At 62.4% G+C, this 56,065-nt stretch carries 55 protein-coding genes, 1 tRNA gene, 2 rRNA genes and 2 pseudogenes (2 of these 60 only partly in view); 22 read left to right on the forward strand and 38 right to left on the reverse strand.

Annotated elements, in window-relative coordinates; translation table 11 throughout:
- Window positions 1-1,827 (forward strand): 23S ribosomal RNA (locus L0U80_RS04825) (it extends 1,054 nt beyond the left edge of the window).
- Window positions 1,828-1,989: 162 nt separating this feature from the next.
- Window positions 1,990-2,103: ribosomal RNA gene (rrf, locus tag L0U80_RS04830) — 5S ribosomal RNA — on the forward strand.
- 256 nt (window positions 2,104-2,359) lie between these two features.
- On the opposite strand, the gene L0U80_RS04835 is transcribed toward rrf, so the two are convergent.
- The 4 genes and pseudogenes from L0U80_RS04835 to L0U80_RS04850 form a co-directional block, all read right to left on the reverse strand.
- Window positions 2,360-2,533, reverse strand: a complete 174-nt coding sequence (locus L0U80_RS04835; protein ID WP_233862850.1) for a hypothetical protein — start codon at window positions 2,531-2,533, stop codon at window positions 2,360-2,362.
- A gap of 323 nt (window positions 2,534-2,856) precedes the next feature.
- A pseudogene (locus tag L0U80_RS04840) lies at window positions 2,857-4,198 on the reverse strand (MATE family efflux transporter).
- Window positions 4,195-4,503, reverse strand: coding sequence for a DUF2288 domain-containing protein (locus L0U80_RS04845; protein ID WP_233862851.1), 309 nt, complete (start codon window positions 4,501-4,503; stop codon window positions 4,195-4,197). Before L0U80_RS04845 ends, L0U80_RS04840 begins: the two are co-directional and overlap by 4 nt.
- Window positions 4,504-5,111: 608 nt before the next feature.
- Complete coding sequence (locus L0U80_RS04850; protein WP_233862852.1) at window positions 5,112-5,831, reverse strand: peptidoglycan DD-metalloendopeptidase family protein; 720 nt, start codon at window positions 5,829-5,831, stop codon at window positions 5,112-5,114.
- A 754-nt stretch (window positions 5,832-6,585) separates the two neighbouring features.
- Between L0U80_RS04850 and L0U80_RS04855 the strand changes: the two genes are divergently transcribed.
- From L0U80_RS04855 to L0U80_RS04870, 4 genes are all read left to right on the forward strand, one after another.
- Window positions 6,586-7,416 carry an undecaprenyl-diphosphate phosphatase gene (locus L0U80_RS04855; RefSeq protein ID WP_233862853.1) on the forward strand — a complete coding sequence of 277 codons (831 nt, stop codon included), beginning with the start codon at window positions 6,586-6,588 and terminating at the stop codon, window positions 7,414-7,416.
- A 94-nt stretch (window positions 7,417-7,510) separates the two neighbouring features.
- Window positions 7,511-7,587, forward strand: a tRNA-Arg gene (locus L0U80_RS04860).
- A gap of 557 nt (window positions 7,588-8,144) precedes the next feature.
- Window positions 8,145-9,260: an ATP-binding protein gene (locus L0U80_RS04865; RefSeq protein ID WP_233862854.1), complete on the forward strand. Its 1,116-nt coding sequence runs from the start codon at window positions 8,145-8,147 to the stop codon at window positions 9,258-9,260.
- Between the two features lie 8 nt (window positions 9,261-9,268).
- A complete protein-coding gene (locus tag L0U80_RS04870) occupies window positions 9,269-9,838 on the forward strand; it encodes a DUF4276 family protein (protein ID WP_233862855.1) in 570 nt (189 codons plus the stop codon).
- Window positions 9,839-9,876: 38 nt separating this feature from the next.
- Here the strand turns inward: L0U80_RS04870 and L0U80_RS04875 are convergent, their stop codons facing one another.
- The 25 genes and pseudogenes from L0U80_RS04875 to L0U80_RS04995 form a co-directional block, all read right to left on the reverse strand.
- Window positions 9,877-10,134, reverse strand: coding sequence for a hypothetical protein (locus tag L0U80_RS04875; protein ID WP_233862856.1), 258 nt, complete (start codon window positions 10,132-10,134; stop codon window positions 9,877-9,879).
- Between the two features lie 362 nt (window positions 10,135-10,496).
- Window positions 10,497-10,742: a hypothetical protein gene (locus tag L0U80_RS04880; protein ID WP_233862857.1), complete on the reverse strand. Its 246-nt coding sequence runs from the start codon at window positions 10,740-10,742 to the stop codon at window positions 10,497-10,499.
- Window positions 10,743-10,843: 101 nt separating this feature from the next.
- Window positions 10,844-11,008, reverse strand: coding sequence for a hypothetical protein (locus L0U80_RS04885; protein WP_233862859.1), 165 nt, complete (start codon window positions 11,006-11,008; stop codon window positions 10,844-10,846).
- A 195-nt stretch (window positions 11,009-11,203) separates the two neighbouring features.
- On the reverse strand, window positions 11,204-11,644 hold the full coding sequence (locus L0U80_RS04890) for a YggL 50S ribosome-binding family protein (protein ID WP_233862860.1): 441 nt from the start codon (window positions 11,642-11,644) through the stop codon (window positions 11,204-11,206).
- A gap of 19 nt (window positions 11,645-11,663) precedes the next feature.
- On the reverse strand, window positions 11,664-11,921 hold the full coding sequence (locus L0U80_RS04895) for a hypothetical protein (protein WP_233862862.1): 258 nt from the start codon (window positions 11,919-11,921) through the stop codon (window positions 11,664-11,666).
- A gap of 60 nt (window positions 11,922-11,981) precedes the next feature.
- A protein-coding gene (locus L0U80_RS04900) for an IS3 family transposase (protein ID WP_233862864.1) occupies window positions 11,982-13,069 on the reverse strand; the annotation gives its coding sequence in 2 pieces (ribosomal slippage) (window positions 11,982-12,820 and window positions 12,820-13,069; 1,089 coding nt in all).
- Between the two features lie 311 nt (window positions 13,070-13,380).
- Entirely contained in the window at window positions 13,381-13,752 is a 372-nt protein-coding gene (locus L0U80_RS04905; RefSeq protein ID WP_233862865.1) for a hypothetical protein, read from the reverse strand.
- A 69-nt stretch (window positions 13,753-13,821) separates the two neighbouring features.
- A complete protein-coding gene (locus tag L0U80_RS04910) occupies window positions 13,822-14,607 on the reverse strand; it encodes a hypothetical protein (RefSeq protein ID WP_233862866.1) in 786 nt (261 codons plus the stop codon).
- Window positions 14,604-14,810: a hypothetical protein gene (locus L0U80_RS04915; protein ID WP_233862867.1), complete on the reverse strand. Its 207-nt coding sequence runs from the start codon at window positions 14,808-14,810 to the stop codon at window positions 14,604-14,606. Before L0U80_RS04915 ends, L0U80_RS04910 begins: the two co-directional genes overlap by 4 nt.
- A gap of 133 nt (window positions 14,811-14,943) precedes the next feature.
- The gene (locus tag L0U80_RS04920) at window positions 14,944-15,660 is read right to left on the reverse strand and encodes a single-stranded DNA-binding protein (protein WP_308444841.1); all 717 of its coding nucleotides are present in this window, start codon (window positions 15,658-15,660) and stop codon (window positions 14,944-14,946) included.
- A complete protein-coding gene (locus L0U80_RS04925) occupies window positions 15,657-16,253 on the reverse strand; it encodes a TubC N-terminal docking domain-related protein (RefSeq protein WP_233862868.1) in 597 nt (198 codons plus the stop codon). The genes L0U80_RS04920 and L0U80_RS04925 overlap by 4 nt, the downstream gene beginning before the upstream one ends.
- Window positions 16,254-16,284: 31 nt before the next feature.
- A protein-coding gene (locus L0U80_RS04930; protein WP_373322092.1) for an IS3 family transposase occupies window positions 16,285-17,420 on the reverse strand; the annotation gives its coding sequence in 2 pieces (ribosomal slippage) (window positions 16,285-17,165 and window positions 17,165-17,420; 1,137 coding nt in all).
- Window positions 17,421-17,509: 89 nt separating this feature from the next.
- A complete protein-coding gene (locus tag L0U80_RS04935; protein WP_233862869.1) occupies window positions 17,510-20,026 on the reverse strand; it encodes an AAA family ATPase in 2,517 nt (838 codons plus the stop codon).
- 44 nt (window positions 20,027-20,070) lie between these two features.
- Window positions 20,071-20,310 carry a hypothetical protein gene (locus tag L0U80_RS04940; protein WP_233862870.1) on the reverse strand — a complete coding sequence of 80 codons (240 nt, stop codon included), beginning with the start codon at window positions 20,308-20,310 and terminating at the stop codon, window positions 20,071-20,073.
- Window positions 20,303-20,596 carry a hypothetical protein gene (locus tag L0U80_RS04945; protein ID WP_233862871.1) on the reverse strand — a complete coding sequence of 98 codons (294 nt, stop codon included), beginning with the start codon at window positions 20,594-20,596 and terminating at the stop codon, window positions 20,303-20,305. The genes L0U80_RS04940 and L0U80_RS04945 overlap by 8 nt, the downstream gene beginning before the upstream one ends.
- Window positions 20,589-21,395, reverse strand: a complete 807-nt coding sequence (locus tag L0U80_RS04950) for a hypothetical protein (protein WP_233862872.1) — start codon at window positions 21,393-21,395, stop codon at window positions 20,589-20,591. The genes L0U80_RS04945 and L0U80_RS04950 overlap by 8 nt, the downstream gene beginning before the upstream one ends.
- Window positions 21,395-21,649 carry a transcriptional coactivator p15/PC4 family protein gene (locus tag L0U80_RS04955; RefSeq protein WP_233862873.1) on the reverse strand — a complete coding sequence of 85 codons (255 nt, stop codon included), beginning with the start codon at window positions 21,647-21,649 and terminating at the stop codon, window positions 21,395-21,397. The genes L0U80_RS04950 and L0U80_RS04955 overlap by 1 nt, the downstream gene beginning before the upstream one ends.
- Window positions 21,646-21,882 (reverse strand): hypothetical protein, encoded by a 237-nt coding sequence (locus L0U80_RS04960; protein WP_233862874.1) that lies wholly within the window; start codon window positions 21,880-21,882, stop codon window positions 21,646-21,648. The genes L0U80_RS04955 and L0U80_RS04960 overlap by 4 nt, the downstream gene beginning before the upstream one ends.
- Complete coding sequence (locus L0U80_RS04965; RefSeq protein WP_233862875.1) at window positions 21,882-22,100, reverse strand: DNA-binding protein; 219 nt, start codon at window positions 22,098-22,100, stop codon at window positions 21,882-21,884. The genes L0U80_RS04960 and L0U80_RS04965 overlap by 1 nt, the downstream gene beginning before the upstream one ends.
- 252 nt (window positions 22,101-22,352) lie before the next feature.
- The gene (locus L0U80_RS04970) at window positions 22,353-23,405 is read right to left on the reverse strand and encodes a hypothetical protein (protein ID WP_233862876.1); all 1,053 of its coding nucleotides are present in this window, start codon (window positions 23,403-23,405) and stop codon (window positions 22,353-22,355) included.
- 133 nt (window positions 23,406-23,538) lie between these two features.
- Window positions 23,539-24,906: a tyrosine-type recombinase/integrase gene (locus L0U80_RS04975; protein ID WP_233862877.1), complete on the reverse strand. Its 1,368-nt coding sequence runs from the start codon at window positions 24,904-24,906 to the stop codon at window positions 23,539-23,541.
- Window positions 24,907-25,484: 578 nt separating this feature from the next.
- Window positions 25,485-26,290, reverse strand: a pseudogene (locus tag L0U80_RS04980) (IS5 family transposase).
- Between the two features lie 42 nt (window positions 26,291-26,332).
- Window positions 26,333-27,157 (reverse strand): hypothetical protein, encoded by an 825-nt coding sequence (locus L0U80_RS04985; RefSeq protein WP_233862879.1) that lies wholly within the window; start codon window positions 27,155-27,157, stop codon window positions 26,333-26,335.
- Window positions 27,158-27,602: 445 nt separating this feature from the next.
- Window positions 27,603-28,838, reverse strand: a complete 1,236-nt coding sequence (gene chrA, locus L0U80_RS04990) for a chromate efflux transporter (RefSeq protein ID WP_233862880.1) — start codon at window positions 28,836-28,838, stop codon at window positions 27,603-27,605.
- Between the two features lie 300 nt (window positions 28,839-29,138).
- Complete coding sequence (locus L0U80_RS04995) at window positions 29,139-29,375, reverse strand: hypothetical protein (protein WP_233862881.1); 237 nt, start codon at window positions 29,373-29,375, stop codon at window positions 29,139-29,141.
- A gap of 203 nt (window positions 29,376-29,578) precedes the next feature.
- Between L0U80_RS04995 and L0U80_RS05000 the strand changes: the two genes are divergently transcribed.
- Both L0U80_RS05000 and L0U80_RS05005 read left to right on the forward strand, forming a co-directional pair.
- On the forward strand, window positions 29,579-29,968 hold the full coding sequence (locus L0U80_RS05000; protein WP_233862882.1) for a hypothetical protein: 390 nt from the start codon (window positions 29,579-29,581) through the stop codon (window positions 29,966-29,968).
- Window positions 29,944-30,423, forward strand: coding sequence for an NUDIX hydrolase (locus tag L0U80_RS05005; RefSeq protein ID WP_373322104.1), 480 nt, complete (start codon window positions 29,944-29,946; stop codon window positions 30,421-30,423). Before L0U80_RS05000 ends, L0U80_RS05005 begins: the two co-directional genes overlap by 25 nt.
- A gap of 111 nt (window positions 30,424-30,534) precedes the next feature.
- Here the strand turns inward: L0U80_RS05005 and L0U80_RS05010 are convergent, their stop codons facing one another.
- Window positions 30,535-32,253: a glutamine--tRNA ligase/YqeY domain fusion protein gene (locus tag L0U80_RS05010; RefSeq protein ID WP_233862883.1), complete on the reverse strand. Its 1,719-nt coding sequence runs from the start codon at window positions 32,251-32,253 to the stop codon at window positions 30,535-30,537.
- A gap of 179 nt (window positions 32,254-32,432) precedes the next feature.
- Between L0U80_RS05010 and L0U80_RS05015 the strand changes: the two genes are divergently transcribed.
- A complete protein-coding gene (locus tag L0U80_RS05015; RefSeq protein ID WP_233862884.1) occupies window positions 32,433-32,993 on the forward strand; it encodes an RBBP9/YdeN family alpha/beta hydrolase in 561 nt (186 codons plus the stop codon).
- 31 nt (window positions 32,994-33,024) lie between these two features.
- Here L0U80_RS05015 and L0U80_RS05020 read toward each other — a convergent pair whose 3' ends face one another.
- Window positions 33,025-34,245: a CaiB/BaiF CoA transferase family protein gene (locus L0U80_RS05020; protein ID WP_233862885.1), complete on the reverse strand. Its 1,221-nt coding sequence runs from the start codon at window positions 34,243-34,245 to the stop codon at window positions 33,025-33,027.
- A 450-nt stretch (window positions 34,246-34,695) separates the two neighbouring features.
- Here L0U80_RS05020 and alaS point away from each other — a divergent pair, with 450 nt between their 5' ends.
- The gene (gene alaS / locus L0U80_RS05025; protein ID WP_233862886.1) at window positions 34,696-37,320 is read left to right on the forward strand and encodes an alanine--tRNA ligase; all 2,625 of its coding nucleotides are present in this window, start codon (window positions 34,696-34,698) and stop codon (window positions 37,318-37,320) included.
- A 124-nt stretch (window positions 37,321-37,444) separates the two neighbouring features.
- Here the strand turns inward: alaS and ytfE are convergent, their stop codons facing one another.
- Complete coding sequence (gene ytfE, locus L0U80_RS05030) at window positions 37,445-38,110, reverse strand: iron-sulfur cluster repair protein YtfE (protein ID WP_233862887.1); 666 nt, start codon at window positions 38,108-38,110, stop codon at window positions 37,445-37,447.
- A gap of 149 nt (window positions 38,111-38,259) precedes the next feature.
- Between ytfE and norR the strand changes: the two genes are divergently transcribed.
- The 4 genes from norR (at window position 38,260) to L0U80_RS05045 (ending at window position 42,041) form a co-directional block, all read left to right on the forward strand.
- On the forward strand, window positions 38,260-39,807 hold the full coding sequence (norR, locus tag L0U80_RS05035; protein WP_233862888.1) for a nitric oxide reductase transcriptional regulator NorR: 1,548 nt from the start codon (window positions 38,260-38,262) through the stop codon (window positions 39,805-39,807).
- 273 nt (window positions 39,808-40,080) lie between these two features.
- Window positions 40,081-40,443: a hypothetical protein gene (locus tag L0U80_RS05040; RefSeq protein ID WP_233862889.1), complete on the forward strand. Its 363-nt coding sequence runs from the start codon at window positions 40,081-40,083 to the stop codon at window positions 40,441-40,443.
- 143 nt (window positions 40,444-40,586) lie between these two features.
- Window positions 40,587-41,012, forward strand: a complete 426-nt coding sequence (locus L0U80_RS31785; protein WP_373322182.1) for a transposase — start codon at window positions 40,587-40,589, stop codon at window positions 41,010-41,012.
- 165 nt (window positions 41,013-41,177) lie between these two features.
- Window positions 41,178-42,041, forward strand: a complete 864-nt coding sequence (locus L0U80_RS05045) for a cyclic nucleotide-binding domain-containing protein (protein ID WP_233862890.1) — start codon at window positions 41,178-41,180, stop codon at window positions 42,039-42,041.
- Window positions 42,042-42,081: 40 nt separating this feature from the next.
- Here the strand turns inward: L0U80_RS05045 and L0U80_RS05050 are convergent, their stop codons facing one another.
- Entirely contained in the window at window positions 42,082-43,020 is a 939-nt protein-coding gene (locus L0U80_RS05050) for a LysR family transcriptional regulator (protein ID WP_233862891.1), read from the reverse strand.
- Window positions 43,021-43,143: 123 nt separating this feature from the next.
- Here L0U80_RS05050 and L0U80_RS05055 point away from each other — a divergent pair, with 123 nt between their 5' ends.
- The 7 genes from L0U80_RS05055 (at window position 43,144) to L0U80_RS05085 (ending at window position 49,544) form a co-directional block, all read left to right on the forward strand.
- The gene (locus L0U80_RS05055) at window positions 43,144-44,427 is read left to right on the forward strand and encodes a YbfB/YjiJ family MFS transporter (RefSeq protein ID WP_233862892.1); all 1,284 of its coding nucleotides are present in this window, start codon (window positions 43,144-43,146) and stop codon (window positions 44,425-44,427) included.
- A 342-nt stretch (window positions 44,428-44,769) separates the two neighbouring features.
- On the forward strand, window positions 44,770-45,300 hold the full coding sequence (locus tag L0U80_RS05060) for an NUDIX domain-containing protein (protein WP_233862893.1): 531 nt from the start codon (window positions 44,770-44,772) through the stop codon (window positions 45,298-45,300).
- Between the two features lie 52 nt (window positions 45,301-45,352).
- Window positions 45,353-45,838 (forward strand): acyl-CoA thioesterase, encoded by a 486-nt coding sequence (locus L0U80_RS05065; protein ID WP_233862894.1) that lies wholly within the window; start codon window positions 45,353-45,355, stop codon window positions 45,836-45,838.
- Between the two features lie 47 nt (window positions 45,839-45,885).
- Window positions 45,886-46,824, forward strand: coding sequence for a branched-chain amino acid ABC transporter permease (locus L0U80_RS05070; RefSeq protein WP_233862895.1), 939 nt, complete (start codon window positions 45,886-45,888; stop codon window positions 46,822-46,824).
- Window positions 46,817-48,091, forward strand: coding sequence for a branched-chain amino acid ABC transporter permease (locus tag L0U80_RS05075; protein WP_233862896.1), 1,275 nt, complete (start codon window positions 46,817-46,819; stop codon window positions 48,089-48,091). The genes L0U80_RS05070 and L0U80_RS05075 overlap by 8 nt, the downstream gene beginning before the upstream one ends.
- Entirely contained in the window at window positions 48,088-48,840 is a 753-nt protein-coding gene (locus L0U80_RS05080; RefSeq protein ID WP_233862897.1) for an ABC transporter ATP-binding protein, read from the forward strand. Before L0U80_RS05075 ends, L0U80_RS05080 begins: the two co-directional genes overlap by 4 nt.
- Window positions 48,837-49,544, forward strand: coding sequence for an ABC transporter ATP-binding protein (locus L0U80_RS05085; protein ID WP_233862898.1), 708 nt, complete (start codon window positions 48,837-48,839; stop codon window positions 49,542-49,544). Before L0U80_RS05080 ends, L0U80_RS05085 begins: the two co-directional genes overlap by 4 nt.
- Before the next feature lie 26 nt (window positions 49,545-49,570).
- On the opposite strand, the gene L0U80_RS05090 is transcribed toward L0U80_RS05085, so the two are convergent.
- From L0U80_RS05090 to L0U80_RS05100, 3 genes are all read right to left on the reverse strand, one after another.
- Window positions 49,571-50,458 carry an ATP adenylyltransferase family protein gene (locus tag L0U80_RS05090; RefSeq protein ID WP_233862899.1) on the reverse strand — a complete coding sequence of 296 codons (888 nt, stop codon included), beginning with the start codon at window positions 50,456-50,458 and terminating at the stop codon, window positions 49,571-49,573.
- A gap of 6 nt (window positions 50,459-50,464) precedes the next feature.
- Complete coding sequence (locus L0U80_RS05095) at window positions 50,465-50,950, reverse strand: adenosine-specific kinase (protein WP_233862900.1); 486 nt, start codon at window positions 50,948-50,950, stop codon at window positions 50,465-50,467.
- Between the two features lie 300 nt (window positions 50,951-51,250).
- Complete coding sequence (locus tag L0U80_RS05100) at window positions 51,251-52,507, reverse strand: MFS transporter (RefSeq protein ID WP_233862901.1); 1,257 nt, start codon at window positions 52,505-52,507, stop codon at window positions 51,251-51,253.
- 443 nt (window positions 52,508-52,950) lie between these two features.
- Here L0U80_RS05100 and L0U80_RS05105 point away from each other — a divergent pair, with 443 nt between their 5' ends.
- Complete coding sequence (locus L0U80_RS05105) at window positions 52,951-54,573, forward strand: methyl-accepting chemotaxis protein (RefSeq protein ID WP_233862902.1); 1,623 nt, start codon at window positions 52,951-52,953, stop codon at window positions 54,571-54,573.
- Window positions 54,574-54,655: 82 nt separating this feature from the next.
- Here L0U80_RS05105 and iolB read toward each other — a convergent pair whose 3' ends face one another.
- Window positions 54,656-55,459 carry a 5-deoxy-glucuronate isomerase gene (gene iolB / locus L0U80_RS05110; protein WP_233862903.1) on the reverse strand — a complete coding sequence of 268 codons (804 nt, stop codon included), beginning with the start codon at window positions 55,457-55,459 and terminating at the stop codon, window positions 54,656-54,658.
- 36 nt (window positions 55,460-55,495) lie between these two features.
- Window positions 55,496-56,065, reverse strand: partial view of a myo-inosose-2 dehydratase gene (gene iolE, locus L0U80_RS05115; RefSeq protein ID WP_233862904.1) — the 3' portion only. It continues 354 nt past the right edge of the window; 570 of the gene's 924 nt are visible here — the last part of the coding sequence; its start codon lies off the right edge, out of view; its stop codon occupies window positions 55,496-55,498.

The following is a 56,065-nucleotide window of genomic DNA, read 5'->3' on the forward strand; positions in this document are numbered from 1 at the left end:
TTGGCTTAGAAGCAGCCACCCTTTAAAGAAAGCGTAATAGCTCACTGATCGAGTCGTCCTGCGCGGAAGATGTAACGGGGCTAAGCAATATACCGAAGCTGCGGATGCGAGCTAGTCTCGCATGGTAGGAGAGCGTTCCGTAAGCCTGCGAAGGTGCACTGTAAGGTGTGCTGGAGGTATCGGAAGTGCGAATGCTGACATGAGTAGCGATAAAGGGGGTGAAAGGCCCCCTCGCCGTAAGCCCAAGGTTTCCTACGCAACGTTCATCGGCGTAGGGTGAGTCGGCCCCTAAGGCGAGGCAGAAATGCGTAGCTGATGGGAAGCAGGTCAATATTCCTGCACCATTGTTGAATGCGATGGGGGGACGGATCGCGGAAGGTTGTCCGGGTGTTGGAAGTCCCGGTCCTTGCATTGGAGAAGGCGCTTTGGCAAATCCGGGCGCGGAATTCAAGGGTGTGAGGCCATCCACTTAGGTGGAGAAGCAACTGGAAGTGGTTCCAAGAAAAGCCTCTAAGCTTCAGTTCAACAGTGACCGTACCGCAAACCGACACAGGTGGGCGAGATGAGTATTCTAAGGCGCTTGAGAGAACTCGGGAGAAGGAACTCGGCAAATTGGTACCGTAACTTCGGGATAAGGTACGCCCCTGTAGCTTGACTGGCCTGCGCCAGAAGGGTGAAGGGGTTGCAATAAACTGGTGGCTGCGACTGTTTAATAAAAACACAGCACTCTGCAAACACGAAAGTGGACGTATAGGGTGTGACGCCTGCCCGGTGCCGGAAGATTAAATGATGGGGTGCAAGCTCTTGATTGAAGTCCCGGTAAACGGCGGCCGTAACTATAACGGTCCTAAGGTAGCGAAATTCCTTGTCGGGTAAGTTCCGACCTGCACGAATGGCGTAACGATGGCCACACTGTCTCCTCCCGAGACTCAGCGAAGTTGAAGTGTTTGTGATGATGCAATCTCCCCGCGGCTAGACGGAAAGACCCCATGAACCTTTACTGTAGCTTTGCATTGGACTTTGAACCGGTTTGTGTAGGATAGGTGGGAGGCTGTGAAGCGGGAACGCTAGTTTCCGTGGAGCCGTCCTTGAAATACCACCCTGATCTGTTTGAGGTTCTAACCTTGGTCCGTGATCCGGATCGGGGACAGTGCATGGTAGGCAGTTTGACTGGGGCGGTCTCCTCCCAAAGGGTAACGGAGGAGTACGAAGGTACGCTAGGTACGGTCGGAAATCGTGCTGATAGTGCAATGGCATAAGCGTGCTTGACTGCGAGACTGACAAGTCGAGCAGGTGCGAAAGCAGGTCATAGTGATCCGGTGGTTCTGTATGGAAGGGCCATCGCTCAACGGATAAAAGGTACTCTGGGGATAACAGGCTGATACCGCCCAAGAGTTCATATCGACGGCGGTGTTTGGCACCTCGATGTCGGCTCATCTCATCCTGGGGCTGTAGCCGGTCCCAAGGGTATGGCTGTTCGCCATTTAAAGAGGTACGTGAGCTGGGTTTAAAACGTCGTGAGACAGTTTGGTCCCTATCTGCCGTGGGCGCTGGAAGTTTGAGGGGGCCTGCTCCTAGTACGAGAGGACCGGAGTGGACGAACCTCTGGTGTACCGGTTGTGACGCCAGTCGCATCGCCGGGTAGCTATGTTCGGAAGAGATAACCGCTGAAAGCATCTAAGCGGGAAACTCGCCTCAAGATGAGACTTCCCCGGGGACTTGATCCCCTTGAAGGGTCGTTCGAGACCAGGACGTTGATAGGTCAGGTGTGGAAGCGCAGTAATGCGTTAAGCTAACTGATACTAATTGCCCGTAAGGCTTGATCCTATAACAGGTATGCCTCCCTCCCCTGATGGAGAGAAGCGCGTACAGGTTGAGATCACGTGTTGTGCCTGAAACAACACAACCCCAATTCAGCAACACACACTCTTTACGCTTCTTCCCGATTGGCTGTGGCGCGATAACACCGCGACGCAGCAACCCGTCATGCCTGATGACCATAGCGAGTTGGTCCCACCCCTTCCCATCCCGAACAGGACCGTGAAACAACTCCACGCCGATGATAGTGCGGATTGCCCGTGTGAAAGTAGGTAATCGTCAGGCTCCTTATGCTGTAAAGTTCGAAACCCCGGTGTCTCCGAAAGAGCGCCGGGGTTTCGGCGTTTATGCGCCGGTGAAGCCACTCCGGAGCGATACGCTGAAGCGCAAAACCGCAGTGGGCACACCGCGGCGCAAGCACGGTTCGGTACGCCGAAATCGTGAGGTAGCAAATCAACTCGACGAACTTATTCCCGCGACCCGCGTGGCAGATCGCGTTGACGAAAGGCAAGCCGCGAGTCGGCGACTCGCGTGCAGGGACTCAGTGCCTGCGGCGTACTCGGTCGAGCACGTGATGCGCGGCCAGCCAGTGATGCATCATGCCTTCGCCGTCGTGCTCCTTTCGGTAAGCCCGGGATTCGAAAATCGAAAGCCCTAGCAGCACAAGTAGACCCACGGCGAGGCCGATCAGGCCCGCAATACTTTCGGCATCCATGGCAGCCTCCTTCGGTTGCAGCCATGTTGCTATCTTAGGTCAGCGGAGCGCCGGGAAAAATACTCGGCGGCGGCCGAGCAGGATGGCGCCACCGCGCGCCGAACGTGAAACTGCAGCAGTTTTAAAGGATTGGGTCAAATGCTTCGAGTTGTTCTGGCGGTCGCGCTGGCCGCGTTGCTTTCCGCGTGTGCCGACGATAGGGCAAGCAGGCACAACGGACCGCCACCCCATGATCCCGCGGACTACCACGGCGTCCCGACCGACGACCGCCCACCGATGATGATCGACAATCCCCGGCCGGCTGAGTAGCAGCGCAGATCCTGTTACTGCAGTTGAGCGGCAGCAGGGCGGATTGCGCGGGCAATTCGCGGCACTAATGGCGAGAGCGTCAATCCCCGCGCGGCCATAAAGATCAGCAGGGCAGCCCATAGCCCGTGATTGCCGAACGGGCCGACCAGTGCCCACGACGCGGCCAGGAATACGGCGAGCGAAATTGCCATTGAGCGCATCAACTCGTGCGTTCGCGTCGCGCCAATGAACACGCCGTCGAGCAAAAAGCCCCAAACGGATACGAGCGGAGACAGCGCCGCCCAAGGCAGGAATCGTTCCGCTGCCACTCGTACGGCGGTCTGATCGGTCAGTTGCTCGATGATCCAGCCCCCAGTGCTCCAATACGCCAGCGAAAACCCGAGCGCACCCAGCACTGACCAGAACAGATTGACCTTCACCGCCTGCCGGAACGCCTGCCGGTCGCGTGCGCCGATGGCCGCGCCGACGAGGGCTTCGGCCGCATGCGCGAAGCCGTCCAGTCCATACGCCATGAAGGTCTGGAAATTCAGAAGCAGCGCATTGGCCGCGAGGATCGCGTCGCCTTGCCTTGCTCCGAGATGCGCGAACCACCCGAACGATCCGAGCAGGCACATCGTGCGCAGGAAGATGTCGCGATTGATCGAGATGAGCCGCTTGAGGGCTGCGGGCTCGAGCATCGCGCCGACACGAAATGGTGCCAACCCGCGCGGGCGCAGATGCCAGAGCACGACCGCGCCGAATACGAAGCCGAGCGCGTCGGCGGTGGCCGTCGCTGCGCCGATGCCCTCGACGCCCCAGCCGAAACCGTACACGTACAGCAGTACCGCAATCACATTGACGACGTTGATGCATACCTGCGTCGCGAGCGCGATGCGTACCGAGCAGATAGCCAAGCACGACATAGTTCGCGAGCGCGAACGGCGCAGAGCCAATGCGCGCCTGGCAGTATGCGCGGGCAATGCGTTGCACCTCGCTGCTTCCGCCAATCGACGCGAGTGCGTAACGTATCAGCGGCCCTTGTCCGAGCAGGATGATGCCGCCGATTACGAACGCAAGCATCAGCGCACGGACGACACTGGCGCGCAATGCGTCCCGGTCGCCAGCGCCGAGCGCCTGTGCGACGAGCCCGGTTGTGCTCATGCGCAGGAATCCGAAGCCCCAGAACACGAAGTTGAAGAACAGTCCGCCGAGTGCCACACCGCCAAGATCTGCTGCGCTGCCCAGATGGCCGGCTACGGCAGTATCGACAGCGCCGAGAATCGGTTGGGTGAGGTTGGCGAGGACGATCGGAAACGCGAGCGTCAGGACACGGCGATGCCAGCCGCGCTGCGCGGGAAGGGCGGGGTGATCGCTCAACCGCGTTCCTGCACGCAGACCCACGGCGATACGACGACCGCCCACAGCTCCGGGTTGCGTGCTGCACAGTCGGCTGCGGTGGTGGCTTGCATCCGCTCGACGAGCCCCGCCGATAGCCATTGGGTGACGCGTTGCGTCTCATCGTTAGAGATGGCCTCGGCGACACTGACGAGGTCGAGATCGCGCGCTACCCAAAGCAGCTTGCCTTGCGCGAAGAAACGTTCGAGATCCGGCCAGTCGATCTTCGCGGTCTCGCCAAGCAGCTTGGCGTAAAGGGGGCTGGGCGTGGCGTCGGGAGTAGTCATGGTCGTGGGGAAACAGTTGCGGCCGATACTATAAACGATCGGGCGGGCGTCGCCAGCATGGGCGCGTGCTACACCCGCCAGATCCAACGATAATATTAATACTGAAGCTATTCCCGCCTTAATCGTAGAAAACCAAAAATCTATAAAAGCGTTTCAGTCCGGTCGACTCGCATACGTTAAATAGTCTCATTCGTGCGTTTGCGCACTAAATGCTAATCCCTGCAAAGAGGCAATACAGGTGCGCCTTGAAACGGCACAAACCGACCGTCGATGGAGCAGCAACTGTAAGCTCGGGCGACGATGAACGTCGCGTCAATCAAGGCGCTCCGATGATCTGTATTGCTTCTGTAAGCAACATTCGAGCTGCCGTATCAGGTGTATCTACAGTTATTTCGGCGTCCTGATTCGATGCTGAAAATCGGTGTGCTCCATAATCGGTGCGCCGCGACACATTTTCGATCGAATTAAGTGATTGCACCGCACTGAGGCCGTTGATAGATTCCAGATCGGCGCATGGTAAACCGGTCCTTTGCCGATATGCGCCAAACCCCCGTTAGCCCGGCGAAATGCCGGGCTTTTTTTGCCTGCGTGGACCTGCGCGAGCGCGCTCAGTGTGGCGGAAGATTGCGCGCCGGATCGATGGACTGGCCCTGGTAGCGCAGCTCGAAATGGAGCATCACGCGGTCGTTGTCGGTGCCGCCCATCTGCGCGATTTGCTGGCCTTGAGTGACCGTCTGTCCTTCCTTTACGAGCAGCGCTTGATTGTGCGCGTACGCGGTCAGGTAATCGCCGTTGTGTTTGATGATCAGCAGATTGCCGTAGCCGCGCAGGCCGTTGCCCGCATAGACGACCTTTCCTGCCGCCGCCGCGACCACTGGCGTACCTTCCGCATTGGCAATGTCGATTCCCTTCGAGTCCTTTCCGTCGAACCTGCGAATTACCTTGCCGTTTGCGGGCCAGACAAGCGAGATCGACGCAGCGGGCACGACCGCTGGCGTGGGTGTATTGTCGGGGGCGGCTGCGACGGGCGCCGATCGGCGCGCACGCGGCGTGCTGCCAGTTGCGGCTGCCGTTGATGCCGTTGATGTCGCCGTGCGAGCGGGCGGCGCTACGCGCAGTACCTGACCGACTTCGATGGCGTCGGGGTTCGAGAGGCCGTTCCAGCGCACGATGTTCTGCACGGACTGGCGATTTTCGCGTGCGATTTTGTTTAACGTGTCGCCACTCTCCACACGGTAGTAACCGGGCCCGACCGGTGGCGAACCACACGCGGCGAGCAGCGCGACCAACACCGCACAAGCGATCCGTCTCATTCCCTTTGTCAACATTGAAGCCAACATCGAACCTCGCTAGACGCTGCCGGGCGGTGGCGCCGCGTCGGCAAAAGGTCTGATTTTAGCGGGTTCGCCCACGCGGACGTTGTTGTGCCCCCGATTCGACCGCAAATTGGTGAGCGCGGAGTATGACGATATGTGACGCGTGAGCTTCGGGTGTGCGCGTCCACGCTAATGCGCACCTGGAGATGTCGACGATGTTCTGCTGGTGGCCAATTCCGTGACATCGTACGAAGGTGGTCGGATAGGGGGCGGAGCAGCCGTGAACGCGAACCCAGCATTCCTTCCCGATGCGTGATAACCCTCGTCGGGAAAGTGTGGGTATGGCGGGGGATCTTCGGGGCGGATAATCGGGCCTCATTGTGCGGCGGTGCACAGTGATTTCGCAGGAGGCTTCCATGGATCTCGCCATGGCAATGAGCACAGCCCTGTTCGGACTCTTCGTCGGTGGCAGCGCATATTTTCTCTTCAAGATGACTCGCTGAGCTTGGTGTTCTGGGTTTAACACAATCGAGTCTGCCACCCTTTGGCACATCAGTCCGGTCCTGGTTTCCTCGACCAGGCTCCGCCGCCATCCAGCGGTTCCCCTTTTTCGGCCCGCCAGGAAATTGTTGCGACGCCGTAAATTCCCCGAGAATTTCGTATCGATACTTGGCGCTGCAAGGCGGCCCCGGCATAATCGGTGCGCTTCGTCGCGACAGCATGACTGCGGTCCGGCGCCACGTTCACCCATTTCGAGGATCCGCGCGTGAGTCTCTGGTTTCTATTGTCGCTGAGCGTGCTGCAGGGCGTCACCGAACTCTTCCCCGTGAGCAGTCTTGGCCACACGCTGCTCGTGCCGGCGCTCTTCGGCGTACACATGGACAAACATGCGCCGCAACTGCTGCCGTTTCTCGTTGCACTGCATCTCGGCACGGCGATTGCGCTTCTCTGGTATTTCCGCGAGCGCTGGGTCGCGCTGATTCGCGGCTTTTTCGGTTCGCTTGCCGGTCACAAGAGCGACGATGGCCACATGATGTGGGCGCTCATCATCGGCACGATTCCGGCGGGTCTTGTTGGCCTCGTGCTCGAAAAGCGCATCGAGACGCTCTTTCACGATCTGCGCATCGTGGCCGCCGCGCTCATGATCAACGGCGTGCTGCTGTGGTTTGGCGACCGCCTGCAGCGCGCGCGCATGCATCGTGCACCCGAGAAGCTCACGTTCCGTCAGGCGTTTCTGGTGGGGCTCGCACAGATCGGCGCACTGGTTCCGGGGTTCTCGCGCAGCGGTCTCACGATGATCGCGGGCAACGCCGCAGGCCTCACGACCGAGAAGGCCGCCGAGTTCTCGTTCCTGCTCGGTACGCCGATTATCTTCGCCGCGGGGCTGCTTGAATTGCCCAAGCTCTTTCATGCGCGTGACCAACTGATGACGGCCGTCGTCGGCGGCGTGCTGACGGGCATTGCCGCTTGGCTCAGCGTGCGTTTTCTGATGCGCTATTTCGAGGGCCGCGGGCGCCTCGCATCGTTCGGCGTGTACTGTGTCATTGCAGGTGCAATCTGCCTCGGCTGGTTCATGCTGCATCAACAGCCTGTTTGACGCGGCGCGTACGGGGCAGGGCCGGCGCGAGTCGATCGCGGTATAATCCACGCCCGTCTTCCTGCGCTTGGCGCGCCAAGTGGGGCGGGCTTACGCGACAGTAGCTCAGCTGGATAGAGCATCGGCCTTCTAAGCCGAGGGTCGGGGGTTCGAGCCCCTCCTGTCGCGCCAATGGAATCAATCGCTTAGCCCGGTTTTTGAGACTGAGCCTTTTGTTATTCGCCGCCCGTGTAACCGTCATGTAACCCGATTTCGTCAACTCGGAGGCAGGCGGCGGCTACTCATGACGCAACTTCGCAGGCTCGATATAGCCAACCGTGAAGCCGCTGCCGCCGATTGCGCCGCACATGTCCAGCGTAGCTTGTCAGGGATATTTGGCATCCTGCCTACCAAAAAGGGCTCGCCCAAAAAAAGAGGAGGCTAGTGCATTGGGAGGGGCTTGGAGACTCACAGACTGTTTTATGCTGACGAACTTCGCGATGAAGGGAAGCAGCCTTGCACCGGCCCATGTGACTGTGGTCATGGCTCCGCTCAGACGACGGAAATAGCGTGTAATCAAGTAGCAACTCGCCGGAATGCAACTGCTCCCCCCATGTATCATTCAGGCTGGCACGTTGCCCTGAATTCGGGCGGCCATGCAGTCTATCCATGGTAAATATATGCTTAAATCCATCCATATCCATCGATACCGATCGTGCGTCGACGTCCGTCTTGACGACTTAGGGACGGTGACGGCCCTTCTGGGGCGGAATGGAGCTGGTAAGACTAACGTTCTGAAGGCCATCGAGTGGCTGGCACGCGTGCTCTCGACCTTTCCGTCGAAGCCAGAATACGCTTCCATGGAACGAGAGCCGGTGACGATCTCTGTTGAGTTCGAGCGTCACGGGCATCTTTACGTCTACCGAGTGGCACGGAATACCCGTCACTTTTTGGATGGTGACAAGGCGCGCCCCGAACAACTGTTTGAAGAAGATATTTTCGAGATCGTCAATGGCGACCATATCTTGCTTTTAGAGCGGCGCGGCGAGAAGGTTTCATTGCCAGAACTGAATCAAGAGGTTTCGGTTTCTCTCGCATCTTCAGCCGTCGTCGGGCTCGTGTCGATCCTTCCGCAATCGGAATTTCGTCTGTTCTTACTTCGCTTGATGGTTTATTTCGGGAATATATCGTATTTCCCGGTTACTGTGCCGGACGGTAGATATGCAAGCGCGCTGATTGATGAAGCGGATTATAAAAAATGGTCGGAGAATATTTATAACAATCTCGACTCCGGTGTTGATGGCACCATCATGCGGATAATTCAACTGTACCTTGAAGACAACGCGAGGTATCAGGAACTTGTTGACGTATTGGGCGATAGTGGCCTCCAATTGCTGTCAAGCATTGACGTCACTGATTTGCGGTCCGGCGAAAGGGTGGGAGCCGATGGCGCTCCTTTGGCGGAAACTCGTTATTTTCACGTTTCCTTCAAGCCGTATGGGTATGCGTTTGGATTCAGCTTTAAGGATCTCTCTTTCGGCACGCAGCGCATAATTCGCTTGATCACTTACCTACTTGCGGTAGATTCTACTGTGGCACTTATTGAGCAGCCAGAAGACGGAATTCACATCGCTCTTTTGCACAAAGTGATGCCACTTGTTAGAGCATATTCGGATGGGCGGCAGATTATTTTGGCGAGCCATGCCCCTGGTGTGCTTGATCGCCTCGATCCAAGCGAAATCCGTCTAGTTGAGATTGCAAACGGGCGAACACATCTTCGTTCTCTAAGTGAGGATGAGATAGGGGCCGCTAACGAATATCTGGCGAACGAAGGACCGCTGTCGGATTTTATTGAGTCGCTCTAGGAGGTAAAGTGTACGGGGTAATCGGCGAAGATCGATCGGATGTCGACGCAATAAAAAACATCATTGTTCGCCTTGCTGGTGACGGAGTTGCAGTCCGAGGGAAGGGCTATTCCGGGTGTGGAGAACTTCTTAAAAAAGGCGCTGCGCAATTACAGGTGTACGAGAGACTTAAGTGCAGTCGGTTTATCGTTTGTTACGATTCTGACGGGAAAGACCCTGCCGAGCGCAAGCGTGCATTAAAGCAAATCTTTAAAGATGCTGGATTAAAGGGGGTATGTTGCGCCCTCGTGCCAGTTCACGAGATCGAGGCGTGGATATTAGCCGACTTGCCAGCGGTTCAGAATGTAATTAAGGGCTGGGCTGTAGCTGAGGGGCATAAAAATCCAGAAAATCAACCGCATCCGAAGGAATATTTGGAAAAGTTGAGCGAAAAAAATCATCGCCCTCGATATGCTCATGCAACAATGAATCCGCAAATCGCGAAGCATCTGAATTTGGAGATTGTCTATCAGCGGTGCCCGTCATATCGACCATTGCATGATGTAGTCGTCAAGGGCGTCGGAAATCTTGGCGACTAGCAGTTGAACGATCGCACCGTCCGGCGATGTTAAGCGTTTTAACAGCATATCAAATCGCTGGAATCTCCATCGGATAAGGTTTTTCGCCGCATCGCGACTTGTTTTGCGAGATTCGGGTCCGCCTTCGCAACCTTGTCGGCCATCCGCTGCGTGCGCTCGCTCGCACCAGACTGTGGTGCACGATTGGCCACAGGATCAAGCGGCAACGTTTCTGCTTGATCCGACTTGCGATCGCGTCCGTGCGACGCGGCCGCCAGCCAGTCGGTCGCGGCGATGCGCTTTTTCAGCGGGTTCACTGCGGCCATCCGGGGTAGTGGGAGTGCGGCGATTCTACCGATTACCTCGACCTCAGAAACGAAAAGCCGACCCTCGCGAGTTGGCTTTTTTGTGCCCGCTGCCAAGCGTGCTGGGGCGCACAGAGTGGATAGATCAATGCCGCGACGGCCGCACACCAAAATGCGGCACATCCGTGCGCGGCTCGCTCGACTCTGATTTGTTTGGCTCCTGCCGCCCGGAGGCTTCCCGATCGAGCCGTCGGCTGTCCATCGTCGTGCGCCGCAGCTCCTTCATGGCGCGGCGAAATCGTGCTCTCATCATGCTCAACTCCTCGGGCCACGGTGCGTCGAAGCTGCCGCGGCAATTCACGTTGCCCTGGTGGCTAGCGGTGGCGGGGCGTCACTTCCTGATCCTCTCCCGCGAGCCTTGCGATAGCCGCAGTGCAACGGCTGGTCAGCTCAGCCCGCACGGCACGATCGACGAGGAGGCGGTGCGCCGCCAGCACGCCATAACGGCGGCATAGCGCGACCTCGATCGATTGCCAGTCGGCAAAAGCGCCGCTATCGGCGAGCCGGAATGCAGCGCGCCGTATCGTTTCCTGGCGGCCGTTACGCAGAAGGTCGCTCATCGCCCGCTCCATCGGAAGGGCATGGCTCTATCGTAGGTCTGTCTGGCAGAAGTGCCAGAAGGGCGTGGATTCGACGGGCGGGCTGCCTACAGTGCAACGCCTCAGCCGCTCGGCCCATCGCGCAGCAGGGCCATGCAATCGTCGTGCAGGGTGCGAGCGGCCGGGGTGCGATAGTCGAGGCGACATCCGACCGTGAGCATCGTCCGCAGATCATCATCGGCGACAAGCCCGAGCCCGTGAACACGCGCAGCGATCTCGGTAGACATGTCGCACAGCTCGGCGCGCTCGTTCCAGCCACGTCGCCGCCGTTCGCCCTCAGACAGATCAGCGCGGACTCGATCCGGTGCTTGGTCCGCAGCCACTCGCCGGTGATCGAGCGCGCCCCCAACTGCGACGCGACGAGATAGCACAGCAGCTCGGCTGCGTGCCTCATCGTCAAGGTTCCCGGCGAGCGGCATTGCTCACCCCAGGTCGAGTGGGGCGCGGCTAGCGGGCTGCTCGCTTCTTCCAGACTCGGCAACCTGAACGATTCTGAGCATCGCGGCGTTTGGCCCGGCGAGGTTCCAATCGTGCCCATGCCACGCGTCGGAAAGCGGGGCGACGGTCACGTCAGTGAATTCGTCGCGGCCATCGAGCCACGCGTGTACGATCTCGCGCTGTTCATCGGTCGCGGAAACGCGAACACCGTCCGCAACGATGTAGCCGTCCAGATCATCACTGACGCCGCCGCCGAAGAGCATCACATGCGCCTCGACGCACTCCATGAGAAAGGCGTCGATCAGGGCTTCGCGCCGCGCATCGTCGAGCGCCCGGCGCAGTGTCGCCGATACCGCGAACCCGAGTTCCTGAAACTCGCCCAAGCGCAGCTTCTTTCGCTGGCGTCGATTGTGGCGTGCCGACATTTGTCGCCTCTTTTTGAGGTCACTCCAGATCGAACAGCGAGCGGTCGGCGGGCCGTGACACGTACTCGTCCATCATGGCGCGGAACTCGGCCTCATCGAACTCGCCACGCTCGACGCGACGCAGAATGGCCTCGCCCGCCAGCGTCGCCTTGCGCTCGCGGTCGGCGCGCGTTTGCTTGTGCGCCTGGCGGCTCGCCTTCTGGGCGGCCTTGCGCGCCGCCTTCATCTCCTCGAGCTTCGCGTCGGTTGCGTCGATGCGCTTTTTCAGCAGGTTCATGGCGACCATCCGGGGTGGTGGGGTAATGCCCCCGTTTTCCACGGTGGGCAGAAGTAGAAACTAAGCGGCCATGGCCAGCCGCTGCTTCGGGGTAAAACCGCCCAATGCCATATTCGGGCGCTCGTGATTGTAAATCCACATCCAGTCGGCCGCCGCTTCGCGAACCTGCTCCAGGTCTTCCCACAGATACTGCGACAACCATTCGTACCGAGCAGTCCGGTTGAACCGTTCGATATACGCATTCTGCTGCGGCTTGCCCGGCTCGATGTATTCCAACCGGATGCCTTGCTTCTGCGTCCACGTCACGATGGCCGCGCTCAGATATTCCGGGCCGTTGTCGCACCGGATGACCTTCGGCTTGCCTCGCCATTCCATATGCTGCTTCAGCGTGCGAATCACCCGCTCGGATGGCAACGAGAAATCCACCTCGATGCCCAGCGCCTCGCGGTTGAAATCATCAATCACGTTCAGCGTCCGGATACTGCGCCCGTCAACCAGCTGGTCATGCATGAAGTCCATCGACCACACTTCATTGATGGCCTCCGGTACCGATAGCGGCTGCGGCGTTTCCCGCACCAGCCGCTTTTTCGGCTTGATGCGCAGGTTCAGCTCCAGCTCGCGGTAAATCCGGTAAATGCGCTTATGGTTCCAGCCGAATCCCTTCACGTTACGCAGGTAGAAGTAGCACAGCAGAAAACCCCAGTTGCGATGGCAACCCGTGATACGCAGCAGCCAGTTGGCAATCTCTTCGTTCTCCGTGTTCAACTTCGCCTCGTACCGGTAGCACGACTCGCTGATGCCAAACGCCGCGCACGCCACACGAATTGACACGCGCCGCTGTTGCACAACCCGCTTTGCCATCTCGCGCCGACGAGATGGCTTCAGAACTTTTTTTGCAGTGCCTCCGAGGCAATCTCAGCCTTGAGCTTCTCCTCGATGTACATCTTGCGAAGCCGGGCATTCTCCGCCTCCAGTTCCTTCATGCGCGACATCATCGACGCGTCCATGCCGCCGTACTTCGAGCGCCATTTATAAAACGTCGCCGAACTGATGCCCAGCTCCCGGCACAGCTCCGGCACCGCCAGTCCGGCCTCCGCGCGCTTGAGCGCCTCCAGTATCTGGCTGTCCGTGAATCTCGACTTCTTCATCTGCAGAACTCCCTCTTAACGAGAAAATTCTACTTCTCCCGACGATGGATTTGCGGGGGCATTACCGTGGGAGTGCGGCGATTCTAGCGTTTACCTTTGCTCCGGAAACGCAAAAGCCGCCCCGAGCGGAGCGGCTTCACGTGCCCGTCATTCCGGGCTGCCGGTTGCGCTGTCGCGGTGCACCGATACTTCTGGTCTCGGCGCGAGGGCGAATCAACAACGGTCATCCTAGCGGGTGTAGCGGTACGGATGATTCCGCTGACCGCACGGTTGCCGTCAGGGCGCGCAACGCCCGCCTGTTAAAGCACCTGTTAAAGCTCACCGGGGCGGTGGAATTCAAACAGAAAATCAAACGCCCCGCAAAGCCTTGTGTGGCGGGGCTTACAGCCTTTGATTTGCTGCTGATTTGCTGATTTTTTCAAAAGAATCAAACGGAAATCAAAAACGCCCGAAACCCTTACTCGGCGGTGGTTCCCGCCGCATTTGCTGAATTCCTGTCTTGCCGAGAATTGTTTCAAGGGCGATTTTTTCTGCGCGTGAGGGACCGGTGCGTTTCCCAGGTTTGGTGCACCAGACTTTTGATACCCCCCCCCCAGGAGGCAGGGTGCAGCCGTCATGGCATTCGATCGAGCCGCCGCGCCGCTTGTGAGCACCTGCAAACCCATGGCGGTACGTTTAGCCACGAACGGCACAGTGAGGCTAGAAGCGCTGCACGCGCGCCTCGCCAGAAAAGGCAAGGCGCGTCATCCACATCACAGGCGCGTTGCCAACGAATAGGACTCGGCATTCAACGGTGACGGCGCAGTACCTCGCGCCGATGCCGCATTCGATTTGAGCAGACGATCTTGCGATGCCGCTGCCTGTTCGATTTGATTCAGTCGCTGATACTCCGCAAGCTGCTCGGTGCGTTGTTGCTCCTTTCGTGCCTTGTGCGCGTTCACCTGCTTTTCGCTTCCCGCATAGTCGAGTGCATCGCGCAGCCATGCGCTGGCATAGCCTCCGCTTTGGTCGTATGGGTCAATCGGATTGTCGACAGTTCCGAATCCCATGCACGGAAGGTTGCAGTTGTACCCCAGTTTCTCCAGCGACGCGCGCAATGCGCACTCACTGGCGTTGGCCGCATCCAGTTCCATCAGTGCATCAATCACGCGGCGCGCACGCTTCTTGTGTTCCGCGTTGAACCGCTCAGCGGCCTTGATTGAAAGATCGCGTCTCAGGTTGCTCACAACTTGCTCTTGTGCTGCACATGCTTTGTTCATCGCGTCACGGGTGCGTTGCTGCGCTTCAATCTGCTCTGCGATGCTCTGCAACTGGCCGCCAGTCAATAACCTGTCGGCAGCTTCAATGGCGTCACGATTGCGGGATTCGCGTTGGTGAGAACCGGCCAGTTGCTCGCGGTACTTCTCCTGCAGTCGCGCTATCTCACGCTCCGCACTGTTCATTGCCGCGCGATAGCGGGTCAGCTTTTCATTCTCGTCGCGAAACTCTGGAAGGGTGTCCAGTCGCGGATAGTCGAGGTTTTCAATGACGATCTTCATTTGCCAATCCTTGGGTTATGGTTAAGGGCGTTCATCTGCATCTGCCTAACGATGCGCCGCTTCTCATCGAGGGGTGCCACGCCTTGCGCCAGAACATTCATCGCTTGCGCGGCTGGGTTGGTTTTCGCCAATTGCCTGAGCGCTTCGCGGGGCATGCCCATAGGTCGCCTCAAACCCATCATGTGTATTGCTTCGTCTTTCATGCGTTTCTCCAGTTAGTACTACTTACACCCATAGTGCCAATTTTACAGACGGCACCTCATCATCCGTCGCCTCGTTACGTCTCAGTGAGGCTCGCAGTCCCTTGCTGCTGTGACGGCTGGTGCCGCCCATCGTTCATAGATCGTCATCACTCATACCGCCAGCAGGCGAATCGTTTTCACGCGCGGGTGCTTTGCCCGGGCTCGACACTTCACCCGTTACCGCCTTGCGCTTGCGTGTAACGTGATACGCCGTCAGCACCGCGTGCGCCACCATGTCGAGCGCGGGCCGCGCCTCGCCGTGCCTGTCCGTCCACACCTTCTGCGTGAGTGAACCCGCCAGCGATACGCTGTCGCCATCGGCCAGTGCGAGTAACGCAGTGCCCGTGCTGTCGGAGAACGTAATCACGTTCACGAACAGCGCTTCGCCGTCGCCAGTCGCTGCGCGTACGCGCGCACGCTCGGCCGCAATCGGCGCGGGGTTGCGCGCATTCGCCGCGGCAGTCACTTCCACGAGCGGATCCGCGACGGTTGCGGCGCGAGCCTTGCCCGCGTGCTGCTGCGCCAGCGTGAAGAAACCCGCGTGCTCGTAACACGTCGCCGCGAGGCAGCAGAGCCAGAGCGCAGCGCCCGCCATCCGCATCGCCCACGGTTGCCGCCAGCACAGCGCCGGTAACAGGTGCGCGGCCAGCACCAGCACCACGCCGATAGCCACCCATAGCGCGCGCTCCGCGAGCCAGCCGCCACGCTGCCAGCCCGCCAGCACCGACAGGCAAACCGCCGTCGCTGTCGCAAACGTCGCGAGCATCGCCGGGGCCGTGCGCGCGACAGGGACGTACTGGGCCACTGTCATCGCGTACCCCCGGTCTGCCCGCGCTTTTTCCCGTTCGCCGTTGCATTACCATCCGGGTAGCCGCGATTTTCCAGTGCCTCGTTTGCCCGCCAGCTACGCGCCGCCGTGGCCTCGCGCGCCTGCGCCTCCGTGCGCGCGGTGTCGAGCCGTTCGCGGAAGTGATGCAGGTTCGGCAGCAGATCGGCGAGTGGGCCGCGCATCGCTCGCGTTACCACGTCATTGAGAAGGTCGTGCGGCCAGCCCTCCAGATCCGCCAGCGTCTCAATCATGCCGACAAGTTCAGCCCGCATTTGGTTGACCGATTCCGTGTCGATGCGTGGCCCCCATGGCAAACACAGGGCGCCATCGTCGGAACCGAGCGCGCCTGTGCAGTCGTCAGACGCATGCGCCGGGTCGTTGGCGGTTTCGCGGAGGTAGGCGATGATTTCCGGCTTGTGCGCGATTACGTCTCCACGTAGCGCGTCGCGCGCTTCCTTCGGTCCCGCCATGTGCACGCGGTCACTGTCCAGAAGACTGAGGCGCACGCCAAGCGATTCCGCTTTGCTCAAAATTTGCGCGACGTTAGAGGTGGCCTCACTCGTTCGGACAGTCATCTGAGATTTTTAAGTGGAACGTCCGAGGCAATCATGCTGCCGATTTGATCGCAGGCAGCGTCGCGAAGTATGCCTCATCCGGGGTCTGATCCGCCAGGCTCGAATGGGGCCGTTTCCGGTTGTACAGCTCGACGTATTCGCCGATGGAGCGCCGGGCATGGCTGACCGACTCGTACGCTTTCAGGTAGACCTCTTCGTACTTGATGCTGCGCCACACCCGTTCGACGAACACGTTGTCGCGCCAGGCCCCTTTGCCGTCCATCGACAGCCGCACGCCCCGGCTCAGCACCGCCTCGGTGAACGCGCCCGCCGTGAACTGGCTACCCTGATCGGTGTTCACGATGTCGGGCAGTCCGTAGCGGGCGAACGCCTCTTCCAGCGCCTCGACGGCGTGCGTGGCTTCCAGCGTGATGGCGACCCGGTACGCGAGAATCTTGCGGCTCGCCCAGTCCACCACTGCCGTCAGGTACACGAAGCCGCGCGCCATCGGAATGTACGTCGTGTCGAGGGCGAACACCTGATTGGCACGCTCGATCTTCATGCCGCGCAGCAGGTACGGCCAGATCTTGTGCTGCGCGTTGCGGCGGCTCGTGTTCGGCTTGCAGTACAGCGCCTCGACGCCCATGCGCTTCATCAGCGTGCGTACGCGACGGCGACCCACCTCATGGCCTTCCCGGCGCAACAGGCGCGCCAGCATCCGCGCCCCTGCAAATGGGAACTCCATGTGCAGTTCGTCGATTCGCCGCATCAGCAACTGATCGACCTCGCTGACCGGCTGCGCCCGGTAATATGCGCTCGATCTCGCGATGCCAACCAGTCGCGTCTGTCGCGAAACCGGCAGCGCATGCGTACAGTCAATCATCGCTTTGCGCTCAGCAGTCCGGCTTTGCCGAGCGCTCCTGACAAAAAATCGTTCTCCAGCGTCAACTGCCCGATCTTCGCGTGCAGCGTTTTCACGTCCACCGGCGGATCGCTCGACGGTGCACCTGTCGCACCAAACACGTCTGCCGCACGCTCCTGCAACTGCCGCTTCCATTCCGTGATCTGGTTCGGATGTACATCAAACTGCTGTGCCAGTTCGGCCAGCGTGCGCTCACCTTTGACCGCTGCCAGTGCCACTTTCGCTTTGAACGCCGCTGAGTGCGTCCGTCGGGTTCTCTTCGTCATTTCCTCGGTTCCTTTGCCAGCATTATCGCTGGCTCAGGCCCCGGCCAAACCACTTATCCGACTGTCCGAATTTGCGCGGCCACCTCTGTTCATAGCGCCTCCTCATCATCTCCAGTACCGGTCTTTTCCTTGTCGTCAAGGTTGTTCAAGTCCGCAAACGGGGTGCTTTGCGGAGTTGTTTGCGGACTTGATTGCGGAGTTGAATCCCTTGCTGGGCGCGGGTTTCCGGTCAAGTCCGCAACTCCGCAAAGGTTTTCCGGAAGCCCCCCCGCGCGCGCGTGTGCGCGTGTGTGCGCGTCGCGCGCGTGCGCACGCGGGGCGTCCGAATCCGATTGCGGAGTTGCGGACTTGGCTTCAAAGCCTTGCTGTGATTGGTTTTCAACTCCGCAATCACCTTTGCGGAGTTGAGTTGTTTGCGGACTTGACCGCGAGGTTTGCGGAGTTGAGTCCGACGACGGGGACGATGCGACCGGACCCGCCGATTCCTTGCCCACGTCGACGTAATCGACATCGGTAACGGGATTGTGCGAACCGTTGCCGAAACTGCCGTAATGCACGTTGGTGGCTTGCACTTCGTCAGGATGGTTCGCCGCAAAGGTATGCCATATCCAACCCCAGGAGCCGCCTTCCTTGATCGCCGTGATTTTCGCGCCGGATTCGATCTCGGCCTTCTTCGCCGCCTCGACCGTCCGCCAGCTCACGCCGTTGGCTGCCGCCGCGGCTTTCATTTCACGTGTGCTCATGAAAGGCCGCAGCCACTCGTACAACATGCAGCGCGCCTGTTCCAACTTTGAGGCCTGGTCGGCTTCCTCTGCCTGCTCCTCTACGTCGGCTTCGATCTCGCGCAGAATGTCGCTCGCCGACCCGGTAAGCGGCTCCCCCCACCGGACGCAGCTCGATGTCAGGTCGCCAATATCCAGAACCTCAACCGCGTATTCAAAGCCGCCCGAATCTTCCGTGATGTTGGCCTTGGATTTCATGAACACCCGGCGCCCGCTTGTTTCGTCCTTCCCGGCGATCAGGATCACGCGCGCCGAAGCGCCGAACGCCTGAGAGCCGATAAGGCGGTCATTTGTTGCCGCTCCCTTCGATCCCTTCGAAAAGTGCGTGATGCCCAGCAGCGCGCAGTTATGGGCCGCTGCGAGGTCCAGCAACGGCTGGAGCGAGATTCGCACGTCGCCGGCCTTGTGGCTGTCGCCACGCACCGCGCTAATGATCGGGTCGACAATCAGCAGGCGCGCGCCACCTATCTCCGCCAGCTTCTCCGACAGAATGGGCACGTCGCGGCTCGGATCGAACGGCGCGATTCGGCCTTCATCGTCAATAACCGACTCGATGAACCGCACGCGCTCGAGGTCAGCGCCGGCTGCCATCAGTCGCGGTACGAGCGTATCGGCCAAACCATCTTCGCCGGTCCAGATAACCACGTTGCCGGGTTCCGGGCATTGCGTGCCGTCCGGCCAGGTTCCACCGCATGAGACTGTCGCCGCCAGCGCGATAGCGATGGTTGTCTTGCCACAGCCGGCCGGACCTGCGAACGCGGTGAATTTCCCGGCAGGCAGGTATCCGGGCCAAAGCCAGTAGATCGGCTCGGGCACGATGTCACATGCCCGCGTCAATACAACGAACGGGCCGGAGCGTTTGCGGGGCGCTGTAGCGGCCCCGCCGTTGCCGGGTAGGGTGCTGCCCTCACTTTCGGCTTCGCGGGGCTTGGCGCCCCCTATGCACGCGCGTATAGCTTCCAGCCCGTCGCGCCCACCCAGGCAATGCAGGTCGTTGAAATCGGTCACGCCGTCCGGGCGTTTGTCGCCGAAGTCGGGCACTGCCACCACGCCGCCCACCGCTCGCGCCGCCTCGGTCGCCTTCGTAACTCCCGGATTGCCGTCTGTCCGGTAATCGTCATCGGCGCACAGGATGATGCGAGCGAGTGGAAACTTTTCCCGCGCCGCTTTCGATACAGGCGTCAGGTTGTCGGCAAACATCGCCGCGAACACCGGATAGCCCGTCGACTGGTGCAGCGAGCATGCTGTCGCCCAGCCTTCGGCAATCAGGATCGTGTCGCCGTCTTTCGGCTCACTTCCGACCAGACAGAAGCAGCCCGCCGTGCGCCCACCTGTCGCGAAAATCTTGTCCTTGCCGTTCGTGCCGCGCTTTGGGTAGATGCGCTGCACCGAATGCATCGTGCCGTCAATGTCGCGCAGTGGGACCAGCACGTCATCGCGTAGTTGCTTTGCGCCATAAGGGTGAATGCCCTTGCGCTTGACATAGGGATGGTTGCCGTCCACGCCACGCGCGGCCTCCCATTGTCCCTCGACGCTGATTCGCGCCTCTTCGGCACGCCTTGCGCGCTCGGCCGCGCGCTGCGTTTTCAGCCTGTCCATGCGTTCGCGGTGCGCGCGCTTTTCGGCCTCCGACATACCCGATTCGGATTTTGAGAACCAGCCGGCCTCAATGCCGGTTTTCCAGCAGCGGAACCAGCCCCAGGCAATGTCGCCGTCAGAGTGCAGGACGTAGCTTGCGCTCTTCCTGCCGCGCTTGTCCTCGGGGCCGTCGAAGCGATGGAACTCGCCGTCCGCGATGATCTCGGGCGGCGTCAGGCCGTGCATGGCCATCGCCCGCGCGAAGTCTTCTTCGAATGTGGTTGCGGCCATCATGTGCGGCCCTCCGTGTCGTTTGCGGTCTGTGCCTCGCAGATGAGGTCGTAAAGATCGGTCGCGAGCCTCTCCACCAGACCAGCGACAGCCTCACGGCAGGCGGCAGTCAGGTTGTCGAGTGCAGCCGGAACGGCAGGCTCAGCAAGCAGCCTCGTCAGCGCCTGGAGTTGTTCGGACTGAATCGCCGCTTCGTCCAGCAACTCGCCGCGGCTCCGTGTGGTTTCTCTCTCAGTCATGAGACACCCCCGCCGATATGGCCGCGTCCAATACCGCGAGCGCTTCCGTGATCCACACACCGATATCGTCGTCGTGTTCCGTGGCGCGAAAACGGACCATCCGCGCAACGCGAGCGAATGCCGGTTTGTCGCCGGTCGATGCCTCAAGTAGTTCCATCAAGGCGGCGATGTCGGCAGCGTGCTCGCCTACCAGACACGCGATTTCTTTGAGCGCGCTACGGGCGTCCTGGAGTCGCGCGAGCGATGCGGTCGGAGCCGGGTTCTTCGTGGTGGGGGCTTTACGCATGACTCGCCTCCGTAGCCACGTAGGAGTACTCGGGGTCGAAGAAACGCCGAAACACGCTAGTGGTGTTTGCCTGCGATGCCAGGTCAGCGATACGGCGCAACGCTTCGCCGGTTACGTCGAGTGCGTCAATGTAGGTCGGCGCGAGTGCAGCTTCACGCAGCGCGGTAGCAGCGATTGCGGGGATGGATTGCGAGGCGAGGGGGCTGTTAAGCATTATCGTTCCCCCTGTCGAGTGCCTGATCGGTTTCGCGTGCTGCCGCCATGCGTTGCCGAAACGCACGGTCGAATGCACCGCGGCATTCGTTGTAGTCGCGCACGTATCCGATACCGGCCAGAAGGTTGCGGAATGAGACGACACGCCACTGATGGGCGGCCAGATCGTGCGGGCCAGAAAGCCAAACTTCAGCAGCACGGCGGCCAGCATCAGCGAAAAGCAGGCTGCGGAATACGGGGTTTGGGTGGTTTTGCCCGGAACGGGCGTGCGGGGATAGCAGGCGCATGATGCGGCCTCCTCAAGCAGGTTGAAGAGCCCGCTCCCCGCTCTCAAACGGGGTGGGCGGGCACTGAGCAGGGTTGAGAGACCGGCGCTTGAGGTGCCGGCGAGCCTTTCGGCTCCCCTGCCCAGGCCCACCCATTGAAGGCGTGCGAAGGCACGCGCAAAAACAAAAGCCGCGTGTCGGATGACTGGCGCGGCTTCGTTGCGCCTCAAGCATATCGGGCTCTCACCCCCGGCCACTGTTGTTTCAGCGACGCCGCCAGAATAGACCCGCCAGCCGTGGATCGTCAAGAGCTGATTCATCAGCAGCCCTCCTTCGGGTCGATCGAGCGCGCCGCCAGCATCAGCGCCTGCGTGACCTGTCCGACCTGATCGGCGCGCAGCGTGACGCCCGCGCGGCTCGGTTTCCATTCAGTGCCATCCGTCGAGTACCAGACGCGCAAGTCGATGTAGGTCCGGCCGCGCAGCTCGGAGAGGGTCACGCGCAGGAGTTCGTGATCAGTACGCGGCGAGTCGAAAAATACGATTTCGGCAGAGCGGTTCGCGGTCCTGTTCATACCGAATCTCCCAACAGGCGGCCAGCGGTCGTCGCGTAGTCCGTTGCCGCTTCCTTGGCGGCCCGATAAGCCGCTCGATGGTCATCTCCAGCATCCATTGAACGGCGCAACGAAGCGCGGATGCGGCTATCGACACGCAACTCGCCGCGTGACTTGCGGAGTGTGAGGGAGGTAAGATTGCCGGTGTTCGCCGGGCTCGCTTCTGCATTCGTGTGGTTGTGGGCCTCTTTCATTATTGGTCCCCAGTCAACAATGCGGCTAGGTCGGACACGCGCCACGCGAGACGGCCATTGATGCGGATCGGGCGAATTGGGCCGTTTTCCAAGCACGCCCATTTGCGTAGGGTCTGCGGTGCGCGGCCGATGGTCGGTGCAGCTTCGTCGGTCGGCAGGGTGTCGCGGCCACGCGCAATTGCTGAGAGGCCGGGAGGAATAACTTGCAGGGTGTTCATATCAACGTCCAATCGGGCCTCGCACGGCGGGCCTTGGGACGCTGATAACGTGCCGAAATCGTTTCAGTGTCTCAGGGTTCCGCTGCACGCGGCTTTATGCTTCGGCGTTGATAATTGTGCTGGCCTGAACGTGGCTTGAATGGGCTTGAGCAAGAAAATCGTAAAACCCGCAAAGCCGCTCCGGTATTGGTTTTGCGCGATTACGGGGTGGTTTGAAACTGTGGATTGAGTGGTTCGAACCATTCAATCCACTCAATCCACCTCATCCGGCGGCGAGAATTTCCAACCTTTCAACGCGACGCTGCGAACGTTATCTGCACTGCGCGGGCCGCGCTTCCCGTGATATTCGGGGATCTTCGCAAGCTCGGTTGCCACGGCTCCGGCCACGCCGCGCGCAGTGATCTCGCGCATGGCCGCGCGCCACTTTTCCATTCCAATTTCCTGTGCCAATTCGCGGGCACGTGCTATCCAGTCGGTGTTGGTTGCGGGTGCATCGGATGTCGACGAACTGCCGATCGCCACATCAGGCAGGTATCCGCGCGTGAACGCGAGCGCGCGCAGACGGTTTAATTCGGATGCAGCGGATTCACGTGCAGCTTTGGTCAGTTCCGGATTTTGTGCGTCTCGCTCCAGGGCATCGTGGAGTGCCAATTCGCACTCCCACATACGATCGTCCGCCCCTTCCAACAGGCGCGTTACTTCTCCGACCTCTGCAATCCCAGCTTGCGCCGCCCATTCGTCAAACTCCGCGAGCCGGACGGCTACGCCTTCATGTGGCATGTTGTCCAGCAATGCAAGATCAAACAGTAGTTCGGTTGCTTCGCTGAATGTTTGAGCACGAATCGCATCGGCATTCAGCACGGCGGTCTCGAATGCTTTCGCGGGCTCGCTGACTCGTGGCGGCAGCGTCTGCATTGGAATGCCTGTGAACGCATCGCGCACGACGAACGCACCCGAATTCACTGCTTGCTCAATGGCGGCGCTTATTGCTTCGACAGCTTGAAAGTACCGAAGCAACCGGAAGCGCCACGGCTCGATTACAGCGCCTTGTTGGGGGTGCTCCGACGGATGCCCGTTTGGGCTGATTGCCTGCATCGCCAGAAAGTGAATCGGGCGGCGCAGCGTCGTAAGATGCGCGCGCGGATATGGCTCCTGTTCGACGCTGAGCGTGCGGGTCAGGCTGTCCAATCTCGATTTGCACAAAAGCTCTATGTCCCGTACGCGATTGGCCATGTCTGACATGCTGCGTTTTACTGCCGTCGCGCGTGGGCGCTTGTAGTTGCTGCTGTTGGGCGAGTGGGTCATTGCGCGATCCTTCAAGCGCCCTTCATTGGGGTGCCTCTGCCAAGCCGGTGAAGGTGTCCGGCTTTTTGCCCCGTCGAGCTAGGCAGAGGAAAACTGTCGTGGCATTGCGTGATGCGCATCGCCACCGTATCGGCTAACTCACTGCGTGCATCCCCGGTTGTTCCTCTTGGGGCATGAAGTCGATGCCTGCCTGAACCAGCATCCATGCCTCGATCTTGTCATGCCACATGCGCAGCAGGTCGAGCGGGCGGCGGCGGTAGTGCTTCTCTGCAATTGCGCTAGGTTTGTGACCTTGAATCTGTGCCACGACGCCCACAGGGCACTCCACCCATTCGGATAGCGTGCCGAACGAGCGGCGCAAGCCATGCAGGCTCACATGTGGCAATCCAGCAGCCTGCAGCGCGTTGGTGTGCGCGATGCGCGGCTCCGCCAGCCTGCCGCTCGCGGCGGTTTTACTCGCGAATACCCACTCTGACGGTTTCCACGGCTTGCCCTTGGCTTCCATGCGTGACAGTGCACGCACGTTCGGTGGTGTGTCGTTCAATCGCTTCAGCTCAAGCAGCAGCGATGCGAGGTAGGGCGTGAGCGGGATAGTGCGACCCGTTTCCTGTTCCACCTTGTCAGCGACGTGAAGGCTGCGCCACCGGAAATCCACATCGTCCCAGCGCAACCCGGCCAGTTCCTCACGGCGGGTGCCGGTGAGCAGCAAACCCTGGAGGTACGCACTGATTACCGGATTGCCAAGTGCGCGCACGGCGGCGAACCATGTTGCGAGCTGTTCTCGCTGGAGGCAATCGTCCTTCGCCTTCGCGCGCGGCACGGCATCGCGCACCGTGCGCGTGGCGTATGCGCCATCTGGCACAAGGCCGCGATAGTCGGGACGCTCGGCGCACCAGCGAATGAACGCGCGCAGCTTACGAAAGGCCTGTCCAGCGTTCGCCGGGCGGCGTGCGGTTTCGTCATTCAGCCATGAGGCAATGCATTCTGAATCGAGGCCGGACAGTTTGAGCGGCATGAGTGGTGCGAGTGGACCGGCCACAGTCACGCCCTTGCCGCGTTTTCTTTTCGCGCCGCCAGCGCTCGCTTGGCGCTGATGGTCGAGCATGTGTCGCTCGCTCCATTTCGAACGGTGCGCGTCAAGGTAGGCGCTCCACGCTTCGCTCACGACCGCATCCTTGCGACGCGCTTCCAGCTTGCGGGCCACGGTGGCGGCACGTTGTTCTTCGGCTTCCTCACGGGGATCCTTCCCGGCATCCGTCATTCGCTTCAGACGGCGCGCTTCGTCCCGTGCCGTGTCGATGTCCCAATCTCGCGGCGCACCAATCGTGACGCGGATCGCGGCCCCGTGGAGCTTGCCCTGCCAGATATAGGTTCGGGTACCCGCCGGGGTCACGCGCAGCCCCAGCCCGGTCGCGCCGGTATCCCAGATGAACGCCTGCGATTTGCCTGCCGGACAGGTATGTCCGGTTACACGTGTAACCGTGAAATTGACTTTTGCCATTGCATTTTTCAGGTGGCCGAAGGTCACAAACGACTAGCCGTGTAACCCCCATGTAACCCGATTTGATCGTAAACAATCAATTACGGTCAACGATGAGGAAATGCGTTATTTCTCGAAAGCCTTGTCTGGCGGGGCTTTGGGGGTAATTGAGGAATTCCGGTCAACACCCGGAAATGGCATCTTTCATGTTCTTCTAAGCCGAGGGTCGGGGGTTCGAGCCCCTCCTGTCGCGCCAATGTTTGCAAGCACTTAGCCCGATCAATGTGATCGGGCTTTTTGCTTTTCTAAGTTTATGTTGGCACTGTGTAGGCAAAATCCCAAGTCCCCATCGCTCACATCACTGGCAGAGCCAATCTGTCTGCCGTCCGTGTGGGCGATCCATCCGCGCCATGTGTCTCTTTTCGCGCCGCTTAAAAATGGGCCGAACGATATCGCACCACGACATCTCATTGTCGCTGACAGCGCGATGGTCCTGCGTGATCGACCCCTAATTGGTTTTAGGCATTTCGACTTTCGGACCGGAAGGATGATTCGAAGAGGAGGGTTCCCCATGGCAACTCCAATCCCATTTAGAGTCGCTAACACAAGTCATCAACGAAGCGTGAGCAGATAACGGCAGCCGCCAGGGAAAGCAACGCGACATGAATGTCGAGACGCCGTTCGAAACGAATGCGCAGTTTGCCGAAACCGGCAAACCAGGCATGCGTGCGCTCGACCACCCAGCGATGCCGTCCGAGCCGCTCGCGGCTTTCCACACCGCGACGGGCGATACGTGCCGTGATGCCGCGCCGCTTCAGGTAACGCCGACAGCGTGCAAAGTCATAGCCCTTGTCCGCATGCAACTTGTCCGGGCGTTTGCGAGGCTGGCCATTCAGTCCCGGCACAGCCGGAATGGCATTGAGCGTGGGCTCGAAGGCCATCGAGTCGTGGCGGTTGGCACCCGTGACCGTGATGGCCAGAGGAATGCCGCGCGCGTCTACGACGATGTGCCGCTTCGACCCGAGTTTGCCCCGGTCCGTCGGGTTGGGGCCGGTTTCCTGGCCCCCCGGGGGCTGGAAACGCTGGCGGCATCAAGGCTCGCTCGCTCCCAATCAATCTGGTCATGCTCACGCAAGCGGCGAAGCATTGCCAGATGCAGTTGCTCCCACACGCCTTCGGCCTGCCAGTCCCGTAGCCGTCGCCAGCAGGTCATGCCGCTGCCGAAACCCAGTTCCTTGGGCAGGTATTCCCACGGAATGCCTGTTTGCAGGACATACAGGATGCCATTCAATGCTGCGCGGTCATCCACCGTTCGGCGTCGGCCACCTTTGGGCGATGGCGTAAATTCCGGAATCAGCGGCTCCAACGCCGCCCATAACTCGTTACTGATTTTGCGTCTGGACATGCCGCCAGGATATGGCTTTCATGGCCTCATGTCCAGGTTGTGTTAGCCACTCTTAGTCACGTAGCAAACAAGCCCCGCATATGGAGCATATTTCTGATGTGTATCGATACGGTGTATTTCTGACCACGGGACAAAAGATACTTGATTGTCACCACCCTTAATGAGCACCCCCTTTTCAAGATATCTGAGTACGGTTACTCCATCTTCGCGTGCTTTGCCTTCGTATACAAGTGACTCCGTCGCAGGCATCAAAGACAATTTCACCGCCGAAACCCTTCCGATATCCCATAAGGTGAAAAGGAGAGGGGGAGTGAGTGCCAAAATTCTAAGTAAGAGTCTTATTTTGCTATTTTCTTCGTCTTTATCAGAATATAAAAATTGACCATAAAACAAAATCCAATATATTCCGAAGATTGGAAATATAAGCCCGCGAGATGGAAGCAATAACCATAATGCCGGAAGGCCAATCAGGGCCGGCCACGTAAGCCAAGATTTCAGTCTTATCGGTTTTGATGGGCCAGGCTTATCGTCTTTATTGTTCTCCTTGTTATTTCGTTCGCTTCGATCAATAAACGCTATCTCGCGTTTTTCACGCCTCACATCTGATAATCGCATCAAAATAGCAGTGCCAATGGCAAATGTCGCCGCCTCCGGGATCCAATCTAAGGCGCGCCTTACGTGATCTGCCATCGTCGAAGGTAGATCTGCAAACGAAAGATTGAGAGCAAACAGAAATCCCCAGTCGTACATAACTGATGCAGCTAACGCTAGCGCACCAATTATGACGAAACTCTTAGTTGCCACTTCCAGAACGAACGCCACAATTGTTTTCGAATCATGTTCGATTGCATCCTGATCAATTTTCACCGTGCCTCCCACTCAATGAGATCGAAGTATTGCCTATTTTATTTAAGACATCCCATCTTAAATTGGCGCGGTGCATATATGGCACGCTAAGTGTCAAGGTTTGTATGACGAGGTTCGTCCGGCACTGATTGTTCTGACAGAAATTTGGCGAATGAGTGTACGATGTGTGGGATTGTCGCGTTTATTCGGGTGCTTGAGGTGGTTTCCGCTTAGCGAGAATAAAATATTCAGAAAATGGGCGTGATACGCGGCGAAGATTTCGTAACGTCTACGCCAAATCGCGTCTTAAGGGTTATGCGCAAGTAACGAGGAACCTCAAAATTGATAATAAGATCGACTTTGGAAGGCTGATAAATGGTGTTAAAAAATTTTGATGACGAGCTAAGAGCTCGGAATAAAATTCACCATCACGACAGCACCGACGATAGATGGCTGACCGTATCGGCTACCGAAGAACACTCTCCGCGATCCCCGTCACCACACAGAAAACGACGACCCAAAGCGGCGCCACCCTCCATCGCGTCAACAAGAGGAACCCAACGCACGCAATGGCGAAATCCGCTTGCGATCGGACTGCGCTTGTCCAGACCGGCGAATAAAGCGCGGCGGCCAGCAGACCCACGACCGCAGCATTCACGCCGGCAAGCGCCGCCGACATTGCAGGCCGCTCTCGCAGAGCCTGCCACCATGGCAGCGCAGCAACGACGAGCAACAAGCCCGGCAGAAAGATCCCAACGGTAGCCAGCAGTGCACCACCCCAGTGATTGGGTGGCTCAGCCATCATCCACCCGAGAAAGGCCGCGAACGTGAAGAGCGGCCCAGGCACGGCCTGCGCCGCTCCGTAGCCGGCAAGAAAGTCACCTGGTGCGATCCAGCCCGTAGCAACGGTCTCGTGCTGCAGCAAGGGCAGCACGACATGCCCACCGCCGAAGACGAGCGCTCCGGACCGGTAGAACGCCTCGAACACGCGCACGCCCTGCGCGACGACGCCTTCACCGAACACGGGAAGTCCAAAAAGCAGCGCGCAAAAGACAATCAACGCGGCAATGCCTGCTGTCCGGGACACGTGGAATTCGTCGATACGCGAACGCACGACACGTGGCGCTTCGGTGGTATTCGTTCGGCAAAGCGCGAGACCGAGCAATGCACCCGAGCCGATCACGACGAGTTGCGCGTATGCGGTCGTCAGAAGGGTCAGCCACGCGACCGAGACGAGCGCGATCGCTGCACGGCGACGGTCTGGACACAGGCGCCGCGCCATGTCCCATACGGCCTGTGCAACGACGGCAACCGCGACGAGTTTCAGGCCATGAATGGTCCCTTCGCCAATCGGTCCGCCCAGATCTGGCGCGATGACTGCAAAGGCCAGCATGACGAGCACCGATGGCAGCGTGAAGCCACACCAGGCCGCCAGTCCGCCGGCCCACCCGGCCCTGAGCACCCCGATCGAAAAGCCTGTCTGACTGCTGGCCGGCCCTGGCAGGAACTGGCAGAGCGCGACGAGATCGGTGAAAGCTTGGTCGTCGAGCCAGCGGCGGCGCTCGACAAACTCGCGACGAAAGTATCCGATGTGGGCAATCGGGCCGCCAAAGCTGGTCATCCCAAGCCTGAGGAACGCGGCGAGCACCTCGAAAACGCGGCCGGCGCGAGACGGGCGCAGCGGCGACATTTCAGTATCCATACGTTGACGGGCTGGTTTCAGAGACCTCAATCCTAACGTCGGCAAGTGACGAGCAACTACTTTCCGATTGTATGGCGGTCGAACGTCGATGAGCCGTGCCGTTCGTGGGAGGCTGGCGCGTGGGATTCCACACGTTTTCGCGAATGCCGATGACAGGCGTTCGCGCCGCGCAAGCCGTAGCGCACCGGCGTCGGCTTTGCCGTGTGATTACGCTGCGCTTCCGCTTGTTGCGTCAGCGCGCTGAGTGCGTCCGCCGGCAAAACAACTGGACTGCCCGTGGCCCGTTGCGGGCCTAAGTCGTCACGCGTAGACGACCACGCTAAATGCGATGGCGAAAGCGACAAGCGAGACGGCGATGTACCTTGCGCCGTCGCGCGACAACACGGCGGGCACGCGCGGTATGGCAGCGTGCGGGATATTCTGGCAGGGCGCAACGGCGTATCGGGCGCTCGCGAAGCGCACAACGATCGCCATCAGGCCGGCACCGATAAGCGCGAGCATGAAGGCGAAGAATCGTAGCGCAGAGGAGTAGTCCATGACGGAAACGCCCTTCGTCGGCGTAAGAGTAGAGCCTGTAGAGCGTAAGTGCCGACGGAGAGTGGCGCCATCGGATAGGTCTGAAAACGAAGTTGGTGCTCGTGTTCCGGCAGGGCATTCACCGGCAGGTAGTGAAAATAGGGCCCGTGATATCCTTTTTAAGATTCGATTGAGTTGCGATTGCCCATCAAGGAGAACACTCGATGCCGACGTACACACGAATCCTTTGCGGTGTAAGCGTGGCACTGCTGCTCGCCACTGGCGCGAGTGTCGCCAGCGCCGCCAACCTCGGCTTTCTGAACAACACGCCGGCCTCCGCTATGAATCAGGTGGACTACGACTCGCTCAGGAAGGCTGTGCGCGCGGCTGTCGACGAGAAGCCGGACGGTGAGAGCACGACATGGACGAACGAAGGGTTGCGCAATAGCGTGCGGATCGACGCGACTATCACGGTGACGAACACCGATAAGGACGGCGACAAAACGTGTCGATCAACGGAGGTCGTGATCAACGCGAGGGGGCAGTCCATGACACTGCGTCCGCGTTTCTGCCGCGAGGGGACGGGCACGTGGGTCTATCAGAAGACGCATTGAGTGTGGTGACGGGGAAGATCGTTTCGTGCGGTACCGTGTTGCTCGATCCCGCGGGTCGCGTGTTGCTCGCGCACGCGACGGGCACGAATCACTGGGACATTCCTAAAGGCCAGGGCGAGCCCAGTGAAACCGAGGCTCAAAGCGCGCTGCGGGAGATGGTCGAGGAGACCGGCATCGCGCTCGATCCGTCGCGGCTCACGGATCTGGGGCGTTATGTCTATCGACGCGACAAGGATCTGCACCTGTTCGTCGCGCGCGCCTTGCCGGATGAACTAGATCTTTCGCGTTGCGTTTGCACGTCGATGTTCCCGAGTCGCGAGAACGGCGTGATGATCCCCGAGATGGACGCCTGGCGCTGGATCGCGCCGGCCGAGGTCGCGCAGTACGCAAGCCGCAGTCTCACGCGGCTCTTCGAGACGACGCTCTCGCTCGTGCAACTGCACCGCATGTTGTGAGCGTGGCGTGGCGCATGCGTGCGTCGACGAACGGAAAATAAAAAAGCCGCTGCGCAATTCGCGCAGCGGCTTTTTTTTTGCCCGATGTGCCGGGTATCGTGGATCGCGAGCTTATTTCGCCCAGCTGTCGCGCAGTCCGACGATGCGGTTGAACACCGGCTGACCTGGCTTCGAATCGACGCGATCCGCGACGAAGTAGCCATGGCGTTCGAACTGATAGCGGTCTTCCGGGGCGGCGTCGCGTGCACCCGGTTCGACATACGCCTCGACGACGCGCTTCGAATCCGGATTGATCGCCTCCAGGAAATCGCGTCCGCCTGCATCGGGCTGCGGTTCGCGGAACAGGCGGTCGTAGAGACGCACTTGCGCGGGGCACGCGTGCGGCGCGCTCAGCCAGTGGATGTTGCCCTTCACCTTGTAGTTATTCGCGCCTTCGGTGCCTGACTTGCTGTCCGGGAAGTAGTTGCAGTGGACGGCGATCACGTTGCCGTTCTCGTCCTTGTCTGCGCCCGTGCATTCGATGACGTAGCCATAGCGCAGACGCACCTTGTTGCCCGGGAACAACCGGAAGTAGCCCTTGGGCGGCGTTTCGTTGAAGTCTTCGCGCTCGATCCACAGTTCACGCGAGATCGGGAACGTGCGCACGCCGCGCTCCGGATGGTGCGGATGCACGGGTGCCGTGCAGTCCTCGGTCTTTCCTTCCGGATAGTTGTCGATGATGAGCTTGAGCGGGTCGAGCACGGCGGTCGTGCGCGGGGCTTTTTCGTCGAGGTCGTCGCGCAGCGCGCCTTCGAACACGCTCATGTCGATCCACGAATCGACCTTCGTCACGCCGATGCGCTCGCAGAAGAGCTGAATGCCCTCGGGCGTGAAGCCGCGACGGCGCACACCGACGATGGTAGGCATGCGCGGATCGTCCCAGCCATCGACGTGGCCTTCGTTCACGAGTTGCAGCAGCTTGCGCTTGCTCGTGATCGCGTACGTGAGGTTCAGGCGCGAAAACTCGATTTGCTGCGGGAGCGGGCGCGTGAAAACGCCGGCGTCCGCGAGTTCGTTCAGCACCCAGTCGTAAAGCGGGCGATGGTCTTCGAACTCCAGCGTGCAAAGCGAATGCGTGATGTTTTCGAGCGCGTCCGAAATGCAGTGCGTGTAGTCGTACATCGGATACACGCACCACTTGTCGCCCGTGCGGTAGTGATGCGCGAAACGGATGCGGTAGATCACCGGGTCGCGCATGTTGAAGTTCGGCGACGCCATGTCGATTTTCGCGCGCAGTACGTGAGCGCCTTCCGCGAATTCGCCGGCCTTCATGCGGCGGAAGAGGTCGAGGTTTTCCTCGGCCGTCCGGTCGCGGAACGGCGAGTTCTTGCCGGGTTCGGTGGCCGAGCCGCGGTTCGCGCGCATCTCGTCCGGCGACTGGCTGTCCACGTACGCCTTGCCGCGCTGGATCAGCAGCTCGGCGAACTCGTAGAGCTTGTCGTAGTAGTCGCTCGCGTAGTAGAGGTGCTCGTTGCCGTCCTTCTTCCACTCGAAGCCGAGCCACGTCACCGCGTCGATGATCGAGTTGACGTATTCGACGCTTTCCTTTTCGGGGTTCGTGTCGTCGAAGCGCAGATGGCACACGCCGCCGTAGCTCTTCGCGACGCCGAAGTTCAGGCAGATGCTCTTCGCGTGGCCGATGTGCAGGTAGCCGTTCGGCTCAGGCGGAAAGCGCGTCTCTACGCGCTGGCCCCACTTGTCCGAGCGGTTGTCGTCGTCGATGATATTGCGGATGAAATTTGATGCCGCGGGCGCGTCGTTGCGCTCGGCGTCTTTGCGTTCGATGTTCATGCGAAAAGAGGAAGATCGTTCGAGGGCGCGATTTCGAAGGATTCCGCACGCCCGGGTAGTGGTTTTCCATTCTACCTGACGCAAACGGCCGAGGCAGCCCTTGCGGATGGCGCGGATGCGACAGTGGCGCACGGGAGCCTGAACAACGTCGTCAACAAGGAAACGACAGGGGAACAGCGATGAAGGAACAACAAAAGGTCCTGGTGTTGCCGGGCTACATGAACTCCGGCCCGGGGCATTGGCAGACGCGCTGGGAAGACGCCCACACGGGCTTTTCACGCGTGCAGATGCCCGACTGGGACCATCCTGAATGCGACGCCTGGTGTCGCGCGCTCGAATCGGCCGTGGGCGAGGCGACTGATTCGGGCGGCCGCGTGCTGCTGGCGGCGCATAGCCTCGGGTGCCTGACCATCGCCCACTGGGCCGCGCGGCGCGCCAGCCCAGCGCGGCTCGCGCGGGTGGCGGGGGCGCTGTTGGTCGCGGTGCCGGATCCGCATGGTCCCGACTTTCCCGCCGATGCCCACGGCTTCGATCCGGTTCCGTTCGTGCCGCTGCCGTTCGCGAGCATCATCGTCGCGAGCAGCGACGACCCCTATGGTGGCGTGCCTTTCGCCGAACGCGCCGCCAGGGCGTGGGGCAGCCGGTGCATCGGCATTGGCGCACGCGGGCACATCAACGCGGAAAGCGGCCTAGGTGACTGGCCGCAGGGTCTCGAATGGCTCGAGTCGATGGCGCAGTGAAGCGGGGGCGGCGTGCCGCCCTCGCGTGCGCTCAGAGCACGCCCTTGTCGCGAAGGGCCGCGACCTGGCCCGCGTCGTAGCCGAGCACCTCGCGCAGGACCGCGTCGGTATGTTCGCCGAGCGTCGGGGGATGGCGTTCTACGCGCGGCGGCGTCTCGCTCATGTTGATCGGGTTGCGCACGAGCCGCGCCGTCCCGCCCGAGGGATGCGGCACGTCCACCTGCATCCCGCGCGCGATCACCTGTTCGTTCGCGAACACTTCAGATAGATCGTTGATCGGCCCGCACGGCACGCCCGCTGCTTCGAGCGCGGCGATCCACTCGGCCTTCGTGCGCGAGCGGACCATGTCGGCGACGATCGGTACGAGCGTGTCGCGGTTGCGCACGCGCTCGGGATTCGTCGCGAAACGCTCGTCGTCGGCGAGTCCGGGCTGGCCGCCGATTTCGACGAACTTGCGGAACTGCCCGTCGTTGCCCACGGCGAGGATGATCCAGCTATCGCTCGTCTGGAACGCCTGGTAGGGCACGATGTTCTGATGCGCGTTGCCCCAGCGCACGGGCGCCTTGCCGCTCGCGAGGTAGTTCGAGTTCATGTTCGCGAGCATCGCCACCTGCACGTCGAGCAGCGCCATGTCGATGTACTGGCCGATGCCCGTGCGGTCGCGGTGCGCGAGCGCCGTGAGCACGGCGATGGTCGCGTACATGCCCGTCATGAGATCAGCGATCGCGACGCCCGCCTTTTGCGGACCGCCGCCCGGCAGGTTGTCGCGTTCGCCCGTGATGCTCATGAAGCCGCCCATGCCCTGGACGATGAAGTCGTAGCCCGCGCGCGACGCATAGGGACCGGTCTGGCCGAAACCCGTTACCGAGCAGTAGACGATGTCGGGCTTCACTTCGCGCAGCGATTCGTAGTCGAGGCCGTACTTCTTTAACTGCCCGGCCTTGTAGTTCTCCATGACGACGTCGCTTTGCGCGGCGAGTTCGCGCACGATGCGCTGGCCCTCGGGCGTCGAGATGTCGACGGTCACCGAACGCTTGTTGCGGTTCGCGGCGAGGTAGTAGGCCGCTTCGGCGGTGTCCTGGCCATCGGGCGTCTTCAGGTACGGGGGACCCCAGTGGCGCGTATCGTCGCCGGCGCCGGGGCGCTCGACCTTGATCACGTCGGCGCCGAAGTCGGCGAGGGTCTGCGCGCACCACGGCCCCGCGAGCACGCGGGTCAGGTCGAGTACGCGGATATGGCTGAGAGCGCCCATAAGGTGTCATCCAATGTTGTTGTGCGGCTGGCCGGGCGCACAGCAAAACCTGGCGCGCGGCCGATCTCGGCATCTTACGCGATCCCGCGTTGGCAGGGTAATTTTCGGTACGATGTTTCGCTTAGCGGAACGTTGGCGCCGCGATTGCGCACTTTCTCGCCGCGCGGACCGGTGCGAAACGACATGCGATGTCGCGCAATCGCACGTCGGCTGGGCCGCGGCGCCGCGCGGCTGGCTCCATCCCGTATAATCGATCGATTCCGCAGCGACTGATGCGGGCGTGAACCGTTCGTTTAGCGCCCGGATAGCCGCTGATCGGACCGGAACGAACCCCGGACAGGCTACGCAAGAACCCAACCAGAACTGTCCCGCCGTCTCGCCGGCGCCTTAGTGCGCGGCCTGCCGGCCCCGGGGTCAGGACATACGCACAGGACGCATCCAAAGCACGCCATGAAAGCCGCCGAAATCCGCGAGAAATTCCTCAAGTTCTTTGAATCGAAGGGCCACACGATCGTGCGCTCGTCGAGCCTCGTGCCGGGCAACGACCCGACGCTGCTCTTCACCAACTCGGGCATGGTGCAGTTCAAGGACGTGTTCCTCGGCGCCGAGTCGCGTCCGTACTCGCGCGCGACCACCGCGCAGCGCAGCGTGCGCGCGGGCGGCAAGCACAACGACCTCGAAAACGTCGGCTACACGGCGCGCCACCACACGTTCTTCGAGATGCTCGGCAACTTCTCGTTTGGCGACTACTTCAAGCGCGACGCGATCCACTATTGCTGGGAGCTGCTGACGAAGGTCTACATGCTGCCGGCCGACAAGCTCACGGTGACCGTCTACAAGGAAGACGACGAGGCCTTCGACATCTGGGCAAAGGAAATCGGCGTGCCGGTCGAGCGCATCATCCGCATCGGCGACAACAAGGGCGCGCGCTACGCTTCCGACAACTTCTGGCAAATGGCCGACACCGGTCCGTGCGGTCCGTGCTCGGAAGTGTTCTACGACCACGGTCCGGAAATCTGGGGCGGCCCCCCGGGATCGGCCGAAGAGGACGGCGACCGCTTCATCGAGATCTGGAATCTCGTGTTCATGCAGTTCAACCGCGATGCCCAGGGCAACATGACGCCGCTGCCCAAGCAGTGCGTCGACACGGGTATGGGGCTTGAGCGTCTCGCAGCGGTGCTGCAGCACGTGCACAGCAACTACGAGATCGACCTGTTCCAGACGCTCATCAAGGCAGCCTCGCGCGAAACGCACACGGCTGATCTCACGAACAACTCGCTGAAGGTCATCGCCGACCACATCCGCGCGTGCTCGTTCCTGATCGTCGACGGTGTGATTCCCGGCAACGAGGGCCGCGGCTATGTGCTGCGCCGTATCGTGCGCCGCGCGATCCGTCACGGCTACAAGCTCGGCCAGAAGAGCGCATTCTTCAACAAGCTCGTGGCGGATCTCGTCGCGGAAATGGGCGGCGCATATCCCGAACTCAAGGAAGCCGAACAGCGCGTGACCGATGTGCTGCGTCAGGAAGAAGAGCGCTTCTTCGAGACGATCGAGCACGGCATGTCGATTCTCGACGCCGCGCTGGCGGATCTCGACGCGAAGGGTGGCAAGGTGCTCGACGGCGAACTCGCGTTCAAGCTGCACGACACGTATGGCTTCCCGCTCGATCTCACGGCGGACGTCTGCCGCGAACGCAACGTGACCGTCGACGAACCGGCGTTCGACGAAGCGATGGCGCGTCAGCGCGAGCAGGCGCGCGCGGCCGGCAAGTTCAAGATGGCGCAGGGCCTCGAATACTCGGGCGCGAAGACCACGTTCCATGGCTACGAAGAGATCGTGTTCGACGACGCGAAGATCGTCGCGCTCTACGTCGATGGCGCATCGGTCAAGGAAGTGAAGACCGGCCAGGACGCCGTGGTCGTGCTCGACCACACGCCGTTCTACGCGGAATCGGGCGGCCAGGTCGGCGATCAGGGCGTGCTCGCGAATGCGAGCGTGCGCTTCGCGGTCGCGGATACGCTCAAGGTCCAGGCCGATGTGACCGGCCACCACGGCACGCTCGAACAGGGCACGTTGAAGGTCGGCGACGTCGTGAAGGCCGAGATCGACGCAATCCGCCGCGCCCGCACGCAGCGCAACCACTCGGCGACGCACTTGATGCACAAGGCGCTGCGCGAAGTGCTCGGCTCGCACGTGCAACAGAAGGGCTCGCTCGTCGACGCCGACAAGACCCGCTTCGACTTCGCGCACAACGCGCCGATGACCGATGATGAGATCCGTCGCGTCGAGCAGATCGTCAACGCGGAAGTGCTCGCGAACGCGCCGGGTATCGTGCGCGTGATGCCGTTCGACGAAGCGGTGAAGGGCGGCGCGATGGCGCTGTTCGGCGAGAAGTACGGCGATGAAGTCCGCGTGCTCGACCTCGGCTTCTCGCGCGAGCTCTGCGGCGGTACGCACGTCACGCGCAGCGGCGACATCGGCCTCTTCAAGATCGTGATGGAAGGCGGCGTGGCGGCGGGTATCCGCCGTGTCGAAGCGATCACCGGCGACAACGCCGTGCGCTTCGTTCAGGAACTCGACGCGCGTATCAATGCAGCGGCAGCGGCGCTCAAGGCACAGCCTGCTGAACTCACGCAGCGCATCGCGCAAGTGCAGGATCAGGTGAAGTCGCTCGAGAAGGAACTCGGTGCGCTCAAGTCGAAGCTCGCTTCGAGCCAGGGCGACGAACTCGCGGGCCAGGCGATCGAAGTCGGTGGCGTGCACGTGCTGGCGGCGACGCTCGAAGGTGCGGACGCGAAGACGCTGCGCGAGACCGTCGACAAGCTCAAGGACAAGCTCAAGAGTGCCGCAATCGTGCTGGCGGCCGTCGAAGGCGGGAAGGTGAGCCTGATCGCGGGCGTAACCGCCGAGGCGAGCAAGAAGGTCAAAGCCGGCGAACTCGTGAACTTCGTCGCGCAGCAGGTGGGCGGCAAGGGCGGTGGACGTCCCGACATGGCGCAAGCAGGCGGCACCGAACCGGCGAACTTGCCGGCCGCGCTTGCGGGCGTGAAGGGCTGGGTCGAGGCGAAGCTGTAACGCACGAACCAGTTTCCCGGTTCTGGTAAAAAAAGGGCTGCCCGTGAGGGCAGCCCTTTTGTTTGGTCCGTCAAGGTTGCTGGGAAAGCGTAGTTGCCCTACCAGCAACGTGTACCGGTCGCGCTCAGCCGCGTTCGGCGTTCTCGAACAGGATGTTGTTTTCCAGATGGATGTGTTCCATCAGGTCCTCGCGTAGCGCGCGCAGACCGACGTAGAGCGCGCGCCAGGTATTGCAGGCCCCCTGCGGCAACGTGATGTTGTTGGTTAGCCCGGCGAGGTGCTGCAGCGCTTCACCGTGGCCGTCGTGCTCCATGCGCATGACCTGGATCGGTCCGCCGGCCATGGGACCCATGCCGCCTTTGATCATGGGGAACAGCACCTGCTCTTCCTTCTGCATGTGGCTTTCGAGTTCCTGGCGCATGGCATCGAGGTGGTCGGCGAGACCCACAGGGCAGTCGGGCCGGTCACCGTGGACGGTCTCCACGCGTCGTGCGAGTCGGGCCAACTCGGGAAGCTGCTCGCGGTGGCGATCGTGAAAGCGCACAAGGATGTGATCGATCAGTTCGGACGGGCTTGCGGTGCCCCAGTCGCGGTCGCCCGGCTCACGTTCCGCCTTCAGTGCCGTCAGTCGCGCGCCGATGGCATCGGCGTCCAGTCCCTTTTGCTGGGCAGCCTCGCGCAATGTGATCTTGCCGCCGCAGCAGAAGTCGAGATCGAACTCGTGGAATATTTGCGTGGCGCCGGGGATCTGGCGGGCTAGCTGGCCGAGTGCTTGGTCCTGCAAAGTCATGCTGTTACTCCGTACTTGAGAAGGCCCTCACCATTAGCGAGTGGCGTGCCAGCTTGCCGCCATATATGAATCAATCGGTTAGAGCGCCAATGGTATAATTCACCATTCGTAATTAACGGTTTAATTTACCGTAAGCGGTGAAAATCACCATGATGGACGCGCTGCTCCTCGCCGATCTCGTTGCCGACCTTCCGCAAGCGGTGCGCTTGCAGCGGCTCGTTAGTTCGCTGCGGGCGCACTTCCGCTGCGGCGCAGTGGCGCTCCTGCGGCTCGAAGAAGAACACTTGCGGCCGGTCGCCGTCGACGGGCTGGTTCGCGACGCGCTCGGCCGCCGCTTCGCTGTGGCGCTGCATCCGCGGCTGGCGGCGATCCTGTCGCGTCGAGGCGTGACCCACTTTCATCACGACAGCGCCTTGCCCGATCCGTACGACGGACTGATCAATTCCCACGTCGGCGAGCCACTGCCCGTGCACGACTGCATGGGTACGAGCCTGCATATCGAAGGCGAGCCGTGGGGCGTGCTGACGCTCGATGCGCTCGCCGTCGGCACGTTCGACGAGGCGGCGCAGGCCGAGCTGCAACGCCTTTCCGTACTGGTCGAGGCCGCCATTCGCACCACCCGCCTCGAAGCTGAATTGCGCGCACTGCGCTTGACGCGCAACGACGCTCCGGTCGCCGGCACGGTTGTGGACGAGGGCGACATCGTCGGGCAGGACCCGTCCATAACGCGGCTGCTGCACGAACTCGAAGTGGTGGCGGACTCGGAGTTGCCGGTGCTGCTGCTGGGCGAGACCGGGGTGGGCAAGGAACTCTTCGCGCACCGGCTGCATGCCATGTCGCGGCGACGCAAACACGCGCTCGTGCACGTCAATTGCGCCGCGCTGCCCGAGACGCTGGCCGAGAGCGAGCTGTTCGGCCATGTACGTGGTGCCTTTTCCGGAGCCACCGCCGACCGGCAGGGCCGCATCGAAGCCGCCGATGGTGGAACGTTGTTCCTTGACGAGGTCGGCGAATTGCCACTGCCGATCCAGGCCAAGTTGCTGCGGACCTTGCAGAACGGCGAGATCCAGCGACTCGGCTCCGACCGTCCACGCCGTGTGAACGTCCGTGTGATCGCCGCCACCAACCGCAACCTGCGCGAGCACGTTCGTGACGGTGCATTTCGCGCGGATCTGTACCATCGGCTGTCCGTCTACCCGATTCCCATTCCGCCGCTGCGCGAACGCGGCAATGACGTGCTGTTGCTCGCTGGCCGTTTCCTCGAGCTGAACCGGGCACGGTTGGGTCTGCGCAGCCTGCGCCTGTCGCCGGCCGCCGAGCAGGCGTTCCGACGCTACGACTGGCCGGGAAACGTGCGTGAGCTCGAGCATGTGATCAGCCGCGCCGCGCTCAAGGCAGTGAGCCGGGGCGCGGACCGCAAGGACATCGTCACGCTGGAAACGGACGTGCTGGACCTCGACTACGTCGAACTTTCTGCGCCAGCCAGCGAAAACCCGGCACTCGATGGCGCGGCATCCGGACCCGCAGTGTCTGTCCCCGCAGGGCTCGCCCTGCGAGAGGTGGTCGACCACGCACAGCGTGAGTGCATTGCCGCGGCGCTGGCTGCGCACGATGGCAATTGGGCCGCGGCGGCGCGAGCGCTGGGCGTGGATGCGAGCAACCTTCACAAGCTGGCGAAACGGCTGGGGCAGAAGTAGGGGACTTCGGCCTATCCGGCGTTTCGGAAAGAGTCATTGCTTGAGCTAGTCGAAGCGAAGCTGTAACGCGCAACCGGTTTCCCGGTCGATGTAAATGAGGGCTGCCCGCGAGGGCGGCCCTTTTTATTTGATTTATCGAGACGCCGCAAAAATTTGATGGGCGTCAATTTTGATACCGCTGTGACAATGATTTAACTATGCCTGACGTGCGTCGAATTGATCAATTTGAGAAAGTTGCTTGTGCAAGTAAGTCATTGAATTGGCGGGAAGCAAATGAAGTCTCATCTCAAAGGACGCAACCAGCTCAAACGCCGGTCTCTCAGCACCACGATGATCCGCGCAGCCTGCACGGTGGCCTTCGCTTCGGTGGCGATCGCCGCGACCGTGCCCGTGTTGGCAAACGCGGCCAGCGCAGCCGCGGTCGGAGCATCGCGCGACAGTCTGTCTGCCGGCGCGTTTGCGACCGTCAACGCGGTAGCTGTGCCGCCGACGCAACTCGACGACACCGTGCAGGCGCTGGCGTCGCGCGCGGGACGAAAGGTGGCCGCTATCGACAGCCTCGCACCGGACCGGCGCGTCACGATTGGACGTGTGTGGCCAGCGGAACCAGTGAGATTGACGTTTCAACGATTGTGAGCGAGGTGGACCATCCAATGCGGTTATCAGTGAGTGGAAACGGCCAATGGGATCCGAAGCGTGACGGTTCGACTGAGGAGTCGTCCCGACCCACGCATCCGTTACTCGGCGTGGGGGACGCCGATGCGCAGAATTTTGTCCACATGACATCGGAGCAGTGGCGCGTTGTCTCCGAGCTGTATCCCACCTTGCTGCCGAAGAGCCACAGAGGCAGGGGGCGCCCGCCGGTCGACGCACGCGCTGTTCTGGATGGTGTGATCTGGGCGATCTGCAGGGATACCACGTGGCATAGCCTGGAGGGTAAGGGCTACCCTCCGCATCAGACTTGCCATCGATATTTCCGGATCTGGTATCAGTCCGGATTAATTGAAGTAGTACTGAATTGTTTGTTCGGCCATAAAAACGGCGCTTACCTGCTGCAAAAGGCCGAGGGTCGGATGCGGGGTCAGGTGAAAAAACCGCAGCGGCTATACCCGTGCTGGTCCACTGATGTTCGCGAGGAAAGTTGTGACGGCACGCATGACGCGAAGGCGCCGCTAGCGACGAAAGGTGTACCCGCAACACGATGAGTGGATTCGTCCACGAATCAGGAAGCACCTGATTCGGGGCCACAGTGGCAGTTGAATTTGCGTTGACTGACCCAATATACGAAGTGAGACGGCGCCGGAGAATCGACGAACGTAACGACTACTCCGCGCAGCCATGCGACGAGATTCAACTACGGAGTGCGTACGATGAACCACCTCGCTTCCCCCCATCTGATCGACGACGGCTCGCCCGCGAGACGGAGCGATACAGCACGATGCTCCATCTGCGCAGTGAAGACGATGTGCGTGCCGCGCAATGTCGACAAGGGAACACTTGGCAGCCTCGAGAAGCTCATTAACAGCGCGCGGTCGCTGCGCCGGGGTCAGTACGTCTACGGTTCCGATCACGAAGCGCGTTACCTGTTCGCGGTACGCTCGGGTGCGGTCAAGACAGTGGCGCGGACTCGCGACGGGCGAGAGCAGATCGTTGGCGTCCATCGACCCGGCGACGCACTCGGTCTGGACGGGTTGGCGACCGGCAAGCACGCGTTCGACGCCGTAGCGCTGCATGACACGACCGTCTGTCTCATTCCGTACAGCCAGCTCAGGCAGATGTGCAACGAGACGCCGGCGATTCAGCAACGCATCTTCGAAATCATGGGGCGCCAGCTTGTGCAGGTCACCAATGGTCGGCTGAACGCGAGCCTGCAATCGGTCGAGGCGCGCGTCGTGGGTTTCTTCATCGATCTGGCGGAAAACAACGCAATGCGTGGCTTTTCGTCGAGAGAGTTCACGATGTACATGACGCGCGCCGAGGCCGGGAACTATCTCGGTACGACGCTGGAAACCGTGAGCCGCGTGATTTCAGCGCTCTCACGGGACGGCATTATCGAGGCACACGGAAAGCGGATTCGCGTGCTGGATCCCGAAAGGCTCCAGGCCCGTCTGGTTTCGCACGCAACGAAGCCCGAGCACGTTCCTTTGCACGCAGCGAAGCCAGAGCACGTTGCCGCGGATGCGGACCGCGTCGAGGAGACCGCGCTCGACGATGAAGTGTGCGAGAGCGTCTAACTGGCGCGAGCACGGAACGCACCGTGCTGCGCGCTTCAATTCAGGCGCGCGGCGCAGCCACGGCTGATCCGGCAGCCACGTCGAGTTTCTGATCTTCTGCTGTGGCGAGATTGCTGTTCTTCAGCAGTGCGTCGCGCAACGCGGCCAATGCCGGCGAAAAATGCCCGCGTCGCCACAGGAGCAGCGTGTCGATCTGCCCGGGCTTGCCGAGCGAGTGCACGGCCACGTTGTCCATATTGCGCTGCAGTTCCAGCACCGAGCGCGGCGCGACCGCGACGCCTGCGCCGGCTGCCACGCACGCGACGATCGCGTGATACGAAGCGAGTTCGAGCACCCGGGTCGGCCGGATTCCGTGTTCGAGATACCACTTTTCGACGCAGCTCCGGTATGTGCAGCCGCGCTCGAACGCGATGAGCGTCGAAAGTGCGACATCGCCGGGCTCGTGGATCGGGCGATGGCCGCGCGGCGTCAGCATCACGAGCTCTTCACGATAGACCGGCATGGACTCGAACACGTCGCTCTCAGGCGGACCGTCGAGGGGCGTGGCGATCAGCGCGGCGTCCACCTCGAATTCCCGCAGGCGTTCGAGCAGAAAACCGGTCGTGCCGGTTTCCAGTTCGAGCGTGACATCGGGCCACGCCTGGTGATAGCCGGCGAGCACGCCGGGCAGGCGGCTCGCGGCGGTACTCTCCATCGCGCCGAGACGCAGCCGCCCCGAAGGCTTCCCGGCCTTCATCGCGTGGTGCGCTTCGTCGGCGAGCGCGAGGAGCCGCTCGGCGTAGGGCAGGAGCGTGTGACCGGCGGGCGTCAGCACGAGACGTCGGCCGTCGCGGGTGAAGAGTTCGGTGCCGAGTTGCGCCTCGAGTTGCTTGATGCGCGTCGTCACGTTCGACTGCACCCGGTTCAGCTTCGTGGCGGCGCGGGTGACGCCGTTTTCACGGACGACCGCCCGGAAGATGGCGAGTTCGGCGAGATCCATGATTCTCTCTCCGGGATGAATTGGTTCATCATAATTCATTTTTCGTGAACGATTCGGTTGGTTAAGATACTCGGACGCGGCTTCGTGTCCCAGGGGCCGCACGTTCCCCTTTCTCCGCCGACCATGAACGATTTCGCCTCCCGCTCAACCGCTACGCGCACCGCATTGCGCGGTTCCGATGCCGCGCGCCGCACCGCGCTCGCCTGTATGGTCACGCTGGCGGTGGCGCTCGGTGTCGGGCGCTTTGCGTTCACGCCACTCCTGCCGCTGATGCTGCATGGCGGCGGCCTGGATCTGCGGCACGGCGGGTGGCTCGCGTCGCTGAACTACGCGGGGTATTTCATTGGCGCGGTTAGCTGCGTGGCGCTTCGGCTGCCGCACGCGAAGATCGTCCGCGCGGGACTCGTCACGACGGTGCTGCTGACGATCGCGATGGGGCTCACGCAGCAGTTCTGGATCTGGGCGGTCGTGCGTTTCGTGGCGGGGATGGTGAGCGCGTGGACCTTCGTGTTCGCGTCGCAGTGGGGCCTGCGGCGGCTCGCCGAACTGAGCGCGCCCGCGTGGGGCGGCGTGATCTACACGGGGCCTGGTATCGGCATCATCGCGACGGGGTTGCTCGTCAGCGCGGCGGGTGGGCTGGGTGCGGCGGCAGGATGGATCGGCTTCGGTGTGATCTGCGCGATTCTCGCCGCCCTCGTCTGGCCGGTTTTCGGCGATGAGACCCCCATGCCGCGCGAGGCAGCCGCGGCAGGCGGCACCGGTTCGCCGCAAGCCGCGAGGGCCGACGGCACGCGCTCCGGCCAGCCGCGAACGTTCGAGGCGCATGCCGATGACCGCCGCGCCGATATTTTCTGGCTCACGCTGCTCTACGGCGTGCCCGGCTTCGGCTACATCATCACCGCGACCTTCCTGCCGGTGATCGCGCGCCATGCGTTGCCGGGCTCGGCGTGGCCCGACCTGTTCTGGCCGATGTTCGGCATGGCGCTGATCGTTGGCGCGCTTGGTGCCGCGCGCCTGCCGCAGCACTGGGACAACCGGCTGATGCTCGCTGGTTGCTACGTGCTGCAGTCGGTGGGTATCGCGCTCGGCATCGTCTGGCCGAATGCGGTGGGTTTCTCGCTCGGCAGCATTCTGATCGGCCTGCCGTTCACCGCCATCACGCTCTTCGCGATGCGCGAGGCGCGTCTGTTGCGCGGCGAGCGCGCGGCCGCGCTGATGGGCTATGCGACGGCCGCCTACGGCATCGGCCAGATCGCGGGGCCGCTCGTGGCTGCGCCACTCGCGGCATCGACGGGTTCGTTCTCGCCGTCGCTTGGACTCGCCGCCGGCGCGCTGCTTGCCGGCGCGGCGGGGCTACTCTGGCGTACGCGCGTTTCGAGGCACGTCCGGAGTCTGGCGAGCGTGTAACGCGTGCTGGTCGCGCGTCGGGCGATGCCGGCTGCGCTGACTGTCCCGACTGCCCCGACTGCACCAACTGCGCCCACTGCGCCCACTGCGCCCACTGCGCCCACTGCGTTGACCGCGGCGCCCCAGACGCGTCAGTTACGCCCGGACCGCGCCACGCGTGGTTCGCAGCGCCGTGGCTATCGCCATCCACGGCGACTGATGCCGAACGGCCACCGGAGTGCCACAAGGCGCTTACCGCCCGTCGCCCCGATTACGCTCCACCGCTCTAAAATAGCCCCTCGTTGCCTGACGAAAAGGGCGAGCGGGCGCGCCCGAATCCACGCGATCCACACCGAACCATCCATGAGCGAATACCAGTTCTGCCCTCGTTGCGCGTCGCGGCTCACCGAGCGCGCCGACCCGGCCCACGAAGGCGGCCGCGTGCGGCTCGCCTGCCCGGACCTCGTCTGCGGCTACGTTCACTGGGACAATCCGCTGCCCGTAGTCGCCGCGATCGTCGAGTACGAAGGGCGTGTCCTGCTAGCGCGCAATGCGGCCTGGGCCGAGGGTGTGTTCGCGCTCATCACGGGTTTCCTCGAAAACGGCGAGACGCCGGAGGAGGGCATCGCGCGTGAGGTCATGGAGGAAACGTCGCTGCGTGTCGAAAGTACGGAACTCATCGGCGTCTACGAGTTCATCCGCAAGAACGAATTGATCATCGCGTATCACGTCCGCGCGACGGGAACGATCGCGCTTTCGCCGGAGCTGCTCGAGTACCGGCTTGTTGAACCCGCAATGTTGCGTCCATGGCGCGCGGGTACCGGCCAGGCGCTCGGCGAGTGGATGCGCCGGCGCGGCCTGCCGTTCGAATTCGTCGAGCGGCCGGGCCAGTGACGTCAGCCGCGCACGCCATGATCTTCACTTCAAACCTAACGTCCCCTATCCGATGAACCGACCCGTCGCCATTGCCCGCAGCGGTTACGTCCACTTTCTGCCCATCACCACCCGATGGATGGACAACGACGTCTACGGCCACGTGAACAACGTCGTCTACTACAGCTACTTCGATACCGTCGTGAACGAGTATCTGATCCGCATGGGTGCGCTCGACATCGAGCATGGCACGACGATCGGGCTCGTCGTCGAAACGCAGTGCAGCTACTTCGCGCCGCTCGTGTTTCCGGATCGCGTCGAAGCGGGATTGCGGGTCGCGCGGCTCGGTTCGTCGAGCGTGCGCTACGAAGTCGGGCTCTTTCGCGAGGGCGAGACGCAGCCTGCCGCGCAAGGCCACTTCGTGCATGTCTACGTCGACCGCGCGACGCGCCGCCCGGTCGCCGCGCTGCCAGCTGCGTTGCATGCAGCGCTCGCGCCGCTCGCAGTGACGACGGGCGGTGACAACGCTCCGGCCACGTCAACCGCGCCGCGTGGCTGAGCGCGCCGCTTGCGCACCTCCGCGCCGCGCGTGAAAGGGGGATTCCCGTGCAGGCCTTAGCCATCGACGCACTGAACGGCATCAGCTACGGCCTGCTGCTCTTCATGCTGTCCGCCGGGCTCACGCTGATCTTCAGCATGCTCGGCGTGCTCAACTTCGCACATGCGAGCTTCTATATGCTCGGGGCGTATCTCGGCGTGACGCTCGCCGCGACGCTCGGCTTCGGCTGGGCGCTCATGCTCGCGCCGAGCATCGCCGGGATTGCGGGCGCGTGGTTCGAACGTACGCTCTTGCGACGCGTGAGGCCGGGCGGACCGCTCAACGCGCTCTTGCTCACGTTCGGCGCCGCGTATGTGATGGGGGAGCTCGTGAAGCTCGCTTGGGGCCTGCAGCCCCTTTCCGCACCGATTCCCGCCGTGCTCGACGGTCCGCTCTTCATGCTCGGCGACGCCGTGTTCTCGCGCTATCGCGCGTTCACGATGGCCGTTGCGCTCGCCATGCTCGGCGCGCTCTGGATCGCGCTGCGCGTCTCGAAGACGGGCCTCATCGTGCGCGCGGCGCTCGCACACCCACAGGCCGTCGAGGCACTCGGCCATGACGTGCCGCGCGTGCGAACGCTCGTGTTCGCGCTCGGCACCGCGCTCGCGGCGCTTGCGGGCGCAGTCGCGGCGCCGATGTTCGTCGTCGAGCCGGCGATGGCCGAGTCCGTGGGCTCGATCGTGTTCGTGGTCGTCGTGACCGGCGGACTCGGCTCGCTCGGTGGCGCGTTCGTCGCGTCGCTCGCGGTGGGTTGTCTGCAGACCATTGCCGTCGCGAGCGATGTGTCGCTCGGCGCGATTGGCGCGCGCTGGGGCGTCGCAATCGCGCCGGGGTGGAGTGCACTTACGCTCGCGCAGGCCGCACCGCTCCTGCCGTATCTGCTGCTCGTGGCGATGCTGGCAGTGCGTCCGCGCGGCCTCTTCGGACAACGCGGCGACGATGCGTGAACCGGTCGTCACTGTGATATCCCGTCGCCCGGCCATGCGCTGGCGTGCGTGCGCGCCATGGTTCGCGCTCGTGGCGTTGCTCGTTGTGCCGCCGCTGGTGTCGGCGCTCGCGTCGCCTCAGGCGGTGCCGCAAGGCTGGTTGCTCGCGTCGCTCGCGCAGGCCGCGACGATGATCGTTTTCGCGCTCTCGTACAACCTGTTGCTCGGCGAGACCGGGCTGCTTTCGTTCGGCCACGCCGCACCCGCTGGGCTCGGCGCTCTGGTTGCCGCGCATCTGTTCAACCGGTACGCGATTTCGCTGCCGTTGTTGCCGCTGGTGGGTGGACTTGGCGGCGCGGCTTTCGGCCTGTTGACCGCGCTCGTCGCCGCACGTCGCTCAGGCACCGCGTTCGCGATGATTACGCTCGGTCTCGGTGAACTCGTGGCGGCGGCCGCATGGGCCTTGCCCGGCTGGTTTGGCGGCGAGGCGGGTGTCGGCATCGACCGCGCAAGTGGGCCCGCGTGGGCGGGTTGGACGTTCGGCTCCGATCGTCAGGCGTACTGTGTGATCGCCGCCTGGTGCATCGTGGCGAGCGCGGCGATGTTCGCGCTCTCACGCACACCGTTCGCGCGGCTGGCCAACGCCGTGCGTGACAATCCTGTGCGCGCCGCGGCGCTGGGTGTCGCGCCTGCGCGGGTCCGGGCCGCGATGATCGTGTGGAGTGCGGGCTTCGCGGGTGTTGCGGGCACGCTCGCGCTCATCAACATCGAACTGGCCGCCGCCGAAAGCGTCGGCATGATGCGCTCGGCCGCCGTGCTGATCGCGACCGTCACGGGCGGTGCGGCGTCGTTCTTCGGGCCGGCGCTTGGCGCGCTCGTATGGGTTGCGTTCAGTGTCGGCGTTGCGAGCGTTTCGCGCGCCTGGATGCTTTACGTGGGGCTCTTTTTCATCGCGGTCGTACTCGCCGCACCGGATGGTCTTGCCGGGTTCGCCGCCCGTCAGCGTGCATGGGTCGCGCGGCATGGCCGGCGGCGCGGCGTGCGCGTGTGGGCGTCGGGCGCGTTCGCTGCCGCGTGCAGTGCGCTGGCGTTCGTGCTCGCAGCGCAATGGGCTTACGCTGTGCGTTTGCGCGATGCCGATCCCTCCGCGTGGCTCGCAACGCTGACTTCACGTGACGCGTGGTGGCTTGCGGCATCGATCGTCGCGCTGGTGGCGCTCGCCGTTCGCTTCGCGTATCGCGCGCGTCGGCTCGCACGCGTTCTCGATGCGCAGGGGGACGAACTATGAGCATCGCGCTTGAACTTCGCGGCATCGAAAAGCGCTTTGGCGCTACGCCGGTTCTGCGGGGCGTCGATCTCGCCGTGCGCGCCGGTGAGCGCCACGCGCTGATTGGTCCAAACGGCGCGGGCAAGTCGACGCTGTTCAGCCTGATCGCGGGAGAGCAGCGGGCGAGTGCGGGCAGCATCGAGTTGATGGGCACCGACACGACACGCTTTTCGTGCGCCGCGCTGGCACGGCGCGGGCTCGCGCGCAGCTTCCAGACGACGAGCGTGTTCGCGCGACTTTCCGTGCTCGATAACTTGCGCTGTGCGGTGTTGGCCTCGCGTCGCGGTTGGGGCGGTTGCGTCGATCGGTGGTTTGGCTCGCGGCACGTCGATACGTGTGCAAGGCAAGTGCTCGAAGCGATTGGTCTCTCGCCGTTCGCGCAGCACGAGGCGGGCATGCTCAGTTATGCAGAGCAACGTGCGCTCGACCTGGGTCTCGCGCTGGCTGGCGGCGCACACACACTGCTGCTCGACGAACCGACCGCCGGCATGAATCGCGCGGAAAGCGCGCGGGCGATCGAACTGATCCGTTCGGTAAGTGCGGGCAAAACGCTCCTCATCATCGAGCACGACATGGACGCGGTATTCAGCCTCGCCGACCGCGTCTCGGTACTCGTTCAGGGCCGCGTAATCGCGACCGGCACGCCCGACGCGATTCGCGCCGACGCCGCCGTGCGCGAGGCCTATCTTGGCAGCGGGGTCGGTCAATGAGCGCGTTGCTCGAAGTCACGGGGCTGAGGGCGTGGTACGGCGCGAGTCAGGTGCTGCACGGGGTGGATTTGCGTGTCGGCGCGGGCGAGATCGTCGCGCTCGCGGGGCGCAACGGCTCGGGGCGCTCGACGCTTGCGAAGGCACTGATGTCGATGGTGAGATCCGAGGGCGCACGCTCGTTCGCGGGGCGTCCACTCGACGGTCTGCGAACGTTCGAGATTGCGCGGCTCGGTCTGGGATATATCGCGGAGCAACGCGACGTGTTCCCGACGCTGAGCGTTGAGGAGAACCTGCAGTTAGGCGTGGCGCCGCGCGCGGGCGGATCGAGGTTCGGCATGGACGACGCGTGGGCGCTCTTTCCCGTCCTGCGCGAGCGGCGTGCTGCGCGCGCCGGTGTGCTCTCGGGCGGCGAGCAGCAGATGCTCGCGCTCGCGCGCGCCCTGGTTGGAAATCCCGAACTCCTGATCGTCGACGAACCGACTGAAGGGCTCGCCGCGCAGATGGTGGCGCGCGTCGGCGATTGCCTGCGCATGCTGCGCGAGCGTGGCGTTGCCGTGCTGCTGATCGAGCAGCGGCTCGCGCTCGCACCCGAACTGGCCGATCGTGTTGCTGTGATGGGGCACGGGCGCATCGTGTTCGACGGTACACCGCACGAACTCGCCGCGCGCGACGATGTCGTGCGCGAGTGGCTCGGCATCGGCTGAGGCCGCAGCGGTGGCAGGAAGCGGTTTTATGGCAGCGCGACGCGCGCCAGAGCCGCCATCGGCCCGAGTTGCGCGAGGGCTTGCCGTTGCGCCGCGTCGCGCACGAAGAGCGATCCGGCGAATCCGAGCGCATTGACCGAAATCCCTTCTACGCGTTCGGTAGTGCGCGGGATCGCGAGCATCCAGCGCCGCGTGACGAGCAGGTTATACGGCGCGGCTTGACTCGCGACGCCTTGCTCGTCGCGCGTACCGATTCCCGCAGCGTCGATTAGCGCGCGATAGCAGTCGGTCGCGCTCCGTGCCGCGCCTTCGGCCAGCAGGTCGAGCCAGGCGAACGCATGCCGGAAAGGCAGCCCCGGCACGGTCCCGATGCCGTGAACGAAATTCACCGCATCGAACAGTCCTTCGATCGGGACGTGCGGCGTGCTTTCGTCGAGCGTGTCATCGAGTGGTAAAGGCACCACCTGCAGATGTTTGTGCGCCTGGCTCGCGCCTGCCTCGGGTCCGCCGTTGTAGAAGCCGAGCCCGTCGAATGCGCGCAGCGCGATGCACAGCGCCTCGAAATCCGCGAGATCGATCAGCGCTTCCTGCGGCTCGAAGCGACGCGTCACGATCAGCAGATGACGGTCGATCACGTTGTACTTGTTCAGGAGCGCAACGTGCGTGCCGGAGAGATCGGCGACGAAAAGATCGGGGTCATACGGCAGGAACGGATCGGCCGCACGCGACGTGTGCGCGCCCGCGTCCTTGCGTGCGAGACTCGATACTTCGCGCACCACGAAGCGCACGCCACCGTCGTCGATCAGCGTTCGCGTCGTGTCGATCGGGAGCAGTGCGCCGCATTGCAGCGCATGCCCGCTTTGCTGCTCGATGGCCGCGAGAAGCCTGGCGGGTTCGGGGGCAACGATCGGCATGGCCGTTCAGGCCTTGTAGCCGATCGCACGCAGCAGGTCGCGACGCCACTTGACGTCCTCTTCGGCCTCCGTGCCGAGCGGCGGAAAGCCGTCCACCACGCCGACGATCCCGCGACCCTGATCCGTTTCCGCGATCAGCACCTGGGTCGGATTGGCCGTCGCGCAGAACACGCGGCACACCTCGGGCACGGCCTTGATCGCGTTCAGCACGTTCACGGGGAAAAAACCGTCCCCGAGAAACACGATGAAGCTGTGCCCCGCACCGATACGCAGCGCGTTGTCCGTCGCGAGTTCGACGAGTGTGTCGTCGGTGCCGGAGCGGCGCACGAGCCGCTTGCCCGACGCCTCGCAGAACGCGAGGCCGAATTTGATGCCCGGCACGGTGCCGTAAATGGCTTCGTGCAGATCCTCGACCGTTTTGATGAAGTGCGACTGGCCGAGAATGAAGTTGGCGGCCTCGGGCTTGACGATCTCTACCGTGGACAGTTGCATGGAGGACCTCTTCGCGCAGATGGTGGCCCGGCGGTGGCTGCGGTTCTGCAGCGGGCGCTGCAGTACGCGCGCTTTCCGCTGTGGTTTTCCGCGCCGCCTCACCGGGCTGGGGGGCGACGCAGTGTGGCCTATTATTCGCGCGAACCGGCTCTCGCTCAAGCTTCGCGCGTCGCTCGCAGCGTATCGGCGCAAGCACCGGTTGTCAGCACGACGGTCGAGCCGCACACCGCGTGCCGCGCAAAAACAAAACGGCCGGCGCCCAGGGGCGTCGGCCGTCGTGTGCGCAAGCAGCGCGGGAGATCAGGCGCGTTTCTTCGCGAACTTGCCCTCGATGTCGGGCAGGAACACGGTCAACAAACCGATGAGCGGCAGGAACGAGCAGACCTTGTAGACGAAGGCGATGCTCGTGGCATCCGCGATCTGGCCGAGCACGGCCGCGCCGATGCCGCCGAGCCCGAACGCGAAGCCGAAGAAGAGGCCCGCGATCATGCCGACCTTGCCCGGAATGAGTTCCTGGGCGTAGACGAGAATCGCCGAGAAGGCCGACGCCAGCACGACGCCGATGATCACCGTCAGCACGCTGGTCCAGAACAGGTTGGCGTAGGGCAGGAGCAACGTGAACGGCGCGACGCCGAGAATCGAACCCCAGATCACATACTTGCGACCAATGCGGTCGCCCACGGGGCCGCCGATGATCGTGCCCGCCGCGACAGCCGCGAGGAAGATGAACAGGTGGAACTGCGCGGCCTGAACGGGCAGGTGGAAGCGATCCATCAGGTAAAACGTGAAGTAGCTGTTGATGCTCGCGAGATAGAAGTACTTCGAGAACACGAGCAGCACGAGAATGACAATCGCGGTCTGGACGCGGGCGCGTGAGAGGGCGACGTGCGGAACCTCGGCGCGCTTTTTCTTCATGTTCGGATGCGCCTTGTACCAGCGGCCGATCTGCGAGAGCACGACGATCCCGACGAGCGCGGCAGCCGAGAACCACGCGATGCTGTGCTGGCCGTGCGGGATGATGATCGCGGCGGCGAGCAGCGGCCCGAGCGACGTGCCTGCGTTGCCGCCCACCTGGAAGAGCGATTGCGCGAGTCCGTGACGGCCGCCCGACGCCATGCGCGCGACGCGCGACGACTCCGGATGGAACACCGAGGAGCCGCACCCGACGAGCGCAGCGGCGCAGAGCAGCACGCCGAAGCTCGGCGCCACCGACATCAGCAGCAGGCCGCACAGCGTGAAGCCCATGCCGACGGGCAGCGAATACGGCATCGGACGCTTGTCCGTGTACATGCCGATCAGCGGTTGCAGCAGCGACGCCGTGATCTGGTAAGTCAGCGTGATGAGACCGATCTGCGTGAAGGACAGCGCGAAGTTGTCCTTGAGCATCGGGTAGATCGCGAGGATCAACGACTGGATCATGTCGTTGAGCATGTGGGAGAAGCTGATCGCGCCGAGGACCGGATAGACCGTGCGCGGCGGAACGCTGGGCGTTCCGGCCGTGGCAGTCGCCGACGGCGCGGCGCCCGCGACGGCGCCGTTCTTGATGCTCGTTTGCATGTTTTAGATCGCAGGAGAGTGCGTGCGGGCACCACGCCGGGAGGGCGCTGGCGACGGCACGACATGGACATGTATAAGAGTTATGAGCGGAGTGTAATGTGTCTCGACCGAATAGTCCGGACATTATTTGTCGAGAATCGGCCATGAATCGGACATGAATCGGCCACGAATTGGGCATGAGCCGGATTTGAACCGGACATCAAGGGCCGGGCGCGGGCTGCGGCGTGCACGCAACACTTCAAGGCGGTTTATTGGATCCGTCATTTTGGCCGGGTATAACCCGCCGGAGCCCCCGCCCACGAGGCGCGGCGCTACGGGGCCGGATTGCGGAGGAGTCGCGTGCGAGGAAGCATTCACCGCGCGCGGAACCACTGCAGGCCGGGTTGAGGCGGACTGGACTGAATCGTCCGGGCCCTCTGCAACAAGAAGGAGACTGTCAATACATGAAAGCTGTATCGCAAGCCAGCCAGCGCGCTGGTTTCGTGCCGCAGGGCGCCGGCAAACCGCTCACGGTGAAGGCGACGTTGCGCATCGCGTTCGTCGCGTTGCTGATCGGCACACTCGCAATGGGCGTGTTCTCGCTCGCGCAGATCAGCCGGCTCAACGACTCGACGCAATCGATCTACGAACAGGGTTATGTGGCGAGCCGCGCCGCCGAGGAAGCCCGCGGCCACGTACTGCGTGCGAGCCGCGCGCAGAAGATGCTGCTCACCGCCACGACCGCGAAGGAGCGTGACGAACTCGGTGCCGGCGTCGAGAGTGATCTCGCCGGGCTCACGCGCGAGATGGCCGCACTGGAGCAATACTCGGCGCAGTCCGGCGGCGATGCGCTCGACCTGCAGAAGAAGTTCGCGGCTGCGGCGTCGACGTGGAGCGGCCACCTGCGCGATTTCGTGACGCTCGTGAAGGCACAGCCGCTCGATCTCTCGCAGATGAACTGGCAGGTCGGCACGCAGGACGTGTCGCTGCTCGTCGAAACGGAGAAGCTGGAGAAGCTCGTCGATCAGCTCGTCGAGCAGCGCGGCACCGCCGCGCGAGCCACCATCGAGAAATCGGCGTTCATCTTCAAGTCGTCGTTCGTGATGATTGCGGGCGCGACGGTCGCGCTTTTCGTCCTCGCTTTCGTCATGGGCGAGTGGGGCGTGCGGCGTATTTCGCGGCAGCTGGGCGGCGAGCCCGCGCAGGCGAGGGAGATCGCGAGCCGCATTGCAGTGGGCGACCTCGCGCAGCCCGTCAAGGTCGATGCACGCGACGCAGCCAGCATGCTTGGCGCGCTGCGGGACATGCAGACCGGTCTTGCAACGACCGTCTCCGAAATTGCCGCGAGTGCCGAGGCCATCGCCGCGGCGTCAGGCCAGATTTCGACCGGCAATCTCGATCTTTCGCATCGGACCGAGCAGCAGGCGGTCGCGCTCGAGCGCACGGCGAGCAGCATGGAGCAGCTCACCTCGACCGTGCGTCTGAACGCCGAAAACGCGGCGCAGGCGAGCACGCTCGCGGGCAACGCTTCCGAGATCGCGGAGCAGGGCGGCAACGTGGTGGGCCGTGTGGTCGCGACGATGAACGAGATCAACGACAGCGCGAAGAGCATCGCGGACATCATCGGCGTGATCGAGGGCATCGCGTTCCAGACCAACATCCTCGCACTCAATGCAGCCGTCGAGGCGGCGCGCGCGGGTGAGGACGGGCGCGGCTTCTCCGTCGTGGCCGCGGAGGTGCGCAACCTCGCGCAGCGCAGCGCGGCGGCGGCCAAGGAGATCAAGGCGTTGATTACCGACTCGGTGACGCGCGTGGCCAACGGCTCGACGCTCGCGCAGGACGCCGGTCAAACGATGGGCGAAGTCGTGAAGGCGGTGCAGCGCGTGAACGACATCATCGGCGAGATAACGGCGGCGTCGCACGAGCAGCGTGCGGGCATCGAGGAGATTTCCCGCGCCGTGACGCAGATGGACGCCGGCACACAGCAGAACGCGGCGCTCGTCGAAGAGGCGACCGCAGCGGCACAGTCGCTTGACGATCAGGCGAAGACGCTCAAGCGGCTCGTCGGGAAGTTCAGGCTCGCGTGAGCATCGCGCGCGTCGGTTCGTGATGAAGAAAGCGCCGCCCTGAGCTCATCAGGCGGCGCTTTTGTTTTGGGCGCGTTTGCGGTCACTTCGCATCGCGCTCGATGATCCACTCGTGCGCGGGATCGTTGTAGAAGTGCCACTCGCGGCGCGGCCCGGCCATCACGTTCAGGTAGTACGACTCGTAGCCGTATGGCACGACGACGGGATGGTAGCCGCGCGGCACCATCACGACGTCGTGGTCCTCGACGGCCATCGTTTCATCGAGGTCGCGCGCATCAGTGTAGACGCGCTGGAACGCGAAGCCTTGCGGCGGACTCAGGCGGTGATAGTACGTTTCTTCGAGCGCGCTCTCCTGTGGAAGGCGGTCGGCGTCGTGCTTGTGCGGCGGATAGCTCGACGAATGTCCAGAGGGCGTGCGCACTTCCACGACGAGCAGTGATTCGGCAGGCGCCGTCTGAGGCAGGATATCGCAGACGTAGCGCGTATTGAGGTTCTTGCCGCGCGTCGAACGCTTCATCTGCGCGGGTTCGATCAGGCGCACCGGTAGGGTGCCCTTCGCAGGTGCGCTCGCCACGCCCACTTCGGCGTCGCGCGTGGCCCGCACCGTGGCCTTGACGCCGGGCGGCACGTACACCGCGTACGGCGCGGCGTCTTCGAACACGCTGTCGCGCGAGCCGAGACTCGACCAGCGCTCGCCGCCCGCTTCGACATCCACGGCGCCCGTGAGCACGACGATGCAACTCTCGCGCTCCTTGTCGTACACGTAGACCACGTCGGCTTCGGACAGCCGGTATGCGGCAAAGCCGACGTAGTGCCAGCCCGCCGTCACGGGCGTGACGCGCGCGATCGTCTGGCCTTCGCGCGCGGCTTTCACTAGCAGAGTCATGCTGCCTCCTGTCGGCCCGAGTTAGTGCTTTAGCACTTACTCGGGCGCCATGCAAAGCGTTGTAGCGTCGATCGGCGCGTCAACGAGCGCGCGCAGCGTGCGAAAGCCCTTCTGCGCATACGCATACGATGGCGCGACGACCGGATCCTGTTCGGCTTCGACGACGAACCAGGCGCGATAGCCGTGATGTTTCAGCCGACCGACGATGGCCGGGAAGTTCACCGCGCCGTCGCCGGGCACCGTGAACGCGCCCGCGAGCACCGCATCGAGGAAGCTCCAGTTGCGGTTGCGCGCGAGCTTGACGACTGCGGGGCGCACGTCCTTGCAGTGCACGTGACACACGCGTGCGATGTGCCTGTCGAGAACCGCAACAGGATCGCCTCCCGCGAATGTTATGTGGCCCGTGTCGAACAGTAGACCCACAGCGTCGCTCGTGCGCGCCATGAGCCTGTCCACATCGGCGCTCGTTTCGACGTAGGCACCCATGTGATGGTGATACGCGAGGCGCACGCCGCGTGAGAGCGTATAGCGCGCGAATGCGTCGACGCGTTCGGCGTAGGCGTCCCACTGTGCGTCGGTGAAAAAGCGCGGCCGCTGATAAAGCGG

It is taken from the genome of Paraburkholderia adhaesiva (genome assembly GCF_021390575.1).
Classification (GTDB): Bacteria; Pseudomonadota; Gammaproteobacteria; order Burkholderiales; family Burkholderiaceae; genus Paraburkholderia; species Paraburkholderia adhaesiva.

Coding starts and splice junctions, on each gene's coding strand:
- L0U80_RS04965 (WP_233862875.1), bottom strand. CDS start 22,100: ATGAACACCCTGCAAGTTATTCCTCCCGGCCTCTCAGCAATTGCGCGT.
- L0U80_RS04970 (WP_233862876.1), bottom strand. CDS start 23,405: ATGACCCACTCGCCCAACAGCAGCAACTACAAGCGCCCACGCGCGACG.
- L0U80_RS04940 (WP_233862870.1), bottom strand. CDS start 20,310: ATGACTGAGAGAGAAACCACACGGAGCCGCGGCGAGTTGCTGGACGAA.
- L0U80_RS04880 (WP_233862857.1), bottom strand. CDS start 10,742: ATGAGCGACCTTCTGCGTAACGGCCGCCAGGAAACGATACGGCGCGCT.
- iolB (WP_233862903.1), bottom strand. CDS start 55,459: ATGACTCTGCTAGTGAAAGCCGCGCGCGAAGGCCAGACGATCGCGCGC.
- L0U80_RS05010 (WP_233862883.1), bottom strand. CDS start 32,253: ATGAACATCGAACGCAAAGACGCCGAGCGCAACGACGCGCCCGCGGCA.
- L0U80_RS05015 (WP_233862884.1), top strand. CDS start 32,433: ATGAAGGAACAACAAAAGGTCCTGGTGTTGCCGGGCTACATGAACTCC.
- L0U80_RS04945 (WP_233862871.1), bottom strand. CDS start 20,596: ATGCGTAAAGCCCCCACCACGAAGAACCCGGCTCCGACCGCATCGCTC.
- L0U80_RS05045 (WP_233862890.1), top strand. CDS start 41,178: ATGAACCACCTCGCTTCCCCCCATCTGATCGACGACGGCTCGCCCGCG.
- L0U80_RS04975 (WP_233862877.1), bottom strand. CDS start 24,906: ATGGCAAAAGTCAATTTCACGGTTACACGTGTAACCGGACATACCTGT.
- L0U80_RS05055 (WP_233862892.1), top strand. CDS start 43,144: ATGAACGATTTCGCCTCCCGCTCAACCGCTACGCGCACCGCATTGCGC.
- L0U80_RS04950 (WP_233862872.1), bottom strand. CDS start 21,395: ATGAATCAGCTCTTGACGATCCACGGCTGGCGGGTCTATTCTGGCGGC.
- alaS (WP_233862886.1), top strand. CDS start 34,696: ATGAAAGCCGCCGAAATCCGCGAGAAATTCCTCAAGTTCTTTGAATCG.
- L0U80_RS05095 (WP_233862900.1), bottom strand. CDS start 50,950: ATGCAACTGTCCACGGTAGAGATCGTCAAGCCCGAGGCCGCCAACTTC.
- L0U80_RS04915 (WP_233862867.1), bottom strand. CDS start 14,810: ATGAAAGACGAAGCAATACACATGATGGGTTTGAGGCGACCTATGGGC.
- L0U80_RS04920 (WP_308444841.1), bottom strand. CDS start 15,660: ATGACAGTGGCCCAGTACGTCCCTGTCGCGCGCACGGCCCCGGCGATG.
- L0U80_RS31785 (WP_373322182.1), top strand. CDS start 40,587: ATGACATCGGAGCAGTGGCGCGTTGTCTCCGAGCTGTATCCCACCTTG.
- L0U80_RS04925 (WP_233862868.1), bottom strand. CDS start 16,253: ATGACTGTCCGAACGAGTGAGGCCACCTCTAACGTCGCGCAAATTTTG.
- L0U80_RS04995 (WP_233862881.1), bottom strand. CDS start 29,375: ATGGACTACTCCTCTGCGCTACGATTCTTCGCCTTCATGCTCGCGCTT.
- L0U80_RS04910 (WP_233862866.1), bottom strand. CDS start 14,607: ATGAAGATCGTCATTGAAAACCTCGACTATCCGCGACTGGACACCCTT.
- L0U80_RS05000 (WP_233862882.1), top strand. CDS start 29,579: ATGCCGACGTACACACGAATCCTTTGCGGTGTAAGCGTGGCACTGCTG.
- L0U80_RS05090 (WP_233862899.1), bottom strand. CDS start 50,458: ATGCCGATCGTTGCCCCCGAACCCGCCAGGCTTCTCGCGGCCATCGAG.
- L0U80_RS05040 (WP_233862889.1), top strand. CDS start 40,081: ATGAAGTCTCATCTCAAAGGACGCAACCAGCTCAAACGCCGGTCTCTC.
- L0U80_RS04895 (WP_233862862.1), bottom strand. CDS start 11,921: ATGAACCTGCTGAAAAAGCGCATCGACGCAACCGACGCGAAGCTCGAG.
- L0U80_RS05100 (WP_233862901.1), bottom strand. CDS start 52,507: ATGCAAACGAGCATCAAGAACGGCGCCGTCGCGGGCGCCGCGCCGTCG.
- L0U80_RS05050 (WP_233862891.1), bottom strand. CDS start 43,020: ATGGATCTCGCCGAACTCGCCATCTTCCGGGCGGTCGTCCGTGAAAAC.
- L0U80_RS04850 (WP_233862852.1), bottom strand. CDS start 5,831: ATGTTGACAAAGGGAATGAGACGGATCGCTTGTGCGGTGTTGGTCGCG.
- L0U80_RS05075 (WP_233862896.1), top strand. CDS start 46,817: ATGCGTGAACCGGTCGTCACTGTGATATCCCGTCGCCCGGCCATGCGC.
- L0U80_RS04890 (WP_233862860.1), bottom strand. CDS start 11,644: ATGTCGGCACGCCACAATCGACGCCAGCGAAAGAAGCTGCGCTTGGGC.
- L0U80_RS04845 (WP_233862851.1), bottom strand. CDS start 4,503: ATGACTACTCCCGACGCCACGCCCAGCCCCCTTTACGCCAAGCTGCTT.
- L0U80_RS05065 (WP_233862894.1), top strand. CDS start 45,353: ATGAACCGACCCGTCGCCATTGCCCGCAGCGGTTACGTCCACTTTCTG.
- L0U80_RS04935 (WP_233862869.1), bottom strand. CDS start 20,026: ATGCACGGCCTGACGCCGCCCGAGATCATCGCGGACGGCGAGTTCCAT.
- L0U80_RS04960 (WP_233862874.1), bottom strand. CDS start 21,882: ATGAAAGAGGCCCACAACCACACGAATGCAGAAGCGAGCCCGGCGAAC.
- L0U80_RS05085 (WP_233862898.1), top strand. CDS start 48,837: ATGAGCGCGTTGCTCGAAGTCACGGGGCTGAGGGCGTGGTACGGCGCG.
- L0U80_RS05020 (WP_233862885.1), bottom strand. CDS start 34,245: ATGGGCGCTCTCAGCCATATCCGCGTACTCGACCTGACCCGCGTGCTC.
- L0U80_RS04835 (WP_233862850.1), bottom strand. CDS start 2,533: ATGGATGCCGAAAGTATTGCGGGCCTGATCGGCCTCGCCGTGGGTCTA.
- L0U80_RS04955 (WP_233862873.1), bottom strand. CDS start 21,649: ATGAACAGGACCGCGAACCGCTCTGCCGAAATCGTATTTTTCGACTCG.
- L0U80_RS05080 (WP_233862897.1), top strand. CDS start 48,088: ATGAGCATCGCGCTTGAACTTCGCGGCATCGAAAAGCGCTTTGGCGCT.
- chrA (WP_233862880.1), bottom strand. CDS start 28,838: ATGGATACTGAAATGTCGCCGCTGCGCCCGTCTCGCGCCGGCCGCGTT.
- norR (WP_233862888.1), top strand. CDS start 38,260: ATGATGGACGCGCTGCTCCTCGCCGATCTCGTTGCCGACCTTCCGCAA.
- L0U80_RS04885 (WP_233862859.1), bottom strand. CDS start 11,008: ATGTCTACCGAGATCGCTGCGCGTGTTCACGGGCTCGGGCTTGTCGCC.
- ytfE (WP_233862887.1), bottom strand. CDS start 38,110: ATGACTTTGCAGGACCAAGCACTCGGCCAGCTAGCCCGCCAGATCCCC.
- L0U80_RS05105 (WP_233862902.1), top strand. CDS start 52,951: ATGAAAGCTGTATCGCAAGCCAGCCAGCGCGCTGGTTTCGTGCCGCAG.
- L0U80_RS05060 (WP_233862893.1), top strand. CDS start 44,770: ATGAGCGAATACCAGTTCTGCCCTCGTTGCGCGTCGCGGCTCACCGAG.